54 protein-coding genes (2 of these 54 cut by a window edge) are annotated in these 57,671 nt (G+C 65.3%); 35 read left to right on the top strand and 19 right to left on the bottom strand.

The genetic code is table 11. From position 1 onward, the window contains the following. The 3 genes from U1839_RS11130 to traA all read right to left on the bottom strand — a co-directional run. On the bottom strand, positions 1-151 hold the beginning of the coding sequence (locus tag U1839_RS11130) for an NAD(P)H-dependent oxidoreductase (protein WP_332803703.1). It extends 536 nt beyond the left edge of the window; only the first 151 of its 687 coding nucleotides appear in the window; its start codon is at positions 149-151; the stop codon falls past the left edge of the window. 582 nt (positions 152-733) lie between these two features. Further along, positions 734-1,033 (bottom strand): integration host factor subunit alpha, encoded by a 300-nt coding sequence (locus tag U1839_RS11125; protein WP_332803721.1) that lies wholly within the window; start codon positions 1,031-1,033, stop codon positions 734-736. 109 nt (positions 1,034-1,142) lie between these two features. Further along, positions 1,143-4,112 carry a Ti-type conjugative transfer relaxase TraA gene (gene traA / locus U1839_RS11120; RefSeq protein WP_332803702.1) on the bottom strand — a complete coding sequence of 990 codons (2,970 nt, stop codon included), beginning with the start codon at positions 4,110-4,112 and terminating at the stop codon, positions 1,143-1,145. A gap of 171 nt (positions 4,113-4,283) precedes the next feature. Between traA and U1839_RS11115 the strand changes: the two genes are divergently transcribed. Beyond that, on the top strand, positions 4,284-4,448 hold the full coding sequence (locus tag U1839_RS11115; protein ID WP_443030605.1) for a conjugal transfer protein TraD: 165 nt from the start codon (positions 4,284-4,286) through the stop codon (positions 4,446-4,448). Positions 4,449-4,545: 97 nt separating this feature from the next. Beyond that, positions 4,546-4,860 carry a conjugal transfer protein TraD gene (locus U1839_RS11110; protein WP_332803701.1) on the top strand — a complete coding sequence of 105 codons (315 nt, stop codon included), beginning with the start codon at positions 4,546-4,548 and terminating at the stop codon, positions 4,858-4,860. 1 nt (position 4,861) lies between these two features. Here U1839_RS11110 and U1839_RS11105 read toward each other — a convergent pair whose 3' ends face one another. Both U1839_RS11105 and U1839_RS11100 read right to left on the bottom strand, forming a co-directional pair. After that, positions 4,862-5,680, bottom strand: coding sequence for a HEPN domain-containing protein (locus U1839_RS11105; protein WP_332803700.1), 819 nt, complete (start codon positions 5,678-5,680; stop codon positions 4,862-4,864). A gap of 158 nt (positions 5,681-5,838) precedes the next feature. Further along, positions 5,839-6,165 (bottom strand): sigma factor-like helix-turn-helix DNA-binding protein, encoded by a 327-nt coding sequence (locus U1839_RS11100; RefSeq protein ID WP_332803699.1) that lies wholly within the window; start codon positions 6,163-6,165, stop codon positions 5,839-5,841. A gap of 587 nt (positions 6,166-6,752) precedes the next feature. Here U1839_RS11100 and U1839_RS11095 point away from each other — a divergent pair. Continuing rightward, the gene (locus U1839_RS11095) at positions 6,753-6,998 is read left to right on the top strand and encodes a helix-turn-helix transcriptional regulator (RefSeq protein WP_332803698.1); all 246 of its coding nucleotides are present in this window, start codon (positions 6,753-6,755) and stop codon (positions 6,996-6,998) included. Between the two features lie 200 nt (positions 6,999-7,198). On the opposite strand, the gene U1839_RS11090 is transcribed toward U1839_RS11095, so the two are convergent. Together U1839_RS11090 and U1839_RS11085 are read right to left on the bottom strand one after the other, a co-directional pair. Further along, entirely contained in the window at positions 7,199-7,384 is a 186-nt protein-coding gene (locus tag U1839_RS11090; protein ID WP_332803697.1) for a hypothetical protein, read from the bottom strand. Positions 7,385-7,466: 82 nt separating this feature from the next. Then, complete coding sequence (locus U1839_RS11085; protein ID WP_332803696.1) at positions 7,467-7,727, bottom strand: DUF6894 family protein; 261 nt, start codon at positions 7,725-7,727, stop codon at positions 7,467-7,469. A gap of 420 nt (positions 7,728-8,147) precedes the next feature. On the opposite strand from U1839_RS11085, the gene U1839_RS11080 reads away from it, so the two are divergent. From U1839_RS11080 to U1839_RS11065, 4 genes are all read left to right on the top strand, one after another. Next, the gene (locus tag U1839_RS11080; RefSeq protein ID WP_332803695.1) at positions 8,148-8,321 is read left to right on the top strand and encodes a hypothetical protein; all 174 of its coding nucleotides are present in this window, start codon (positions 8,148-8,150) and stop codon (positions 8,319-8,321) included. Positions 8,322-8,387: 66 nt separating this feature from the next. Next, positions 8,388-8,627, top strand: a complete 240-nt coding sequence (locus U1839_RS11075) for a YozE family protein (protein WP_332803694.1) — start codon at positions 8,388-8,390, stop codon at positions 8,625-8,627. A 634-nt stretch (positions 8,628-9,261) separates the two neighbouring features. Next, positions 9,262-9,561, top strand: a complete 300-nt coding sequence (locus U1839_RS11070; RefSeq protein ID WP_332803693.1) for a hypothetical protein — start codon at positions 9,262-9,264, stop codon at positions 9,559-9,561. Positions 9,562-9,575: 14 nt separating this feature from the next. Further along, positions 9,576-9,764 (top strand): hypothetical protein, encoded by a 189-nt coding sequence (locus tag U1839_RS11065; RefSeq protein ID WP_332803692.1) that lies wholly within the window; start codon positions 9,576-9,578, stop codon positions 9,762-9,764. A gap of 108 nt (positions 9,765-9,872) precedes the next feature. Here U1839_RS11065 and U1839_RS11060 read toward each other — a convergent pair whose 3' ends face one another. Both U1839_RS11060 and U1839_RS11055 read right to left on the bottom strand, forming a co-directional pair. Beyond that, positions 9,873-10,061, bottom strand: coding sequence for a hypothetical protein (locus tag U1839_RS11060; protein WP_332803691.1), 189 nt, complete (start codon positions 10,059-10,061; stop codon positions 9,873-9,875). Positions 10,062-10,305: 244 nt separating this feature from the next. Continuing rightward, on the bottom strand, positions 10,306-10,605 hold the full coding sequence (locus U1839_RS11055; protein ID WP_332803690.1) for a hypothetical protein: 300 nt from the start codon (positions 10,603-10,605) through the stop codon (positions 10,306-10,308). Between the two features lie 232 nt (positions 10,606-10,837). Between U1839_RS11055 and U1839_RS11050 the strand changes: the two genes are divergently transcribed. The 3 genes from U1839_RS11050 (at position 10,838) to U1839_RS11040 (ending at position 12,614) form a co-directional block, all read left to right on the top strand. Continuing rightward, complete coding sequence (locus U1839_RS11050) at positions 10,838-11,554, top strand: class I SAM-dependent methyltransferase (protein ID WP_332803689.1); 717 nt, start codon at positions 10,838-10,840, stop codon at positions 11,552-11,554. A 191-nt stretch (positions 11,555-11,745) separates the two neighbouring features. Continuing rightward, positions 11,746-12,252, top strand: a complete 507-nt coding sequence (locus U1839_RS11045; protein ID WP_332803688.1) for a glycine zipper 2TM domain-containing protein — start codon at positions 11,746-11,748, stop codon at positions 12,250-12,252. 74 nt (positions 12,253-12,326) lie between these two features. After that, positions 12,327-12,614, top strand: a complete 288-nt coding sequence (locus U1839_RS11040; protein WP_332803687.1) for a hypothetical protein — start codon at positions 12,327-12,329, stop codon at positions 12,612-12,614. 696 nt (positions 12,615-13,310) lie between these two features. Here the strand turns inward: U1839_RS11040 and U1839_RS11035 are convergent. Beyond that, on the bottom strand, positions 13,311-13,979 hold the full coding sequence (locus tag U1839_RS11035) for a TetR/AcrR family transcriptional regulator (protein WP_332803686.1): 669 nt from the start codon (positions 13,977-13,979) through the stop codon (positions 13,311-13,313). A gap of 115 nt (positions 13,980-14,094) precedes the next feature. Between U1839_RS11035 and U1839_RS11030 the strand changes: the two genes are divergently transcribed. From U1839_RS11030 to U1839_RS10985, 10 genes are all read left to right on the top strand, one after another. Further along, positions 14,095-15,078 carry an MBL fold metallo-hydrolase gene (locus U1839_RS11030; protein ID WP_332803685.1) on the top strand — a complete coding sequence of 328 codons (984 nt, stop codon included), beginning with the start codon at positions 14,095-14,097 and terminating at the stop codon, positions 15,076-15,078. Then, positions 15,068-16,372, top strand: coding sequence for a fumarylacetoacetate hydrolase family protein (locus tag U1839_RS11025; RefSeq protein WP_332803684.1), 1,305 nt, complete (start codon positions 15,068-15,070; stop codon positions 16,370-16,372). The genes U1839_RS11030 and U1839_RS11025 overlap by 11 nt, the downstream gene beginning before the upstream one ends. Further along, a complete protein-coding gene (locus U1839_RS11020) occupies positions 16,369-17,433 on the top strand; it encodes an amidohydrolase family protein (protein WP_332803683.1) in 1,065 nt (354 codons plus the stop codon). The genes U1839_RS11025 and U1839_RS11020 overlap by 4 nt, the downstream gene beginning before the upstream one ends. Before the next feature lie 94 nt (positions 17,434-17,527). Then, a complete protein-coding gene (locus tag U1839_RS11015) occupies positions 17,528-18,826 on the top strand; it encodes a spinster family MFS transporter (protein WP_332803682.1) in 1,299 nt (432 codons plus the stop codon). Between the two features lie 231 nt (positions 18,827-19,057). After that, positions 19,058-21,556 carry a TonB-dependent receptor gene (locus tag U1839_RS11010; protein ID WP_332803681.1) on the top strand — a complete coding sequence of 833 codons (2,499 nt, stop codon included), beginning with the start codon at positions 19,058-19,060 and terminating at the stop codon, positions 21,554-21,556. 77 nt (positions 21,557-21,633) lie between these two features. Beyond that, entirely contained in the window at positions 21,634-22,539 is a 906-nt protein-coding gene (locus U1839_RS11005; RefSeq protein WP_332803680.1) for a VOC family protein, read from the top strand. 22 nt (positions 22,540-22,561) lie between these two features. Continuing rightward, the gene (locus tag U1839_RS11000; RefSeq protein ID WP_332803679.1) at positions 22,562-23,677 is read left to right on the top strand and encodes an FAD-dependent oxidoreductase; all 1,116 of its coding nucleotides are present in this window, start codon (positions 22,562-22,564) and stop codon (positions 23,675-23,677) included. Positions 23,678-23,691: 14 nt separating this feature from the next. Next, positions 23,692-24,651 carry a fumarylacetoacetate hydrolase family protein gene (locus U1839_RS10995; protein WP_332803678.1) on the top strand — a complete coding sequence of 320 codons (960 nt, stop codon included), beginning with the start codon at positions 23,692-23,694 and terminating at the stop codon, positions 24,649-24,651. A 71-nt stretch (positions 24,652-24,722) separates the two neighbouring features. Further along, entirely contained in the window at positions 24,723-24,986 is a 264-nt protein-coding gene (locus U1839_RS10990; RefSeq protein WP_332803677.1) for a hypothetical protein, read from the top strand. A gap of 32 nt (positions 24,987-25,018) precedes the next feature. Continuing rightward, entirely contained in the window at positions 25,019-26,641 is a 1,623-nt protein-coding gene (locus U1839_RS10985; RefSeq protein ID WP_332803676.1) for an FAD-dependent oxidoreductase, read from the top strand. Positions 26,642-26,743: 102 nt separating this feature from the next. Here the strand turns inward: U1839_RS10985 and U1839_RS10980 are convergent, their stop codons facing one another. Next, positions 26,744-29,443, bottom strand: a complete 2,700-nt coding sequence (locus U1839_RS10980) for a TonB-dependent receptor (protein WP_332803675.1) — start codon at positions 29,441-29,443, stop codon at positions 26,744-26,746. Between the two features lie 143 nt (positions 29,444-29,586). Beyond that, positions 29,587-30,549, bottom strand: coding sequence for a Gfo/Idh/MocA family protein (locus tag U1839_RS10975; protein WP_332803674.1), 963 nt, complete (start codon positions 30,547-30,549; stop codon positions 29,587-29,589). Positions 30,550-30,777: 228 nt separating this feature from the next. On the opposite strand from U1839_RS10975, the gene U1839_RS10970 reads away from it, so the two are divergent. From U1839_RS10970 to U1839_RS10955, 4 genes are read left to right on the top strand one after another with little or no spacing between them, the layout of a single operon-like run. Further along, a complete protein-coding gene (locus U1839_RS10970; protein WP_443030607.1) occupies positions 30,778-32,508 on the top strand; it encodes an IlvD/Edd family dehydratase in 1,731 nt (576 codons plus the stop codon). A gap of 17 nt (positions 32,509-32,525) precedes the next feature. After that, positions 32,526-33,683: an aldose epimerase family protein gene (locus U1839_RS10965; protein WP_332803673.1), complete on the top strand. Its 1,158-nt coding sequence runs from the start codon at positions 32,526-32,528 to the stop codon at positions 33,681-33,683. Between the two features lie 14 nt (positions 33,684-33,697). Further along, positions 33,698-34,837: a glycoside hydrolase 5 family protein gene (locus tag U1839_RS10960; protein ID WP_332803672.1), complete on the top strand. Its 1,140-nt coding sequence runs from the start codon at positions 33,698-33,700 to the stop codon at positions 34,835-34,837. A gap of 11 nt (positions 34,838-34,848) precedes the next feature. Then, positions 34,849-35,775 carry a family 43 glycosylhydrolase gene (locus U1839_RS10955; RefSeq protein ID WP_332803671.1) on the top strand — a complete coding sequence of 309 codons (927 nt, stop codon included), beginning with the start codon at positions 34,849-34,851 and terminating at the stop codon, positions 35,773-35,775. Here U1839_RS10955 and U1839_RS10950 read toward each other — a convergent pair whose 3' ends face one another. After that, the gene (locus tag U1839_RS10950) at positions 35,776-36,498 is read right to left on the bottom strand and encodes a FadR/GntR family transcriptional regulator (protein WP_332803670.1); all 723 of its coding nucleotides are present in this window, start codon (positions 36,496-36,498) and stop codon (positions 35,776-35,778) included. Positions 36,499-36,707: 209 nt separating this feature from the next. Between U1839_RS10950 and U1839_RS10945 the strand changes: the two genes are divergently transcribed. The 8 genes from U1839_RS10945 to U1839_RS10910 all read left to right on the top strand — a co-directional run bounded on the left by U1839_RS10945 (position 36,708) and on the right by U1839_RS10910 (position 45,148). Continuing rightward, positions 36,708-38,327: a sodium/sugar symporter gene (locus U1839_RS10945; protein ID WP_332803669.1), complete on the top strand. Its 1,620-nt coding sequence runs from the start codon at positions 36,708-36,710 to the stop codon at positions 38,325-38,327. Between the two features lie 7 nt (positions 38,328-38,334). Further along, complete coding sequence (locus U1839_RS10940; protein WP_332803668.1) at positions 38,335-39,210, top strand: 2-dehydro-3-deoxygalactonokinase; 876 nt, start codon at positions 38,335-38,337, stop codon at positions 39,208-39,210. Then, on the top strand, positions 39,207-39,848 hold the full coding sequence (locus U1839_RS10935; protein ID WP_332803667.1) for a 2-dehydro-3-deoxy-6-phosphogalactonate aldolase: 642 nt from the start codon (positions 39,207-39,209) through the stop codon (positions 39,846-39,848). Before U1839_RS10940 ends, U1839_RS10935 begins: the two co-directional genes overlap by 4 nt. Continuing rightward, complete coding sequence (locus U1839_RS10930; protein WP_332803666.1) at positions 39,832-41,322, top strand: tryptophan halogenase family protein; 1,491 nt, start codon at positions 39,832-39,834, stop codon at positions 41,320-41,322. Before U1839_RS10935 ends, U1839_RS10930 begins: the two co-directional genes overlap by 17 nt. After that, on the top strand, positions 41,315-42,763 hold the full coding sequence (locus U1839_RS10925; RefSeq protein ID WP_332803665.1) for a tryptophan 7-halogenase: 1,449 nt from the start codon (positions 41,315-41,317) through the stop codon (positions 42,761-42,763). The genes U1839_RS10930 and U1839_RS10925 overlap by 8 nt, the downstream gene beginning before the upstream one ends. A gap of 506 nt (positions 42,764-43,269) precedes the next feature. Then, positions 43,270-43,734: a hypothetical protein gene (locus U1839_RS10920; RefSeq protein ID WP_332803664.1), complete on the top strand. Its 465-nt coding sequence runs from the start codon at positions 43,270-43,272 to the stop codon at positions 43,732-43,734. Further along, on the top strand, positions 43,734-44,939 hold the full coding sequence (locus U1839_RS10915; RefSeq protein WP_332803663.1) for a CoA transferase: 1,206 nt from the start codon (positions 43,734-43,736) through the stop codon (positions 44,937-44,939). Before U1839_RS10920 ends, U1839_RS10915 begins: the two co-directional genes overlap by 1 nt. After that, positions 44,936-45,148, top strand: coding sequence for a hypothetical protein (locus tag U1839_RS10910; RefSeq protein WP_332803662.1), 213 nt, complete (start codon positions 44,936-44,938; stop codon positions 45,146-45,148). The genes U1839_RS10915 and U1839_RS10910 overlap by 4 nt, the downstream gene beginning before the upstream one ends. A 55-nt stretch (positions 45,149-45,203) precedes the next feature. Here U1839_RS10910 and U1839_RS10905 read toward each other — a convergent pair whose 3' ends face one another. Continuing rightward, the gene (locus tag U1839_RS10905) at positions 45,204-46,367 is read right to left on the bottom strand and encodes a hypothetical protein (RefSeq protein WP_332803661.1); all 1,164 of its coding nucleotides are present in this window, start codon (positions 46,365-46,367) and stop codon (positions 45,204-45,206) included. A gap of 217 nt (positions 46,368-46,584) precedes the next feature. After that, positions 46,585-46,974, bottom strand: a complete 390-nt coding sequence (locus U1839_RS10900; protein ID WP_332803660.1) for a hypothetical protein — start codon at positions 46,972-46,974, stop codon at positions 46,585-46,587. 187 nt (positions 46,975-47,161) lie between these two features. Between U1839_RS10900 and U1839_RS10895 the strand changes: the two genes are divergently transcribed. From U1839_RS10895 to U1839_RS10885, 3 genes are all read left to right on the top strand, one after another. Next, positions 47,162-47,728 carry a GAF domain-containing protein gene (locus U1839_RS10895; protein WP_332803659.1) on the top strand — a complete coding sequence of 189 codons (567 nt, stop codon included), beginning with the start codon at positions 47,162-47,164 and terminating at the stop codon, positions 47,726-47,728. Positions 47,729-47,741: 13 nt separating this feature from the next. Continuing rightward, positions 47,742-52,739 (top strand): PAS domain S-box protein, encoded by a 4,998-nt coding sequence (locus U1839_RS10890; protein WP_332803658.1) that lies wholly within the window; start codon positions 47,742-47,744, stop codon positions 52,737-52,739. A 106-nt stretch (positions 52,740-52,845) separates the two neighbouring features. Beyond that, positions 52,846-53,391: a response regulator gene (locus U1839_RS10885; protein ID WP_332803657.1), complete on the top strand. Its 546-nt coding sequence runs from the start codon at positions 52,846-52,848 to the stop codon at positions 53,389-53,391. A gap of 47 nt (positions 53,392-53,438) precedes the next feature. Here U1839_RS10885 and U1839_RS10880 read toward each other — a convergent pair whose 3' ends face one another. The 4 genes from U1839_RS10880 to U1839_RS10865 all read right to left on the bottom strand — a co-directional run. After that, entirely contained in the window at positions 53,439-53,837 is a 399-nt protein-coding gene (locus U1839_RS10880) for a response regulator transcription factor (RefSeq protein ID WP_332803656.1), read from the bottom strand. A gap of 158 nt (positions 53,838-53,995) precedes the next feature. Continuing rightward, positions 53,996-55,213 carry an efflux RND transporter periplasmic adaptor subunit gene (locus U1839_RS10875; RefSeq protein WP_332803655.1) on the bottom strand — a complete coding sequence of 406 codons (1,218 nt, stop codon included), beginning with the start codon at positions 55,211-55,213 and terminating at the stop codon, positions 53,996-53,998. A gap of 2 nt (positions 55,214-55,215) precedes the next feature. Beyond that, positions 55,216-57,588 (bottom strand): ABC transporter permease, encoded by a 2,373-nt coding sequence (locus tag U1839_RS10870; RefSeq protein WP_332803719.1) that lies wholly within the window; start codon positions 57,586-57,588, stop codon positions 55,216-55,218. Next, positions 57,588-57,671, bottom strand: the 3' portion of a protein-coding gene (locus tag U1839_RS10865) for an ABC transporter ATP-binding protein (RefSeq protein WP_332803654.1). 666 nt of this gene lie beyond the right edge of the window; 84 of the gene's 750 nt are visible here — the last part of the coding sequence; its start codon lies beyond the right edge, outside the window; its stop codon occupies positions 57,588-57,590. The genes U1839_RS10870 and U1839_RS10865 overlap by 1 nt, the downstream gene beginning before the upstream one ends.

The following is a 57,671-nucleotide window of genomic DNA, read 5'->3' as shown; positions in this document are numbered from 1 at the left end:
ACAGGTCACGAAGCACCACCTCTTGACCGGCCCCGCGGACCGTCTCACAGTATGTCCGGGCGACCGAATGATTGAAGCTGTCAGGATCAGGGTGACTCAGAATCACCACATGTCGGCCGACGGAGTTTGGAGCCCGAGTCTGTTCGCTCATGTTCTGGTCCCACGAAAATAAACAAAAAAACGAATACGAGCTTCGCAGCGTGCGCACCCTTTGCGATCATGCGTATAACGCTGAACTGTAGCGATAGGTTCGCGACGAGGCTCGGTAGTGAACCGCCCCCCGGTTTGCCGGAGGCTCCAACTCCTCAAATGAGGGTTTTGGGGTCAAGGGGTTATCACGTGCACCATCCATCCTCGTTCGGCATCCCAGGTCCGAGCCCTATCGCATAGTACAGGCCCAGTATCCGGGCCTGTACAACCTCACATCCGGTGGCCGCTCTGAACGGCTGCACCAATATCCCGCTTTCGACGTTCAAGGGCTCAGGAGAGCGGGACCATTCTGAGAAGCGGCTTTTGAAGCCATAGCAGTTGGCGGTCCGTCCAACTGGATCCGTCAGGACCGATCAGTTCCTGGGGATTCAAAAATTCGACACGAATATCGTCAAGCAGTCTTCATGGATCTTCCTAGCGGGAGCTTTCCAATGTCTCTCAGTCGCCGAATCGCGTTAAGGTATCGGCGATTTGGTCGTTCCACGCTATAATCCGGTGACCCCGTTCAAGGGGGCGATCCACCTCAGTCGCCAGTGACAATTCGCTCACGTAATTTGCCGCTCGGTCGGAATATCAGCACTCGGCGCGGCGAGATGGGCGCTTCGACACCAGTCTTTGGGTTTCGGCCGATGCGCCCGCCCTTGTCGCGGAGTATGAAGGTGCCGAACCCAGGAATCTTGACGTTCTCGCCCTTTGCCAGCGCGTCGCGCATTTGATCGAGTATCTGTTCGACCAAATTCGCGCTGTCTGCATTCGACAATCCAATTTGGCGATGCAGTGCTGTCGCGAGATCGGCTCTCGTCAATGTGTCGTCGTTCACCAGCGCACCCTCAATTCCCAGATCCAACTCATAATTGACTATACGGTCAGTGTCGTCGTTTCGGTTCGGAAGAGCGAGGACGGGTACAAGTCGGAAATCAAAAGCCGCCGCACTACATACCAATCCCCAGCCCACGCCCCCTTCCCAGATCGATCCCCTGATGGAACGCGATTTCCGCGCCAAGCCTGCGCCCGCTGTCGAACGAGATCCCCAGTTGCTGCTTGCGGTTGGCCAGGATCGACTCCATCTGCGGATCGCGTTCGAGTGATTTGGCCATACCGCGCATCTCGTCTTGAATAGTGCGACGGCGATCAACGTCGCCCGCGACATAGGCGCGTTCGGCACCTTCGCTGAGCCGGTTCCACCGCTCAACAAACTTGTCGGCGCGTCTATTTGGATCGGTGCGGATGTCCCGCTGGATCGCGATCTGCTCGCGTGCGCGCCTGCTGTCACCGGTGGCGGCTTCGGGGGCGAGCGTCGCATCACGCGCATAGGCCTTTTCTGCATCGTCCGACGCATGGGGACGGACGGCATTGAGGTCGTGACGCGCTGCTTCCAGTTCGCGATCCTGATCGGGCGTTCCCTTGCCGCCGCGATCCTGCATCTCGAAGATCGCCTGTACCGCGCGCGCGTGGCGCGCGATGATGCGATCACGGGCCTCGGCTGGACTCAGCTCCGGCTCGGGCAGTGGCACCTCTGGCTTGGGCACACGAAGCCGCAAGCCATCGAACATGCCACGCGCCACTTGGGGCTCGGCGGCCGGTAGGTTGAGTTTCAGTCCGTCGAACATGCCCCGCACCTTCTCGGGCACGACCTTCTCGATCAGCTCGACCACGCGCTCACGAAACGTGATGCCGCGCCGCTCGGCGAACGCGCGCCCGGGATCGGCATCGCGCGCATAGTCGCTGGCCATTTCCTTGCCTCGCTCGCGCGACAGCGTGCGCGCCAGTTTGCCCTGGTCGGCAAAGTCGTCATTGCCGTAATGCAGCTCCACGCCGTCACGGTGGCGTGACAGCGCGACATAGGCGGCGTGACTGTCCATGCCCGGCGTCGCCAGCACAAAGGTTCGGTCGATCGTCATCCCTTGCGCCTTGTGGATCGTGGCGGCGTAACCGTGATCGAGCTGATCATAGTCCTTCATGTCGAACGCGATCGAACGGCCATCGTCGAGCTGTACCGCCATGCGCACAGCGGTGAGGTTCTCGACCGTGCCGAGCGTGCCGTTCTTCACGCCAAGTCCGCGCTCGTTCTTGAGGAACATCACCCGGTCGCCGCGCGCGAACTGGCGCGGCCCACGCTCCGTGTCGACCGCGACGTCCTCGCCGAGCATGCCCGCGTTGCGGACCCGCCCACGCGCCGCGTCATTGAGCGCCTCCACTTCTTTTCGGGTGTGGGTAAGGATGATCCGCGATGCCGACGGATCGCGCTGCCGGTCGCGATCCCAGCGCTCGACCAGGTCCGCGCGCGCTCCGTCGCGCGTTGCAGCGACATGGACCATATCGCGCTGGCTGTAGCCGTCGATCGCTTCCCCGGTAAGCCCGGTCGCCAGCTGCCGCGTCGCCTCGCGCTGCCAGCCCTCATGCTGGCGCCGGACCTCGGTGATCTCGACACCCCCTTGACGCTCGGCCGTCGCACGGAACGCCGCCCCCGCCTCGATCGCCTGGAGCTGTTCGGGATCGCCGATCAGTACAACCTTGGCACCGCGCTTCTCTGCTTCCGACAGCACGCGCTCCATCTGCCGTGAGCCGATCATGCCCGCCTCGTCGATGACGAGCACTGAACGCTGGTCGAGCAGCTCCCTGCCCTGCCCCCATTGATGCTCGATGCTCGCGATCGTGCGCGACGCGATGCCGGAGCCGCTTTCGAGATTTTCAGCAGCGATACCGGACAAAGCCAGGCCGTGGACTTGGTAGCCGGCGCTCTCCCATGCCTCACGCGCGACACCCAACATCGCCGACTTGCCGGTGCCGGCATAGCCAATCACGACACCCAGTCCCTTGTCTTCCGTGACATGCTCAAAGGCGCTGCGCTGCTCGCCCGACAGGATCATCCCCCGCGCTGCCGCCCGCGCCAGCGCGGTGTCGCGGTAGCGATCCGGCACAGCATGACGATCGCGCTGCGCCATCACACTTGTTGCGCGCTCCAGCCGCTGCTCGGTCGCAATCATCTCACGGCTGGTAAAGCGCTCCTCGCCGCGCCCGTCTCTGCCCAGCACGACCAGCTCGGGCGAGCCGCGCACCGCGCCCATCACCTGGTAGAACTGCTCCTTCCCCTCGCTATGCCGGTGCACGAACATCGCAAGGTCGCGCTTCGTGAACGTCGCTTGGCCGTGCGTGATTGCGTCGAGCGCAAGTCCCGGCTTGGCGATGATCTTCTCGCCATTGGCCCGCGCGGTCTCCAGATGCTCGGCGAGCCGTTCCGATGCCAATCCCTGCGCAGCCATGCGCGATGCCGCCGGCCCGATCTTGTGCTGCGGCTGGAGGTCGATCCCCTGCGCCTCCAGCGAGCGGTGATCGACACGCGCATCGATATCCGACTCGGCCAGCCGCTCGTTGACATGCTCGCTCCAGCGCTCGCGCCATTTCTCCAGCAGGGAGGTAGCATTCCAGTCGCGGTTCTTCGGACCGAACCCGTCATCGCCGACCTCACGCATCGTCAGCATGACATGCGCGTGCGGCTTGGCCAGGCCATCGGCGCCGACATCCCAATGCACGTTGAGATCGGCGATCATCCCGCTATCGACGAACTCGCTTTGCACGAAGTCACGGGCAAGCTCGATGCCCTGCTCCTTCGTCATCTCGCGCGGGATCGCAAACTCTATTTCACGGGCGAGTTGCGCGTCGATCCGTTTCTCGGTCGCCTCGACCTCGTTCCACAGCTTTTCGCGGTCGCCGAGTTCCTCCGGCGCGCCGTCCGGGAGCATCACTTCCGAATGAACAACGCCGGCCTTGTTCGAGAAGCCGTGGGTGCGGTCGAGCCGCTCGTCATGCAGCCGCGAGGCCGAGCGATAGGCGGCCGACGCCACCGCGCTCGATCCAACAGCGCGGGAGATCACCTTGGCCGAGAAGTGGTAGATCGCCATGGCGACCATCCATCTACACTTCTGAAGCGACGTCGGCACGACGTATAAGCGCGCCCTCCAAAGATTTCATCAATGTCGGGACAGATGAATCCCAAACAATCCCAATGCATTCCGACTGATCGAGCAAGCCGATAACTGGATGTCCCTCACCATGCAAATGAGGATGAGCCGTTGCGTAAACCACGCGATTACGACGCCGAACTGAAGGCGCTCACCGAAAAGGCGAGACAACTAAAGGAACGCAAGGTCCGCCAGCTCGGCGAACTGGTCATCGCGACTGGCGCCGATGTGCTGTCGATCGACGAACTGACCGGCCTGCTGCTCGCCAGCGTCTAGCGTGCAGATACGGCAAGGAAGGAGAACTGGCGCAAACGCGGCGCTGAGTTCTTTCAGCGCGGGGCGGCACACGTTGCGGACAACACTCGCCGCGACAATGTCGGCACTGCGACGAGCGATAGCGGGACGCTACCGCTTGCAAGCCCGGCGCGCCAGAACTGACGCGCGCGTCTGGGTCATGAAACGCCGCGAACGCACGCGCCAACTCATCGGATTGGGCGGTCTGATCGCCAAGGCCGGACTGGTCGAACTGACCGGCGATGATCGCGCGGTGATGCTCGGCGCTTTGTCGGAAGTGGCTGCGCGACTGCGAAGCGACCAGCGCGACGTATGCCTCGCAGTCTGGCGACGGCGGGGGAAACGCACCTTCGCCCACGACCGGGTAGCGCCGGATGCGTCGTTCGATAATTGACCTATTCGGCGGCGGCTTCCTGTAGCGCTGAAAGCCGGTCCCGGCAAACCGAATCAACGATCTCGCGGAGGCTCGCCACACACCCGGCCAGTGCTGTCAGATCGTCGGGGCCGATAGCGTAGCTCGGCGAATACCTCGCCTCGACATAGGCGCGCTTCAATCGCTCGAATCGACTGCGGTCGAGCCGGGTCGCGCGCGGCCAAGCCCCGATCAGCCGGGATTCCTTGTCCTCGGCAAGCGAGCGCAGAAATTTGATGTTGTGCGAGCGTGGAAAATACAGCGTCTCAGTGAGCAAAAAACAGATGTAGAGCCGCTCGGTCGCTTGATGCAGGAGAAACGCAGCCAGCTTCCTTTTGTCGCGCCCAACGGCATCAGTCGCGCTCTGCATAAAATCGGCAGCGCTTTCAAAATATTCATCGAAATATGCCTGCGCCATCCGGTAAGCATCGGCTGCGGTCAGCGGCATGGGCGTCGCGAGCGTGTGACAGGGCAGCTCATAAAGCGCGATGCCATCGCGGGCGATATCGACCCAGAAATATTCGCCGCGCTTGAGCGCTGAATTCACCTCGTCGAGCGAATGGACGATGATGTTGACCGGGCGCGCGATCGACGGATCGCGCAGGATCTTGTCCTCGGCGACATACCAGTAATCGGCGACGTCGGTCAGATCGGCGTGGCTGACGACAACCAGCAGATCATAATCGGACTGATAGCCGTTCTCCGGCTCATCGACCCAATCGTCGCGCGAATAACTGCCGAACAAAATGACCTTGTAGATTTTGCCACTCCGCCGGTGTGGCTGCGTCGCGCGCGCGATCACCGCGCCGAACTCATCCATCAGAATGCGCTGGACGCGCGCCAGCTCGGCTTGCTGAACTTCGGGTAGATGATCGAGGTCGGATTTCACTTTGTCTTCCTAGCGGGACGGCGGCGAAGCGCCAACCTTGCCCGGCGACCGCCGGGCAAGGTTTCGCCCAATCAACCAAGCCAGCGCCGCCACCAATGGCGGCGGGGATTGTCAAGGTTACGCATCAGATTGTACATCGATTTGGCGAACTGCCCCTCGACCTGAGCAACCGTAAGGCCCGTTCGCTCGGCAATGTCGGCATAGCTGCAATCGTCGAGCCGGACGGCGAGGAATATCTCGCGTTGCAGCGGGCGCAAACGGCACACCGCATCCTCGATGCGTGCGATCTCTCCGGCCTCGGGTACGATCTCGGGGCGGTGGTCATCGCGGCCGACAATGGTCCGCTCAAAGGCTCGACGGGCGCGCTGATACAGGGATGGATCGATGCTTTCGTTCATCGGATATCTCCCGGTGCAGCAATGATCTGCGGGGCGGGTACCGCCAGCGCCGCATACTTGAATTCCATCCTCCTCACTCCTTCAAACACCGCGCCCGGCGCCGGGATGGCGGGTGGGCGGCAGGAGCGGACCGACAGGCCCGCGCATAGCGGCGGGCGGCACCCGCAGGGCTGCAACGAAGTGGAAGACCTGGGCGAAGCCCAGGTTGCGGCTCGCCGCGGCGGGCCTATCGGGTAGCGCCGCCCACCCGCCAGATCGATGCCGGAGGCTAACGCCACCCGCGCCTGCGCGGGTGCCCATATGCCGGACGGCACGTCCGGCCCTACGTCATGCGATCGTTACGGCTGTGCCCACGAGCCGCCAAAGGCGGCTCGGTGGCGCGAAGCGCCATAGAGCGCCACCGCGCCCAGCGCGGGGACGCCCGGTAAAAGAGCTATTTTTCACACGAACGCGATGGTGCCGGACAACGACGGAAAGTTGGGGATAGCTACGGTGTAGTTGCTTGATCCGGCACCGTTTTCAGCACTCTTGAAACGGCCGCTGGATCGGCTCAGTTCCAGTCACGGGGAGCAAGTGCAACACAAACGATGCAGGAACGACCCATAACCACCGACACCCCCGACCGTATCGTTCGGCTCAAGATCGTCCTCGATCGCACCGGCCTCAGCCGCGCCACGCTCTACCGAAAGATGCAGGCCGGCACCTTTCCCGATCGGATCAAGATTGCGGCGCGATGCGCCGGCTGGCGCGACTCAGCCGTCAACGCGTGGATGCGCAATCCGATGTACTACACCGTTGATGATAAAACCTCTCCAACGGGCGCGGCGGCCTAGCCAGACTTGCCATCTGGCTTTCCGCTGGCGGGCCGGAGACGGTCCGCCAGTGTCTCGGATGTGCGCCGCGAGGTCGTCGACCATGGGGGGAACGTGCCCACCGCGACCGTAAAGTCACGCTTTCTGGCGTTGCCGGTGCTGCGAGAGCAGACTTTGGAGCAGGCGCCGTACAGTTGCCCGGCACCAAGCGGCGCCTGAGCCTAATCAGCCGACCCTCCCCCTGGGGCGGGCTCCTCCTCGGCTGTGAAGTTGGCGGCCCTCTGGTCATAATCCGCTGCCAGCTCGAGGTGGATGCTTCGCGCGGCTGGCGTGGTTGCCAGTTCCGCCATCGCCCGCGCCTTCACCGCGCGGCTGGCAAAATACTCCCGGTCGATTTGTTTCGGCATCGTGCCTCACACGTAACAGCGGGAGCGCTTCATCGTCTCTCGAACACCGATTCGGCAAAGCGGTCTCCGCGATGCGCGGAATTTAATCCGATTGGGGTCGTGAGTCACCTATCACGAGCGCCGCGTTTCTGAACTGGATCGTTTCCAGCACGCCGCCGCTATCGTCGGTGATGTCGACATGTCCGCGAAGGTCGATCGCTCCCTTCTGTACCTCGTGCGCCAGCACGTCGCGAATGCCGGCAACGGCCATCGCTCGGGCCGCGTGCAGATCGGGAAGGTCGACACCCTCCTGGTCGGGAGAGTCGATGTGTTCGTTACGCAGGTGAAGGCGATAGCGCGGCATCCTCGCTATATGGCAATTCGGGCAATCCCGCGCGACGACCCAGGTTAAGGCCTGCCGCGTATAGGCCCGATATCGTAGATGCTCGTCGCGCCAACGTGACGGGCTGGAGGACGCCTACTTCCCCCCAAATGCATGGCACGAGCAGTAGCGATGGACGCCGCATCCGTCTCAGCCAGACTGTGGTGTTTCGTGACGAGTACGCGATGATGGCGCGCGGCTAACGGAAGATTGCGGCCATGGCGCTTCGTCAGGCGGGCTATGAAGCCGCGCAGCCGATCGGTCGAGCATTTGCAAACTCGCGCATTAAACCGGTTGGAAGTCCGGTTATGTGTTATGGAGATTCATCGCCACCGATCATGCCGCGAGCAGGATGGCGACCGAGGGCAAAGACACGCTCCCGCTTGCTGCCGGAGAACCGCCATGGCTGAAGAGACCGACTTAACTTACCTTATCTTGCGCGAATTCCGGTCGCGGGAATTGGCAGTCGCCACTAGCGACGTGTCAGCGCGGATCGTACACCTCAAGATGGCTGCGGGCTATGCCGAGCGGACCGCTGCGGACAAGCAGTTCATGATCGGTCATACAAATCTATAGCTACTGTCGATCAAGGCGGTACCGGGCGCGCGGTGATATCGTCCGGCGCGGATCGGTGAAACTATGTTGAGCGATGGTGACCATCCCCGCTACCAACCCGGCCGCGAGTCCTTCGGCCGCTGGCTTCTCGCCCAGCACGTTCGCGGTGACTGGGTCGGCGATCTCGCCATGGCCGCTCGCGGCGACAGGACGTTTCCCAAGGACGGCGATCCCGAAGAAGTGCGCAAACACCTCAGCGCGCAACAGGCCTACGTCAACGTGCTCCAAGCGGTCGATGATGCTGAAAACGAGTGGAATCGTCGTTGAGGTACTCGCGGCGGACGCGGTGCGCGCTCTTAAACTTTTCCTGGTTTTGAGCCATGCTGGCCAGCCGGGTGCCCTCTGTGCCCATTTGGCGACGCGGAGCAGTGTTGGTCAAACGGAGCGGACATCACGCTGGATCTCGGCCAACGTCGCGCGGCCTTGAATAAATGGAAGTTTGGCGGGGCTCAACAACTGACGCCCACGCGCCCGACAACATATTTATGGCGCGGCGATCACGAAACTAGGCCGAGGTCAGAGCGACCTCGACCTACCCCACCACTGGAAAGCCAGAGACTCTCGGTCAGCATGCTCATGTACACCCGAAACGACGTGACCGCCCATTAGGGAAAGTACGCATCGGATGTGCCGGATCATGTGGATGCCCCCTTCGACCAGCCTCCAAAAATGCGGACCGCTGCAGCGTGGCACCGGAGAAGGACGATCACAGGACCCACGTCCAGGACCAGGCAGCACCAATCCAGCTGATCGTCTCAATTGTCGCATTTATTTCGATTGCGTCACACGAGGGCGCTGAAAATTCGTTTTGCAAACATCCGGTCCGGTGCTGCGGCGCGCTTACTCTTTTCCGCGGGCTATGAATGCCCCGGCAAGCATGACAAGCGTTACCGCAGCCGCAGTGATCAGCAATCCCATCATTGACGCGTCCCCTGCCCGCGCTGATAAAACAACGCCCGTCACGCTAGCAAAATTGGATGGTGCCGAGAAGCGCGTCTCGGCGCCCAACCTGCATAACCAGCTATTTGACGATCTTGCTCGTCATCACCTCCGTTTTCGGGCTGCCCGGTGCTGTGCCTCGGGCGCCGAGCCGCCCGTATCAGACATGACGGCCGGTGAACAATCGGTTCAACCCGCGGCCGTTGAGGGCGGGTCCGATGATCCGTTGAAGTCGATCGCACTCGCCGCAGCGTCAGAATAGTCTATAGTTTGCCCGTGCCCTTCAGCGTTGTATTCCTCGATGGTGACCGCGTGGTGGCGACAACTCGTTGCGGCGAGAGCCTTTCCGCCGCGAAAGAGCACGCCATGAGCCGTCTGCCGATCCAACGCCGGCGCAGTGGTGCGAACCAGGTTCAGGTGCGCAACGAGATGGGTGAAGTGGTATTTCAATACCGGCTGAGCTAAGCGCGTGACCACCCAGCACGTCGCGATGCGCGGGACAAAGAAGCCCCGCCGTTGCCGACGGGGCCGGTTGTTGCACTATCCAGGGACCTTGTGAACGCTCCAGCCACGTTATGTATTCGCATTGGGCAGGAGATCGCTGTCCCAAGCTATGTGACCGGCACGGTCAGCGACGATCGCGCGGTCCATCCCGTGCCGGACTATCCCGTCAGTAGCCATCCGGATCATCGCCGCGAGGGTGCCATCCCACGCTGTTGAGCCGCGCTCCATGCCACCGCGATAATAATAGATACGGTACATGAACCTCACCTCTCCGCACAAAGCAGCATCCCGAGTCCCATGTACGCGGCGCGGCCTTCCGACTCTACGATTCTGTTTCACGCCTAACGCGAGCAGTTTGTCTAAAATGGCCGCGTCGTCTTGGGACTGCGTCCCCGGTGACCATCATCGAGATCACGAGCAGCGTTCTGATCGGACATAGTATCGATTCGCAGGCAAGATATCGCCACCTCAGGACGATCGTGAACAGCGACAACAACCGCGTTCAGTGCGACACCATGGGCCCGGCCAGCGCCCGCTCGTCGAAAACTTGCACGCCGCACACGGGAGACACGCCGTGATCAGGAAACTCATCATTACCATCGCGACCGTAGCCGGTGCTGGCATTGGCGTAACCCCACCTCGACCCAGGACTATTATGGCCGGGGACTCGCATCACCAGAACGACAATCGCAGCGATGGTGGCAACTACCGCGACGATCGCCATCAGGGTGCACACTACCAGAATTACCGTCAGCGGCAGGAGGACTATCGCCGCTACCGCGAGACCGGTCTTGAGCTTCATTGGGTAGAGCCGATGTTCACAGGGCAGCAAATTCCCTCCCATAAATTCCGGCGCATTAGGGGTAGGCCGCTTCTCTGCGACCTTGCGCCGCCGAATGGAACACTTCAGAGCGGTGTCGCAGCTTCCGATCGCATAAGAAGATCAGCGTGAAAGCCCGGACTGATTGGCGGATTCATTGCGGCACCTGGAACCCCGACAAAATGGTGTTGAAAGTCCAGTTCCTGACGGGAGCATGATGCCGCATTGGGTCCGGCATCTGCCCGGCTACGCCGCCCTCAGTTGGCTGCGGCAAATGATCTTAGACGGGAATTTTCGCGAGACGGCCAGATTGCGATCCTCACCCCCGTCCGGTCTGTTCCAGCCGACCGGCCACACCAAGCTCGATCGTCACCCCGACCTGTTCTCCTTCGCGCGTGAGAGCGTGGGCGACGGCCCCGATCGGCAGCTGCTGTCGTTTGGCTGCTCGACCGGCGAAGAGGTCTTCTCGTTGCGCCGCTACTTCGCCGAAACCCGGATTACCGGCATCGACATAAGCCCGCGCCGTATCCGCGAATGCCGGCGCCGCGCGCTGCGGCTTGGCGGCGATCCAGCGATCCGGTTTGCCGTCGCCGCGTCCGCCGAGGATTTCGCTCCTGAAAGTTTCGACGCGATCTTCGCCAATTCGGTGCTTCGGCATGGCGACCTGGCCCTCGCGCCGCCACAGTGCGACCACCGACTACGCTTCGCCGATTTCGAACGCGTCGTCTCGGGACTCGCGCGCTGCGTCAGACCTGGCGGCCTGTTCGTGCTGCGTCATACCAATTTCCGCTTTACCGACACCGAAGCTGCCAAAGACTTCGAAACAATACTGCGCATGCGGCGCGACGGGAAAACACCCCTTTATGATACCGCCAACCGGCTGGCACCGCCGGAGCGCGAGGAGGCAGTGGTGTTTCGACGGCGGGATTGATGTTTCGACGATGCGTTCGCGGTGATCGCTCTGTGAGACCTCCCACGTTACGCCCCACGCCACGCGCGCGAATGGAACCGCTTCGGGACGATCATGAACCCCGCATAACAGCCGCGTTCAGCGTGACGCCATGCCGGCGCAACTAGAGCGGCGGTGTGGAGAACGTGCAAGGCGCACGTGGGAGACACGCAGTGATCAGGAAACTCATCAGCGCCGCCGCCATCGCGACCATGGCCGGTGCCGGCCTTGGCGCGGCCCCGGCGTCGGCCCAGGACTATTATGGTCGAGATTCGTACCACCAGAACGACGATCGCGATGATCGTGGCGACTACCGCGACGATCGCGATCAGGACGCGCGCTATCAGGATTACCGTCAGCAGCAGGACGATTATCGCCGCTATCAGGAGCAGCGTCGCCGCGCGCAATATCGCGCGCAATATCAGGATCAGTATCGCGGCTATGCCAGTGACGGCTATGCGCACGATTACCGCGATGGCTATCGCCAGCCGCAATATCGCCAACGCCGGTGCAGCTCCGGCACGACCGGCACGATCATCGGCGGCGTGTTTGGCGCACTCCTCGGTCGGGAAGTCGGCCGCGGCGGCCCTTACAACGAGCCAAGCACAACCGGCGCCATTCTCGGTGCCGGTGGCGGGGCTCTCGCCGGGCGCGCAATAGAGCGCAGCGGCTGCCGGTGAGCGCGGCGCAAAGGAGGAGAACGGACATTTTTCGCAAACTTACCATTGCCGCAGTGCTGTCAGCGGCGTCCCTGGTGGCGGCAATCCCTGCCGCTTCCGCACAAACCGGTGTAACGCTGACCTTCGGGACCGGCGGGTACAGCTATGACGACTATGGCGATCAGCGCTACGATGCGAATGGAGGCTACGCTTACCCGCAGCCGCCGAATTACAATTACTACAACTACCGGGACCGCAGCTGGCAGGAGCGCGAGCGCCGGGAGCAGATCGAGCGCTGGCGTCACGAGCGCGCTCGCGAAGACTATTGGCACCGCCAACGCGACGAGCACCGCGGCGACCGGGACGACGACGACGATGACTGAACCTTTCGGTCCCCGGGGATCGCTAATCTCCGGGCGTGGACCGGTCCTGAAGCGGCACGTTGGCCCTTCTTCATGTACTGCCTTGAGTTAAAGTTGGAAATCGGCAACCAGCTGGCGTCCCGATCAGCGCCGGTTGGGACCGACCCTCAGAATAATTTTGATATACAAATCAGTCCCGGGCGGTGTTGTGCGCGCGCTACCGCTTTAGCACCAGTCCACGATCCGATGTTCTACGGCGTTGAGGATGGGGAGCGGACACGGGGCCGCAGTCGCCCGAATTCAATCTCGACGCTTCAGGAATCGCCCCGCCGAAGCCCATGATCGTGTGGGACAGATATGCGGGACGCATCTGGCCGGTTTCGCTTCGGACAAACTGCCAGTCAGTTCCGGGGGCTATCGTACCATAAAAGTTCACCCAGTTGATGGTACCTCTGATGGTATAGATGAAACCAATTTACCGATTATTCGTTTAATCTCAAATCATTAAACCAATATCACAGCTACCGTAGGGGTCACCAGTCTTTTCGTCCAAATAGCTGACACGCAATCGATCAATCAGGAAAATGATCGACCCGTCGTTCATAGACTCGACGGGTCAAACGCGGACACGGGTGGACGAATTTTCCTATTATTGGCGAGGCACCTGGGATTCGGAGGTGCATCGCGATCGGACCCGGCCCTGTCGCAACAGGACGGCTAGCGTCGCCGCAGTCCGTCGAGCAGCAGGCGCACCACGAACTGTTCATATTGATGCTCGAGCTCGCTCATGTCGGTGTCGGGCGGGACGAGCAGGCGGATCAGCGGCTGGCCCGATGCGAAGAAGTCACTGATGCCGACGATCGCCAGATGCAGGAACAGGGGATCGAATTCGGCAAGTTCCTTGTCCTTCGCATGGCGCCCGAGCCGTTCGTAAAAGTCGATCGGCCCCTTGCTCCAGGCCCGCACCTGATCACGCACCGCCGGCGAGCGGGCGCCGCTCAGTTCCTCGACCATCAGGCGCTGCATGTACTTGGCTGAGCGCGTGAAACGAAACGTCCGGTGGATGAACTCCTCCAGCGCGGCGACGGGATGATCCTGCGCGAAGGGCGGGTCGTCCGATTCGGCCAGGTGCTTCGCCACTTCGAGCAGCAGCGCTTCGCGCGAGCCGAAATAATAGCGAATCAGCTTTGGATCCACGCCCGCCTCGCGCGCGACGGCGGCAATCGAAACCTCATTGGGGGGCGATGTCCGCAACAGGTTGAGCGCGGCGGCGAGCACCGTATCGCGCGCCTCGCCACCGACCCCGGCGGCGGGCCGCCCCTGACGCCGCCGCTTTTTCGCCGGTTGGCCCGCGCCTGTATCCGCTTTCACGCCTTCTTTTTTCATGCACCGATTGTTGGCAGGGACGGGCGGCCGGGGCAACCGTCGCAACAATTCTTGCAAAGCGGAATTTCGGTCTTACAAGCGCCGATAAAGCAGCGAAAGCAGCAAGGAGAGACGGATGCGGACCTGGCCCTTTACCCGCGGCGTGCACGATCTGGGCAACGGCCTGTATGGCTATGTCCAGCCCGATGGCGGCTGGGGCTGGTCGAATGCTGGCCTGATCAGCTCGCGCGGCGAGACGTTGCTGGTCGATACGCTGATGGGGCTCGACCTGACGCGCGACATGCTCGACGCCTTCAAAAAGGTGCCGGGCGGCGAGCGCATCGACCGCCTGTTCAACACCCACGCCAACCCCGATCACTTTCTCGGCAACGGGCTGGTCGAGGGTGCCGAGATCATCGCGACGACGCGGTGCCGCGACGACATGCACGATTACGATCCGCACGGCTTGGCGGCGCTGCGCACCAACTACATGAACATGGGCGATGCCGGCGCCTTTCTGTTCGAAACCATGGGCCGCTTCGATTTCGGCGGGATCGACGCCTTCACCTTCCCGACCACTTTGTTCGACGGCCACATGACGCTGACGGTGGGCGACAAGACGGTCGAGCTGGTCGATCTCGGGCCGGCCCACACCAATTCCGACACGCTCGCCTGGGTGCCGGCGGACCGCACCGTTTTCACCGGCGATCTCATCTTCAACGAGGGGCACCCGATCATGTGGGCCGGCCCGATCGAGAACTGGATTGCCGCCTGCGAGCACATCGTGTCGCTCGATCCGGCGATCGTCGTGCCCGGGCACGGCCCGATCACCGACGTGACCGCGGTCAAGAACCTCAAGGCCTATTTCGAATATGTCCGCGACGAAACGCGCAAGCGCTTCGATGCCGGCATGGGCTGGAACGAGACCGCGCGCGATATCAACATGACCGAATATCGCGGCTGGTCCGACCCTGAACGCATCGTCGCCAATGTGTTCTCGCTCTACCGGCATTGGGGCACGCAGTTCACCCCCGACGAGGCGCGTGACCTGTTCGGCGCGATGGGCCGTTATCATTGGGAAACGACCCGTCATGCCGAGGGTTGCCAGCATGACCATTGAGATCAATGCGACGCATGATCCGGCGGTGACGAGCTGGGTCGCCAGCGCGAATGGCGACACCGACTTTCCGCTGCAGAACCTGCCCTTCGGCCTCTTTCGCACGGCCGCGAGCGGCGCACGCGGCGGCGTCGCGCTGGGCGACTGCATCATCGATCTGCCCCGCCTGGCTGAGACAGGCCTGCTCGACGGCGACGCCCTCGCCGCGGCGCGGGCGGGATCGCACGACACGTTGTTGCCGTTGCTCGCCGCCTCCCCCGCTGCCGTCAATGCGCTGCGGGCGAAAATCTTCGCGCTGTTCCGCGACGGCAGCGCGCACCGCGCGGCGCTGGAGCCCGTGCTGGTCGCGATGGACGAAGCCGAGCTGCTGATGCCGATGAAGCCGGCCGCCTTCACCGACTTCTGCACTTCCTATGAGCATATCTCGCGCATGGGCGGCGGCGGTGTGCCCAAGCTTCCCGCGCTGTCGCTGCCAGTCGCCTATAATGGCCGCGCCAGTTCGGTGCGCGCGAGCGGCACCCCGGTCGTCCGCCCGATGGGACAGTTCGAGGCACCGGCGGGCAGCAATGACGTGCATTGGGGGCCGGAGCCGATGCTCGATTTCGAGCTCGAATTCGGCGCTTGGCTGCGCGCGGGTAACGACCTGGGTGTTCCGGTGAACGTTGCGGAGGCCGAGGCGCTGCTGTTCGGTTGCTGCCTGGTCAATGACTGGTCGGCGCGCGGCATCCAGTTTTTCGAGATGATTCTCGGGCCCCATCTCGGCAAGAGCTTCCTGACGACGATCAGCCCGTGGATCGTGACGATGGAGGCGCTCGCGCCGTTCCGCGTCGCCGCGCGCGGCCGGCCCGACGCCGAGCCGGCCGTTCCCGCTTATCTGGACGACAGGACCGACCGCACGCACGGCGCGATCGCCGCCACGCTGACCGCCGACCTCGCCACTGCCGCCGGCGCAAGCCAGCGGATCGTCGAGACCGAGCTTGCCGATCTCTACTGGACGTTGGCGCAGATGGCGGCGCACCAGGCCTCGAACGGCGCGCCGCTCGAGCCGGGCGACCTGATCGCGACGGGCACCGTGTCCGGCGCGGCCGACACGGCGCGAGCGTGTCTCGCCGAGATCATGCTGCGCGGCGGCAGCCCGATCGCGCTGCCCGACGGGTCGACGCGCAATATGCTGGAGGATGGCGACACGCTGACCATCCGCGGCCGCGCGCATGCCGCCGGCTACCGGCCGATCGGTTTCGGCGATTGCAGCGGCACCGTCGTTCCGGCGCGGAACGGCACGGAGACAGACGCATGACGATCACGACCTGCGGCGACCGCCCGCCGATCCGCGTCAATGCCCGGGGGCGGCATCTCGTCGTCGATATCCACTGCCATCTCGGCATTCCGGCGGCCGACGCGATCGTCCAGGCGGTCTATCCCGGCCCGCCCCCCGGCATCAACGACTTCACCAACGCCAAGACGAGCGAGGTCAACCGCGCGCAGTTCGCCGCGATCGGCCGCACGCTCAACACGGTCGACACGCGGTTGCAGGACATGGACCGGCTCGGCATCGACGTGCAGGCGATCAGCCCGAGCCCCGGGCAATATTTCTACTATACCGACCCCGAGACCGGCCGCGCCGCGGCACGTGCGGTCAATGACGGCATCGCCGCCGCGGTCGAAGCGACACCGGGCCGCTTCGTCGGCATGGGAACGGTGCCGTTGCAGGATGTCGGCCTCGCGGTCGAGGAGATGCGGCGCTGCGTCCGCGAGCTGGACCTGCGCGGGATCGAGATCAGCTCGAACGTCAACGGCGTGGATTATCACGACGCACGCTTCCGACCGTTTTGGGCGGCAGCGGAGGAGCTTGGCGTCCTGCTGTTCATCCATCCGCTGGGGTTCACCCATGCGCAGCGGATGAGCGATTATTATTTCAACAATCTGATCGGCAATCCGCTCGAATCGACGCTCGCGATCGGCCATCTGATTTTCGGCGGCGTGCTCGATCGGCATCCGGGGTTGAAGATCTGCGTCGCACATGGCGGCGGTTATATGCCCGGCTATTGGGGCCGCATGGACCATGGCTGGCACGCCCGCGCCGATTGCTCGGCGGATTGCGCGCACAAGCCGTCCAGCTATCTGCGCAAGCTCTGGCTCGATACTTTGGTGTTCGACCGCGACGAGCTCGACAGTCTGGTGCGGACGCACGGCGCCGACCGGCTGTGCCTCGGCAGCGACTATCCCTTCGACATGAGCGAACCCGACCCGGTGGGTTTCCATGCCCGGCTGAGCGACGACGATCAGGCGCGGATCATGGGGCTCAATGCCGCGGACCTGCTGGGTCTGACGGTCGAACGACCGGGCGCCGGCGCATAGCGATAACAGGCACCGGCCTCGGCGACGCCCCGACAACGAAGATTCCCATCGGACGGCCGCAAAGGTCGCCGGCCCAGGCAGGAGAGTGAGCGGCATGACATCGGCCGATCTGACCAACCGGAACGTGCGCGCGGGCCCGACCCTGGCCGCGCTGTTTCTCGCCAACACGCTGAGCTGGGGCGACCGCGCGCTGCTCGGCGTCGTCGTCGACCCGGTCAAGCGCGACCTTCTGCTCAGCGACACGCAGATGTCGTTGCTGAACGGCGCGGTCTTCATCGCCTTCAACCTGGTCGCCGGGGTCGCCATTTCGCACTGGGTCGATCGCGGCAATCGCAAGCTCATCCTGCTCATCGGCGTGATGATCTGGTCGATCGCCACCGCGCTGATCGGTATGGCCAGCGGCTTTGCCAGCCTCGCGGCGGCGCTGGTGCTGGTCGGCGTCGGCGAAGCGACGGTATTTCCGGTGGCCTTGTCGATGATCGGCGATCTGCGCGCGCCGGCCGAACGACCGCGCGCGGTGGCGACGTTTCAGGCCGGCACCTTTGTCGGGTTGATCGGCGGTTCGATCCTGGCCGGCGTGTTGGCGGCGGCGCATGGCTGGCGCTGGATGTTCGTCGCGTGCGGGATCGGCGGGCTGGCGCTGATGCTGGGCATGGTCTTCGCGGTGCGCGATCCGGTCCGCCGGCAGGGCGATGCGCCGCTCGACGCGCTTGTCGGCGGCAGCGGCGCGATCCGGCGCGTGCTGGCGACGCCCGGCTTTGTGCCACTGTCGCTCGGCATCGGTTTTCTCGGCACGGTCGGCGCGGTGCTCGGCGCCTGGGGGCCCGCCTTTCTGCAGCGCAGCCACAACGTCCCGCTCGCGCAGGTCGGCGCGGTGATCGGGCCGACGGTCGGGATCGGCGGGATCGCCGGCACCGTCATCGGCGGCCTCATCGCCACCATGCTCGTCCGCCGCCGCGGCAGCGAGCGCGCCGGGCTGCTCGTGCCGCTGGTCGCGACCCCGCTCGCCACGCCGTTTCTCGCTTTGTTCGTCTTCGCGCCGAGCATCGGCGGCGCCATGGCGGCGACGGGGATCATGACCTTTCTCGTCTCGCTCGGCGTCGCACCGTGCTTCGCGCTGGGCAGCGGCATCGTCGGTCACCGTGTCCGCGCGCTCGCCTCGACCTTGATGCTGTTCGCCTTCGGCCTGATCGGCAGCGCGATGGCACCGTTCGTCGTGGGTCTCGTCAGCGACGCGCTGGCGCCGCGTTACGGCCTGGAATCGCTGCGCTACGGCCTGGCGACGATGATCGTCGCGCCACTGGTGGCGACGCTGCTGCTGGTCATCGCCTATCGCCACCTCGGCGACGTCGCGCCCGCGACCGATCGCGTCGATCCGGTGGCCATGCACTAGCGCCGGGAAGGCGACCCGCGCCCGCCAACCATGGCGCCCTGCCGCGCGGCGTGCCGCGACGACGGCTGACCGCGCCTGATCGCAGGACTCTTCGACGTGAATCCAACCGCGCCTGCCCCACCGCGCAAACCGGTCCGCGGGGCTTGAGCGTTACCGATATTCATGATACCCGGAATAAATAATTCAGGAATGTGGGAATTAGCCGCATCCGATCGGAGAGGAGAGACGATAATGAAGAGCGTGGTCTTGCTGCTCGCTACCGCCAGCACCCTGGCGATGATATCGCCCGCCGCTGCACAGGTGGCACCATCGACGACATCTGACGAAAGGGGCGCACCGGCGCCGCAGTCCGTGCCCGACGCCACCACGCCCGACTCGGGCGTCGGACTGGCGGATATCGTCGTGACCGCGCAGCGCGTCTCCGAAAGTGCGCAGCGCGCGCCGATCGCCATCAGCGTCGTCAAGCCCGATGATCTGCTGCGGCAGGCCGTGACCCGGCCCGAGGATCTGTCACGGGTCGTCCCCGCGCTCGTCGCCGAAAGCACGGGCGGGTCCTACACGACCTTCGTTCTGCGCGGTGTCGGCAACACCACGATCAACGCCTATTCGGATCCGGCGGTCGCCTTCAACTATGACGGCGTTTATATCGGGCGCCCGTCCTCGACCAGCGGCAGCTTCTACGACCTCCAGCGCGTCGAGGTGCTGAAGGGGCCGCAGGGAACGCTCTATGGCCGCAACGCGACGGGCGGCGCGATCAACGTCATCCCCAACCGGCCGCAACTCAACAAGAGCACGGTCGACGCGGTGGCCAGCTATGGCAATTACAACGCGCTCACCGCGCAGGGCGCGGTCAACCTGCCGATCGGCGACAAGGCGGCCTTCCGCATCGCCGGCAATTACGCGTCGCACGACCCGTTCTATAATGACGGCACCAACGACCAGAGCGAATATGGCGCGCGCGTCCAGCTCTATGCCGAGCTGACCCCGACGCTCAACACGCGCATCTCCGCCGATTTTGCCCATCAGGGCGGCGCCAAGCTGTTCGCGACCTATGTCGGGACCGCCACGCCCAATTTCGGTCAGACCGGTTTCACCGGTTACACCTTTACGCCGACCAATTATGCGCCGGGAGAGGGCATTTTCAGCCCGAAATCGCAGGCCTATCTGGCGTCGCACTATATCGTGCAGGCCGGGCGCGCCGGTGAGGTGGTGCAGGGCCGGCCCTATAATGACAATAATTTCTGGGGCATTCTCAGCGAGACCAACTGGAGCGTCGGGCCGGGCACGCTGACGCTCGTCCCCGCCTATCGCGAGTCGAAGCTCGACAACCTCATCACCCCCGGCATGAACGGCGCCGGCACCAAGGAAAAGGATCGCCAGTTCAGCACCGAGCTGCGCTATGCCGGGAAGGCCGGTGCGTTCGATTTCGTGCTCGGCGGCTATTATTTCGGCGAGCATGTCCGCGCGAACACCTATTTCTCCCAGTTCGTGCTGGTGCCCTATCAGAACTTCACCACGACGACCGATTCCTATGCCGGCTTCGGTAAACTCACCTGGCACGCCAGCGAGAAACTCAGCCTGACCGCGGCGGGCCGTTACACGCAGGACAAGAAGCGCTTCGACGGCATCAGCGACACTTATATCCTGTTCTGCGGCAATCCGGCCACGTTCCCGCCCAACCAGTGCCCGACTTTGCCCTTCATTCCGCTGCTGCCTGACGCGGCGTCGCTGCGCGCCTTCTATGCCGCGAACGGCATTCCGGTGACCAATGTGCCGCTGTTTGCGCTGCCGCCCGCCTTTGGCGGATCGCAGACGGCGCCCTTCGTGCTCAACGCCCCGACCTCGATCAACGCCGGGCTCAGCAATACGAAATTCACCTATCGGCTCGGCGCCGACTATCGCTTCTCGTCCGGCTCGATGGCCTATGTCAGTTACGAGACCGGCTATCACGCCGGCGGCTTCGCCTTTGCCCAGGGTCTCGAAAGCTACAAGCCCGAGACGATCCAGGCATGGACGATCGGCAGCAAGAACCGCTTCCTCGACAACAAGGTGCAGTTCAACATCGAGGGCTTCTACTGGAAATACCGCAACCAGCAGTTCAGCACCTTCGGCTTCGATCTCGGCACGCCCCCGACGACGGTGTTCCTGACGCGCAATGTCGGCAGCAGCACGATCTACGGCTTCGATGCCGACGCCCAGTTCCTGCTGACGCGCAACACCTTGCTGTCGGCGAGCGTGCAATATGTCCACACGCGCTATGACAGCTTCCTGTACGACGTGCCCAATCAGGGTCCGCCGCCACCGACCATGTGCGGCGCGCAAGCCGGCAACAGCGTCATCAACGGCGTGACGGAGGCGGTCTACCATATCGACTGTTCGGGTCAGCCGGCAGTCAACACACCGGCCTGGTCGTTCAACATCAACGCGCAGCAGACCGTCCCGCTCGGCGACTACAAGATCGTGCTGCAGGCCGGGACGCGCTATCGCGGGCCGGCGCAAGAAGACCCGAGCTATTCCTCCTATATCTACGCCAAGGCCGGCACGACCTCCAACGCGGCGATCACCTTCGGGCCGGCGGACGAGCGCTGGTCGGTCACCGGCTTCATCAACAATATCGAAGATTATCGCCGCGTCTTTGCCGTGTCGCAGGTCGCGGCCAGCGGCATCTATATCGGCTCGTACGAAGCGCCACGCAGCTATGGCATTCGCCTCGCCGCGCGGTTCCGCTAGGGCCGCGCCGGGTTGTAAATTCCCGCATGACGGAATATGAGACGACCGCGAGGATAGTGATGAGGGACGCAGGGTTCATGGCACGCGTAAACGATCTGCAATATGTCGCGCTGGCGGTGCCGGATCTTGCCGCGGAACGCGCGTTCTTCGGCACGACCTGGGGGCTGGTGGAGGTCGCCGAGCAGGACGGCAAGGTCTATCTTGCCGCCGAGGGATCGCCGCATCCGTTCGTCATCCGGCTGCGTGAGGATGCCGAGCGCAAGACCGATCTGATCGGCTTCTCGGCCGACGGGCGCGATGTGGTCGACGCGATCTTCGCCAAGGCGATAGCGGCCGGCGCGAAGGTCATCGCCGAGCCCGGCCCCGCGCAAGGTCCGGCCGGCGGCTATGCCTGCCGCTTCTTCGATCCCGAGGGCCGCGCGCTCGAGGTGGTGTGCGATGGCGCCCAGCGCGCGCACCGCACGCTCGAAAAGGGCGAGGCGATTCCGCTCGGCATCAGCCACGTCGTGCTCCACTCGCCCGACATCAAGCGGCTAGAGGCCTTTTACGAAGAAGTGCTCGGTTTCCGGCTGTCGGACTGGATCGGCGATTTCATGGTGTTCCTGCGCTGCAACACGGCGCACCACCGCCTCGCCATCCTGCCCGGGCCGCCCACGCTCAACCATATCGCCTTCGACGTGAGCTCGGTCGACGAGATGATGCGCGGCCTGGCGCGCATGCACGAGAACAATGTCACGCTGACCTGGGGTCCCGGCCGCCATACCGCCGGCAACAACACCTTCAGCTACTTTCTCAGCCCCAATGGCAATGCGGTCGAATATACCTCCGACCTCGAGCATGTCGACGACGACCATTGGGTGCCGCAGACCTTCGCGCCGACACCCGCGATCACCGACCAGTGGGGAACCGGACGGATCATCCCGGGCAATGTGCCGCACGCGGAACTGAGTCCCGACAAGGGCTTGTGGCAGGTCCCGGCCTGAGCGCCGGCGGAAGGGTTTTGATATGGTAGACCGGGTTCTCGTCATCGGGGGCGGTGTCGGCGGCATGTCCGCCGCCATTTCGCTCGCCCGGCATGGCATCGCCGTGACGTTGATCGATTCCGATCCGCAATGGCGCGTCTATGGCGCCGGGATCAGCCTCACCGGCATGTCGCTCCGCGCCTTTGACGATCTGGGTATCTTGGACGAGGTCCGCGAGCGGGGTTTCGTCGGCGCCGGCATTCGACTGCGCAGCGTCGATGGTCACGTCATCATGCAATCACCCGTTCCCGAACACCCCCTTCCGATCGAGTCGAGCGGCGGCATCATGCGTCCGGTGCTGCACGACATCCTGTCGCGAACGGTCCGCGAGGCGGGGGTCGAGGTACGGCTCGGCATCAAGGCCGTCCGCCTCGATGACGATGGCGCCGGCGTCGACGTCGCCTTTTCCGATGGCGCCACGGGTCGCTACGATCTCGTCGTGGCAGCGGAGGGCATCTTTTCCGACACGCGACGCATGCTGTTTCCCGAAGCGGCCGCGCCGCGCTTCACCGGCCAGGGGTGCTGGCGCATCCTCGCAGGCCGCCCGGCCCATATCGACCGCACCGAAATGTATGTCGGCGCGGCCGTCAAGCTGGGCATCAATCCGGTTTCCCCGACCGAGATGTACCTGTTCGTGCTCGAACATGTGCCCGACAATCCATGGTTCGCCCCCGAGCAGCAGCTTGCCCATCTCGCCGGTCTGCTGGCGCCGTTCGGCGGCGACATCCCGGCGGTGTGCGCCGGCTTGGGCGCGGCCTCGCAGGTCAATTACCGGCCGCTCGAATGGATGCTGCTGCCCGCGCCGTGGTACAAGGGCCGGATCGTGCTGATCGGTGATGCGGCGCACGCCACGACGCCGCACATGGCGTCGGGCGCGGGCATCGCGGTCGAGGACGGTCTCGTGCTCGCCGAGGAAGTCGCCGCTCACGCGTCGGTCGACAGCGCACTGGTCGGCTTCATGGCGCGGCGCTTCGAGCGGGCCCGGCTCGTGGTCGAGAATTCGGTCAGGATCGGCGAGATCGAGATGGCGGCCGGCGATCAGATGCCGGCGACCATGTTGCTGGGCGACACGATGCACCAGCTGCAACAGCCTTATTGATGGAAAAGAGCGCGATGACCTTCGGCCTGGCCACGGTAACTTTCGACCAGCAAGCGGAGGTCGCGCTCGTCATCGACGATCGCGCCGTCCCGCTGGCCCAGACCGGCGAGCACCGCGACCTGCTCCCGTTGCTCGGGGATTGGGAGGCGGTCCTGCCGGCGTTGCGGCGCGCGGCGGCCGACCCCGCGCTCTATGCCGCCGCACGCCCGCTCGACACGCTGACGATCCACGCGCCCTATGTGCCACGCCAGATCTTCTGCACCGGCGCCAATTACAAGAAGCACGTCGTCGGCCTGATCATGGGCGACCCGTCGATGCGCACCGCCGAGCATGAGGGCCTCAGCACCGAGGAGCGCCAGCGCCAGGTCGAGGCGATGATGGACGAGCGCAAGAATGCGCTGCCTTATTGTTTCGTCAAATTGCCCTCCTGCGTGGTCGGGCCGCAGGACGCGGTCGTGCTGCCGAACAATGTCGCGAAGCCGGACTGGGAGCTGGAACTCGGCGTCGTGATCGGTCGCCGCGCACGGCACGTCGCGCCCGAGGAGGCGATGGATTTTGTCGCGGGCTTCGTCGTCGTCAACGACGTCACCGCGCGCGACCACATCTTCCGCCGCGACGGATCGGCGATCGGCGCCGACTGGCTGTCGGGCAAGTGCTTCCCGACCTTCCTCCCCTTCGGCCCGACGATCGTGGCGCGCGAATGCGTCGCCGATCCCTATGACCTCACCATCCGGCTGTCGGTGAACGGCAAGGTCTACCAGGACGAGAGTACCGCCGACATGATGGCGTCGATCGAGCGGCAGGTGGCCTATCTCTCCGACCGGGTCGAGCTCATGCCCGGGGACGTGATCTGCACCGGCTCGCCCTACGGCAACGGATCGGCCTTCGGCGTCTTCCTCAAGGATGGCGACGTGATGGAAGGAACGATCACCGGGCTCGGCACACAGCGCAATCGCTGCGTCGCGGAGAAGTGACCGCGGGGACATTCTGCAGCACCTGAGGTACGCGTCGGTTCTGACGGCTGATTTCTGGCTGCGACATTTGATTGTCGAAACGGGCCTTCAAATCCGGGCAGGCCGATACCGACGCAGGCGGCGAGGTCCAAGATCGGCCCGGCCTGGCTTCAACTCCGGCTCTGCCGATCTTGCAGCCATATCGGACGGCTTCCACACGAAACGCGCATATTCAGCAGACCCGGCACCCGATCATCGAAGGTTACGACCCGCTTGAGGCTTGGGGCTGGTGTTATGTCGATGAGACGTTCATCGATCAGACCGAACAGCGCGGCCCGATTCCCCGCCTGCACTGAGGGCCGCCCGGAAAGGACCGGAGGAACAAGGCATGGAAACGATCGGCGCCGATCTGCGCCAGATGCAACGCACGCCGCTGGCCGATTCGCACGTCGCGGCGCTTCGTTCGGCCGGCAAAGTGGTGACATACCCGGCCGGCGCGTTCCTGGCGCGCCCGGGCGATCCCGCCAATTGCTTCCGATACGTCGAAGACGGCGAGATCGAGGTCGTGAACGCCTATACCGACGAGCGCCATCTCCCCTCGACGCTGGGACCGGCGCAATTCATGGGCGAGATTGCCCTGTTGAGCGGCGGTGCCTGGTCGATGGCGATGCGGGCGGTACGCGCAACCCGCGTGATCGAGGTTCCGCGCGATGCCTTGCTGACCCTGATGGGGCAGATCCCGGAGATGTCGGATATCATCATCACCGTCCTCGCCGCGCGCCGGCGTCGCCAGCTCGATGACCGCGACAGCACGCTGAAGCTGATCGGCGAGGAAGAAGACAGGCAGGTCCGCCACATTGCCGAGTTCGCAAGCCGCAACCGCATCCCCTACACCTCGCTGCGACTGGACAGCGCCGAAGCCGCCGAAACCGCACAGACCTGCTCGATCGCGGTGGCGAAGCCGGCTGTCATCTTCGGACGCGACGTGGTGGTGACCGATCCGACGCCGGAAAAGATCGCGCAACTTCTCGGCCTGAACCGCGATCTGCACAACGACGAGGCATTCGACGTACTGATCGTCGGGGGCGGCCCCGCCGGGGTCGCGGCGGGAGTCTATGCCGGCGCCGAAGGGCTGCGTGCGCTGGTGATCGAGGACGTGGCGATCGGCGGCCAGGCGGGCACGTCGAGCCGGATCGAGAACTATATGGGCTTTCCGACCGGCATTTCCGGTGGCGATCTCGTGTGGCGCGGAGAAGTGCAGGCGATGAAGTTCGGCACGCGCTTCGCGATGCCGCGCCGCGTCGCCTCGCTCGAGCGGCTGGAGGTGGACGAATTCTGCGCGACCTTCGACAATGGCGAGCGCGTGCGCGGCCGGGCGGTGATCGTCGCGTCGGGCGTGCAATATCGCCGGCTGCCGATCGACCGGCTTGCCCATTTCGAGGGCAATGGTGTCTATTACGCCGCGACCGAGGTCGAAGCGCGCTACTGCAAGGGCACGCAGGCGGTCATCATCGGCGGCGGCAACTCGGCCGGTCAGGCGGCGATGTATCTCAGCCGGTCCGCCAAATGCGTCCATGTCCTGGTGCGTGGCGGATCGCTTGCCGCATCGATGTCGAACTATCTCTCAAGCCGGCTGGAGGCCGATCCGGCGATCGCCATCAATTACGGTGCCGAGGTCGTGGCGCTACGCGGCGGTGACCATCTCGAAGGGGTCACCATCCGCGACATCGCATCCGGCGCGACGCGTGACGTCGATACGCGCGCATTGTTCATCATGATCGGGGCTGCACCCAATACTGGCTGGCTGTCGGATCTGGTCGCGCTCGACGACAAGGGATTCGTCAGGACCGGTGCAGACGCCGGCGCGGATTCGCCCTTCGCGACCTCGCAACCCGGCATCTTCGCGGTCGGGGACATCCGCGCCGGATCGGTCAAGCGCGTCGCCTCCGCCGTCGGCGAAGGATCGGTCGTCGTGTCGAAAGTATGGGAGTATCTTGAGAAGTTGGCGTGATGCCCCCCCCGGCGGGGCATACATGCAATTCCAGCTATGGCGAGGCTGGGTCTCGCGGCAACGCCGCTTCGCCTGCGCTGAGGCGAAGCGGCGCGCATCACATCAAAGGCGGAAGCGAACGCCGAGCGAGTAGACCGACTCTTCGTACCGGACGGCGCGGGGGAAGGTTACCGGGTCGGCCCCGCCGTTGAAGCCATAAGTCAGATAGGTCACCAGGGGCTTGGCGAGGACGTTGGTCGCATCGGCGAAGATCGTGACGTTCTTTATGACGTCGTAGCTCGCCGACAGATCGAGGCGGCCGATTCCCTTGGTGGTTTCGGCGTAAGTATCGCCCCCGCGCGGCTCGAACCGCGAGGGATAGGCGCCGCGATGGTTCCACGACACCCGCATCGCCAGCCCGTTGAGTTCGTAGAAGGCCGCGAGGTTGTAGGTCCATTTCGACACGCCGATGATCGGCGCCTGCGTGACCGTGCCACCCAGCGACGCGGGCACGCCGGTCTTTGCGTCGAGATAGGTGACGTTGCCCTGGACACCGAAGGCGTGCGCCCATGCCGGCAACATCGCAAAGTCGAGGAAGGTCGTCGCCTGCGCCTCGAACCCGTCGATCCTGCCGCGGCCGGTATTGTACGGCCGGTTGACGGTGATCGGCCCGAAGGTCGGATCGATGATCGCCTGATTATAATTCTGGATGAAGCCGTTGAGGTTGCGACGGAACACCGCACCCGAGATCGACCCGGTACGCGAGAAATAATATTCCAGCGACGCATCGAAATTCTGCGAATGCAGCGGCTTCAGATCAGGATTGCCGCCATTGGCAAAGCGGGTCGCATTGCCGCTCGTCGGCGGATCGACCGCCAGGCCGGGATTATATTGCGAGAAGCTCGGCCGCGTGCGGGTTTCGGTATAGGACAAGCGCAATTGCAGTTGGTCGGTAAAGTGCAGCCTGGCACTCGCGTTGGGCAGCCAGTCATAATAGGTCTTGGTGACCGTGATCGGCGCGAAGCTGTCGGGCGCACCGGCATTGCGAATGCGGTTCGTGCCGTTGATCCGCAGGTCGGTTTCAACGACGCGCAGCCCGACCACACCATCGACATGAATCCCTGCGGTATCGCCCAAAGCGTATTTGGCCTGAAAATAGCCGGCATAGGATCGTTCGTTCGCTGAGTAGGTTACTGACGGATCGGGCGGCGGCGCACCCGGCGCGAAGCCCGAAAAGGCGCGCAGCTGGGCAATATTGTTACGAATACTGTCATAGGTCGGCGTGTAATAGCCACGCAGCGTGGTTGGATCGCTGCCGGGGAAACCACTCGGCGCGACATAATAACTCACCGGCACCGCGCTCAGCGGCAAACGCTCGCCCTCGCGCGACGAGTAGCGGCTGCCATCCTCGAAATGCGCGTCGCGGTCGACATAGCGGAACCCCGCCTCGATCCGCGTCAGCGCCGGCACCCCGGTATCGTACGCGAGGTCGATGCGACCCTGATAATCCGAGCCGTGTGCAATGAGCTGGCGGTCGAAGAAGCCGCGATAGATGTAGTTCGACGCCTTGGTCGGATCGACACCGTTGGCAAAGGTGAAGCTCGGGCCGGCGTCGAGGCTGCCGACACCGGTATTGGCCGTGATGGTCGTCGGCGCGGCATAGGCGGTGTCGAAGCTGTAGATCGAATCGAGGAAGGTGCTGGTGGTGTGGGCGAGATCGGCGGTGACATGCAGCCGGCCGGTGTCGTATTTTCCGCCCAGCGCGTATTGATATGTGTCGGTCTTGGCATAGGTCGCGCCCTGGAAGCCATCGGGGCGGAACGGGTTGGTGACCGTCAGGCTCTGCACGCGCGCATTTGGCCCGGACCCGGTGGTGACCACGTTGGAATAAGCCGAGCCACCCCATAGCGGGACGCTGGTCTCGCGGTCGGAGACCTTGTTGCGAAAGCCCTGCCACAACGCCTCGCCATAGAATTCGAGGCCCGGTGCGGGGCGCCACTGGATCGCGCCATTAACCGACGGGCGGACGCGATCGCCCTGACCGAAATCGATGCGCTGGATATCGGGAAAGCGGACATTCGCGCCGGCCGGGCCGATGCCGCTGTTGGCGACATAGTCAGTGTTCGAGCGCGTCGAATCGAGATAGCGCAGCCGGGTGTAAGAGCCGCCGACAAGGACGCCGATCTCGCCAATGCCGGTGTCCCAGCGGTCGCTGACCAGCAGGTTGCCATTGGGATCGTAGTTCTTCGAACGCTTGGTGTAGAGACCCCAGGCCGAGCCGGCGATCTTGAAGCCATCGAAATCGAACGGTCGGCGCGAGCGCACGTTGATTTCGCCGGCGAGACCGCCCTCGACGAGGTCAGCGGTTGTGTTCTTGTACACTTCGAGCGCCGAGATCGCACCCGACGGAAAATCCTGCAGAGCGACCGAACGCGCCTCGGCCGTAAAGATCTCGCGGCCGTTATAGGTGGTGGTGAAATCGGGCAGGCCGCGGACGAGCACCCGGCTCGCCTCGCCGCCGCCGCGATCGACCTGGACGCCAACGATGCGCGCGGCGGTATCCGACACGGCGATGTCGGGGAGCTTGCCAATGTCCGAGGCGACGATCGAATCGACCTGCTGGATCGAGTCCCGCTTGATCGCCTGTGCCGATTCAATGCTCCTGCGCAGCCCCGTCACGACGATGTCGGTACCGGCTGCGGCGTCGTCGCCGGCGTCGGGCGCGGTCGGCGGTGTCGATGGCGCGGTCTGGGCGGCCGCAGGGAGCGCGGCGCCGAGCACCAGCAGCGATGTTGATCCCAGGATGATGGACTTCAGGCGCATGACACCTCCCCTTAATTGGCATGTGCGGTTCGCCCCCTGTGGTCGGAAGCTAACGCGCACGCTGCTATAGGCCCGGCGCAACACGATTTACAAGAGATTAATCTGACAAATAAGACAAGACGGATGAACCTCAGATTTGGAGGTCAGAAAGCAAAGGGGGCAACCTCTTCCCGGGATCCGATCGTCAGCGCATCGGTGACGATACGCAGGGGGGCCAGGTCCACGTCCGAGCTGCCTGTCGCCACAAGCTCAGCGAAGCGGGTGTAGAGGCGAGGATATTCGCGGTTGGGCGCCGTGACAGCGGCACCGCCATCGAACGCGATGGTCGCGCCACCATCTGTCAACGTCACGGCGCCAGCGTCGGTTTCGATCTCGATGTCCCAGCTTTGCGGGCCGGTTTGCAGGAAGTCGAGATCGACCGCGATCGGCACCGTGCCCGCACGCAACGCTGCCACGGCCTGAATCGGCGAGCCGCGCCCCGCCGGGATGCGCAAATGCGCCCGATCGACGATGACCGGTTCGGCGAGCAGCGCGGTGACGATTGACAGCGCATTGATGCCCGGATCGAACACGCCGAAGCCGCCCTCGGCGAGGATCCATTCCTGGCCGGGGTGCCAGCGGCGAATGTCTTCCTTCCAGGTGACGCGCACGGCGGACACGGCCTTGCCGACCAGCCACGCCCGCGCATCGCCGACCGCCGCCGCCTCGCGCGAGTGCCAGCTGGTGAACAAGGGCACGCCCGCCGCCTGCGCGGCCGCGACCAGGGCTTCGGCCTCAGCCAGCGAGGCGGCGGGCGGCTTTTCGAGCATCACCGCCACTCCGGCCGCGATCGCCTGACGCGCAATATCGAGTCGCCCCTCGGGCGGCGTGCACAGCGACACGGCATCGAGCCGTTCGGGGCCGGCCAGCATCGCGGCAATGTCGGTATAGGCGGGAACGCCGTCCACGCGGCCGTGACGGCTCGCGGTGGCGGCCAGCGTGAAGCGCGAATCGGCGGCGAGTGCCGGAACATGCTGGTCGAGCGCGATCTTGCCGATCCCGACCAGCCCGATGCGGATCGGCCCAACGCGGATTGACCCTGCCGGCGCCTTGTTTCCGTCGCCCATTTCCGCCCCCTTGCTCTTTTATACGATATATATGCTTTCTATTCGGCGGGCGAGCCGATATCAAGCCGGCGAATTCACCGCGACGCCATGATCGATGGCGCGACGGGCGCAGCGGAGGGGCCTTTGAGCGAGACGAAGAGCGACGGGATCGAACAAGCGGGTCGCAAGGCACCGACCCGCCCGGCGTTGCGTTCGCGGGCCTGGTTCGACAATCCGGGCAATCCCGACATGACGGCGCTCTATGTCGAGCGCTATCTCAATTACGGTCTCAGCCTCGAAGAGCTGCAGTCGGATCGCCCGATCATCGGCATCGCCCAGACCGGCAGTGACCTCGTGCCCTGCAACCGCCACCACATCGTGCTCGCGCAGCGCGTCAAGGACGGTATCCGCGACGCCGGCGGCATCCCGATCGAATTTCCCACGCACCCGATCCAGGAAACCGGCAAGCGTCCGACGGCAGGTCTCGACCGCAACCTTGCTTATCTCTCGCTGGTCGAGACGCTCTACGGTTATCCGCTCGACGGTGTGGTGCTGACGATCGGTTGCGACAAGACCACGCCGGCGTGTTTGATGGCGGCGGCGACGGTGAATATCCCGGCAATCGCGCTGTCGGTCGGGCCGATGCTCAACGGCTGGCACAAGGGCGAGCGCACCGGATCGGGCACGATCGTGTGGAAGGCGCGCGAGATGCTCGCTGCCGGCGAGATCGACTATAAGGGTTTCATCGAACTGGTCGCCTCGTCGGCACCCTCGACCGGCTTCTGCAACACGATGGGCACCGCGACGACGATGAACTCGCTGTGCGAGGCGCTCGGCATGTCGCTGACCGGCTCGGCGGCGATCCCCGCGCCCTATCGCGACCGCCAGCAATGCGCGTGGGAGACCGGTCGCCGCATCGTCGAGATGGTCCAGGCCGACCGCAAGCCAAGCGACATCCTCACCCGCTCCGCCTTTCTCAACGCGATCCGCGTCAATTCGGCGATCGGCGGATCGACCAATGCGCCGATCCACCTCAACGCCATTGCCCGGCACGCCGGCGTCGATCTCACGCTGACAGACTGGGAGGCACACGGCGCCGACGTGCCGCTGCTCGTCAACCTCCAGCCTTCGGGCGACTATCTCGGCGAAGATTATTACCGCGCCGGCGGCGTGCCGGCCGTGATGGGTGAACTGTTCCGTGCCGGGCTGCTCGTCGGCGACGCGATCGCGGCAAACGGCCAGTCGGTTGCTACGAATGTCGGGACGGCGGAGATTGCCGACGAAGACGTCATCCGGCCCTTCGCGCGCCCGCTGCGCGCGGCGGCGGGGCTGACCGTCCTGTCGGGCAATCTGTTCAGCTCGGCGGTGATGAAGATGTCCGTCATCTCGCCGGAATTCCGCGCGCGCTACCTCGCCGACCCCGCCTCGCCGAATTGCTTCGAGGGCAAGGTCGTCGTGTTCGACGGGCCCGAGGATTATCACCACCGTATCGACGATCCGGCACTCGGCATCGACGATCGCACGATCCTGATCATGCGCGGGGCCGGCCCGATCGGCTATCCGGGCGGCGCCGAGGTCGTCAACATGCGACCGCCGGCCGCCCTGATCCGCGCCGGCGTGCATGCCCTGCCGTGCATCGGCGATGGCCGCCAGTCGGGCACCAGCGGCAGTCCGTCGATCCTCAACGCCAGCCCCGAGGCTGCCGCCGGCGGCGGGCTCGCGCTAGTGCAGACCGGCGACCGCGTGCGGATCGATCTCAACGCCCGGCGCGTCGACATGCTGGTCGACGAGGCGGAGATCGAACGCCGTCGTGCCGCGCTGGCGACGACGGGGGACACGCTTGCCCCGGCGGCGCAGACCCCGTGGCAGGAGATCCACCGCGATCTGGTCGGCCAGTTCGACACCGGTGCCGTGTTCGAGAATGCGGTGAAATTTCAGCGGATAGCCCAGACCAGGGGCCTGCCGCGCGACAGCCATTAATACGGGAGGACAGGGTCATGAAGAGGCACATCACGAAAGCGACGATCGGCGCGCTCGCCATGCTGGCTGGCGTCGCGGCCAGCCCGGCGCTGGCGGCGGAGGCGAAGCGCTCGAGCTTCGGCAAGCTGCCCGACGGGCGCGCGGTCCCGGCCGTCACGCTCCGCAACGCGCACGGCGTGTCGGCGACGATCATCGCCTACGGCGCCTCGCTGCAATCGCTCGTGATGCCCGATCGCGCCGGCAAGCGCGCCGACGTCGCGCTGGGCTATGCCGGGATCGACGACTATCTCGCCAAACCGCAATATTTCGGCGGCACGGTGGGGCGCTTCGCCAATCGCATCGCCAAGGGGCGCTTCGTGCTCGACGGCACGACCTATCAGACGCCGGTCAACAACGGCGTCAACTCCTTGCACGGTGGCACGGTCGGCTTCGACAAGGTGCTGTGGCAGGTGGTCGAGGTGAAATCCGGCCCGACCGCATCGGTCACGCTGCGTTATGTCAGCCCCGACGGCGACCAGGGCTATCCCGGGACGATGACGGTCGACGCGATCTATTCGCTCGATGAGAACAACGCGCTGACGATCGAATATCGCGCCACCACCGATCGCGCCACGATCGCCAACATCACCAACCACGCTTATTGGAACCTGTCGGGCGAAGGCTCGGCCAGTGGCGCGATGGGCACGCTGGTGACCATCCCGGCGGATGCCTATACCCCGACCGACAGCGGCGCGATCCCGACCGGCGAGATCCGGCCCGTCGCCGGAACGGTGTTCGATTTCCGCACGCCGCACGCGATCGGCGCGCGCGTCCGCACCGCCAGCGACGAGCAGATCGTGTTCGGGCGCGGTTACGATCATAATTGGCTCGTCGGCCGAAACGTGACGCCGACCCAGCACCTGATGGCACGCGCCTATGACCCCGCCTCGGGCCGCGGTTTCGAGCTGTGGTCCAACCAGCCCGGACTGCAATTCTATTCGGGCAATTTCCTCGACGGGACGAGCTCGGGGAAATCGGGCCACATCTACCGCGAGGGCGACGCCTTCGTGATGGAGCCGCAGATCTTCCCCGACACGCCGAACCGGCCGAAATTCGGCTCGGCGCGGCTCGCACCCGGCCAAGCCTATCGCAATGTGATGACCTATCGGCTGACCACCGGCCAGCGCGCCCGATAAGCGGAGACTTTTCGATGAACTACCGCATCCTGTTTTCCCTCGCCGCCAGCGCGGCGTTGTTCGCCGGCGCGCCCGCCGAGGCGCGCGACATGTGGACCAAGGCGCAGGCCAAGAGCTGGTATGATGCCCAGCCATGGCTGGTCGGGTCGAACTACACCCCCGCCAGCGCCATCAACCAGCTCGAGATGTGGCAGCCCGAGACCTTCGATCCGGCGACGATCGACAAGGAACTCGGCTGGGCGGAAAAGCTGCACATGACGACGATGCGTGTGTTCCTCCACAACATGCTGTGGGAGGATGACGCCAAGGGCTTCAAGCAGCGGATGGACACGTTCCTGACGATCGCCGCGAAGCACCATATCAAGCCGCTGTTCGTGCTGTTCGACAGCTGCTGGGATCCCAATCCCGTCGCCGGACCGCAGCATCCCCCGATCCCGGGCGTACACAATTCGGGCTGGGTCCAGGCCCCGGGCGCGGCGCGGCTGGCCGACAAGAGCCAGTATGGCAAGCTCGAAGGTTATGTGAAGGATGTCGTCGGCAGCTTTGCGCGCGACAACCGCATCCTCGGCTGGGACGTGTGGAACGAGCCCAATAATGGCGGCGGCGGCAATTACGCGCCCACGCCCGACAAGACCAAGCTGGTCGCCGCCCTGCTCGACAAGGTGTTCGACTGGGCTTTGTCGGCCGATCCGACCCAGCCGCTGACGTCCGGCGTGTGGACCGGCGATCATTGGGACAATGCGGCGACGCTCGATGCGGTCGAGCGGATCCAGATCGCACGCTCCGACGTGATCAGCTTTCACGACTATAGCTGGCCGGAGACCTTCATCGTGCGGGCGCGGCAGATGCTGGGCTATGGCCGGCCGGTGCTGTGCACCGAATATATGGCGCGCGGCAACGGCTCGACCTTCGACGGCTCGCTGCCGATCGGCAAGAAGCTCAACATCGGCATGTTCAACTGGGGGTTCGTTGACGGCAAGACGCAGACCCGGCTGCCCTGGGACAGTTGGAAAAAGCCCTATACCTATGAGGAGCCGCCGATCTGGTTCCACGAGGTGTTGCGCGCCGACGGCACGCCGTATCGCGTCGCCGAAACCGATCTCATCGCCCGCCTGTCGACCGCGCCGAAGGGCGTGGTGCCGCCGGCCAACTGAGGAGGCCGGCGATGCGCAAGACGACACTTCTCGCCGCCGCCGCGGCGCTGCTCCTGCCGGGTGCGGCCTCCGCGCAGGAAGTGAAATCGGTGATCGTGGGGGCCGATCCCGCCGCCGCCTATTTCGAAGGGCAGCTGTGGGTCGATCCCACCGGGCGGGGCGACAAGCTCGAGGCTTGGTCCTCGCCCGACCGCATCTCGTTCACCCGCGCCGGCGAATTGCTCGCGCTGAAGGATATCGGCTGGGTCAAGGACGACAAGCAGCCCCGGCATTATCTGTGGGCGCCCGACATGGTGGCGGCAGCGGGCAAATATTATCTCTATTACTCGGTCGGCCCGCAAAATCCGACGCCGAGCAGGCTCGGTGTCGCGGTGTGCGAGACGCCGAAAGGACCGTGCGTCGACAGCGGCAAGCCGCTGCTGACGGGCGGGAACGGCTTCGAGGCGATCGACCCGATGGTGTTCGTCGATCGCAAGTCGGGGACGCGCTACCTTTATGCCGGCGGCAGCGCGGGCGCGAAGCTGCGCGTCTTCACGTTGAAGCCCGACATGGTGACGATCGACCAGGAGGTCAAAATCGAACAGCCGCCGCTGTTCACCGAGGGCGTGTTCATGCACGAGCGCGGCGGCATCTATTATCTGTCGTACAGCCACGGCCCATGGAACACGGCCGGCTATGCCGTGCATTATGCGATGGCGCCCTCGCCGCTCGGCCCGTGGAAATATCGCGGCGTGCTGTTGCAAAGCGACAAGAAATATAAGGGCCCCGGCCATCACAGCTTCGTACAGGACCCTAAGGACGGTTCGTCGTGGATCGTCTACCACCGCTGGGAGGGCAAGAAGGGCGACGGGCCGTATGAAGACGACCGCCGTGTCGCGATCCAGCCGATAAGCTACGACCAATATGGGCAAATCGTGCCGATCAAGATGACGCCGTAATCAGCGGGCGCCGACCGCGGCTTCGCGGTCGGCCTCGACCTGCTCGATCAGCGAAAGGACATCGCCGATCAGATGCCGCATCGCCGTACGCGCCGCGTCGGGATCATGCGCCGCGATCGCGTCACGAACGGCGCCATGGTCGGCGACGCTCGCCGTGCGGCCCTTGATGCGATTGGTGAAGCGGATCGAGGTGCGCAGCGCGGTCATCACGACATCGCGAAACTGCGCGTAGAACGGGTTCTTCGAGGCCTTGAGGATCGCGACGTGGAAGGCGATGTCGGCTTCGAGCGGCTCGTCATTGCCCTGCTCGGCGGCCAGCATGCGCGCCAGGCCGGCATCGATCCCGCGCAAATCTTCCGCCCCGCCGAAGCGCGCCGCCAGCGCCGCCGCCTCGGGCTCGATCGCGACGCGCAACTGGTTGAAGTGGCGCAGCAGATCGACCGAGAATTTGCGCTCGAGCAGCCAGCGCAGCACGTCGGTGTCGAACAGATTCCAGGTGGCGGGAGGCTGGACGATCGTGCCCTGGCGTGGCCGCGCGCTGAGCAGGCCCTTGGCGGTCAGCATCTTGACCGCCTCGCGCGTGACCGAACGACTGACGCCGTGCGCCTGTGCGAGTTGTGCCTCGGTCGGAAACGGCTGATCCTCATAGCGGCCGGTGACGATTGCCCGGCCCAGGCTGTCGAGCATGCCGTAGGTCAGATTGCGTCCGAGCGCGGGCCGCATCTCGCCGGGATCCATATCCTCAAAAGGGGAGCCACTCGCCATGTTTCGCCTGTCATCTTGGACCGTGTGTGCAACGATGCCTTCCTTACCCGCGATTTGCCCTGCTAGACAATGCGAATAAGTCATATAAATAATGCTACGACCGCGAAGACGCGGGGGCGGTCGAGTTTCGGCGAGTCGATCCGCCATGCCAGCCTGGGGAGTGACGCATGAGCCTTGCAACGATCGATGTCGCCGTCGTGATCGCCTATTTCATCGCGATCTTCGGCCTCGCGCAATATGTTTCGCGGGAAAAGGCCGGGCACGTCAAGGACACGTCGGATTATTTTCTCGCGTCCAAGTCGCTCCCATGGTGGGCGATCGGCGCCTCGCTGATCGCGGCGAACATTTCCGCCGAGCAGATCGTCGGCATGTCGGGTTCGGGATACGCCATCGGCCTGGCGATCGCATCCTATGAGTGGATGGCGGCGCTGACGCTGCTGATCGTCGGCAAGTTCTTCCTGCCGATCTTCCTCAAGAACCAGATCTACACGATGCCGCAGTTCCTCGAGCAGCGTTTCGGGCCGACGATCCGCACCGTGATGGCGGTCTTCTGGCTGCTGCTCTACGTCTTCGTGAACCTCACTTCGATCATCTGGCTCGGGTCGATCGCGGTGACGCAGGTCGCGGGGGTCAACCAGGATCTGGCGCTCGTCCTGCTCGGCAGCTTCGCGCTGCTCTACCAGATTCGCGGCGGGCTGAAGGCGGTCGCGCTGACCGACATCGTCCAGGTGACGCTGCTCGTCCTGGGCGGCCTGGTGATCGCCTTCCTGACCCTGTCCAAGATCGGCGGCGCCGGCGGCGTGATCGGCGGCTTCGGCGAGCTGGTGCACCGCGTGCCCGACCATTTCCACATGATCCTGTGGCGCGACAATCCGCACTACAAGGACTTGCCCGGGATCAGCGTGCTGGTCGGCGGGATGTGGATCGCCAATCTCAGCTATTGGGGTTTCAACCAATATATCATCCAGCGCGCGCTTGCCGCCAAGAGCCTCGCCGAGGCGCAGAAGGGCGTGGTGTTCGCCGGCTTCCTCAAGCTGCTGATGCCGGTCATCATCGTGCTGCCGGGCATTGCCGCGCTGGTGCTGGCGCCCAACCTCGCCAAGCCCGACCAGGCCTATCCGACGATGATGGCGCTGTTGCCGACCGGCTTGCTCGGCCTCGTCTTCGCCGCGCTGATCGCCGCGATCGTCGCCTCGACCGCCTCCAAGATCAATTCGATCGCGACGATCTTCACGCTCGACATTTATGCCAAGTTCGCCAGCGTCAAGGCGCGCGGCGACGCCGGGACGGACACCCCCGCGCATGAGCAGCAGCTGGTGCGCGTCGGCCGCATCGCCGCCGTGGTCGCGATCATCCTGGCGATGGCGACCGCGCGCCCGTTGCTCGGCAGCCTCGACCAGGCGTTTCAATATATCCAGGAATTCTCCGGCTTCGTGACGCCGGGCATCACCATCATCTTCCTGCTCGGCCTGTTCTGGCCGCGCGCGACCGAAGGCGGCGCGCTGGTCGGGGCGATCGCGTCGGTCGTGCTGAGCTTCATCTTCTGGTTCCCGGCGAGCGCCGGGGGCTCGGCGATGCTCAACGCCATTCCGTTCATGAACCGGATGATGATCGTCTTCTTCGTCGCGCTCGCGCTGGCCGTGATCGTCTCGCTGCTGCAGATGCCGCGCGCGGGCAGCAATCTCATCACGATGAAGGGGGTGAGCTTCCGCACCTCGATGGGGTTCAACATCGCCGCCGCGCTGATCATCGCGATCCTGATCGCGCTCTATGCGACGTGGTGGTGAAGGCGCGGTGACGGCTTTCCCAGGCAGCTTCATCGCAGTCGATTGGGGCACGACCAATCGGCGGGTGTTTCGTATCGAGGATGGCAATGTGGTTGCCACCTCGCGCGACGGCCAGGGCGTCACCAGCCTGACGCGCGACGCCTATCCCGCCGAAATCGCCGCGATCCGCACCCGCTTCGGCGACCTGCCGATATTGCTGGCAGGCATGGTGGGCTCGACGATCGGCTGGCGCGAGATACCCTATGTCACCGCCCCGGCCGGCTTCGCGGCACTGGCCGCGGGGCTTGGCTGGATCGATGCGCGGACCGCGATCGTGCCGGGCGTTTCGCTGCTGACCGACAGCCACGCCGATGTCATGCGCGGCGAAGAAGTACAGCTGCTCGGCGCGGTCGCGGCGGGGATGGCGCCCGCCGACAGCCTGTTGTGCCAGCCCGGCACGCACTGCAAATGGGTGCGCATGGTCGGCGGCGACATCGCCGACTTCACGACCGCGATGACCGGCGAGCTGTTCGCGCTGTTGCGCGGCCACGGCCTGCTCGCATCGCAATTGACCGCCGACGTGACCGCGGGAAGCGCCTTTCGCGACGGCGTCGAGGCGGGCAAGGCACGCGACCTCGCCGCGTCTTTGTTCGGCATCCGCGCCGCAAAACTGCTGGGACGACGCGATGACACGGATGCCGCCAGCTATGCCAGCGGCCTGCTGATCGGCAGCGATGTCGCAGCGCGGACCGGCGCCACCGGCGACGTGCACGTGCTGGCCGATCCCGCGCTCGGCGAACTTTATGCCATCGCCATCGCGGCGAATGGCGGCAAGGCACACATCGTCGACAGCCACGCCGCCTTCGTTGCCGGCATCATCACGCTGGGAAAGCACATCACATGACTGCCATTGCCGATTTCGATGCCGCCTTTGCCCGCTGTCCGCTGGTCGCGATCCTGCGCGGGGTGCGGCCCGACGAGGTCGAAGCGATCGCCGACGGGTTGCTCGACGCCGGCTTCACGCTGATCGAGGTGCCGCTCAACTCGTCCGATCCGCTCGACAGCATCGCGCGGCTGGCGCGGCGCTGCGACGGGCGCGCCGTGGTCGGCGCCGGCACCGTGCTGCGCGTGGCCGATGTCACGGCGGTCCAACAGGTCGGCGGCACGATGATCATTTCGCCCAATGCCAATCTCGACGTGATCAGGGCGACTGCTGCAGCGGGTCTCGTCTCGCTGCCCGGCATCGTCACGCCGAGCGAGGCATTCGCCGCGCTGGATGCCGGTGCGACCGCGTTGAAGCTCTTTCCCGCCGAGGGGGCCAGCCCGGCCGTGCTCAAGGCAATGCGCGCGGTGCTGCCGCGCGATGCCCGCGTTCTCCCCGTGGGCGGCATCGCGCCCGACACCATGACGCCCTGGCGCAAGGCGGGTGCCGCCGGCTTCGGCCTGGGCTCGGCGCTCTACGCCGTTGGCATGTCGGCAGATGAGGTCGCCACGCGGGCACGCGCCTTCGTCGCCGCCTGGGCCGATGTCGCGACCGCGTAAACGCGTCGTCGTCGTCGGCGGGGGGACCGCCGGCTGGATGGCGGCCAGCGCGCTGGCAAAATTGCTGCCACACGCCTGTAGTGTTCAGCTGGTCGAATCCGCCGAGATCGGCATCGTCGGCGTCGGCGAGGCGACCCTGCCCCATCTGCGTGCGTTCATCGAGACGCTCGGCCTCGACGAGGCCGCGTTCATGGCCGCGACGCACGCGACCTACAAGCTGGGCATCGACTTTCGCGATTTCGGCAAGATCGGCGACAGCTATCTCCACCCGTTCGGCGACTTCGGCCGTCCACTCAATGGCATCCCCTTCTTCCAATATTGGTTGCGCATGCGCGGCGCGGGCGCCGGCGACCTGTTCGACTATTCGCCGTGCAACGTCATGGCAGCGGCCAACCGTTTCTCCCGCCCGTCGGCGGATCCCGCATCGCCCTTCGCGCATATCAGCTATGCCTATCAGTTCGACGCGACGCGGTTCGGCCCTCATTTACGCGGTCATGCCGAGACGCTGGGCGCGACGCGCACCGAGGGGAGGATCGTCTCGGTCGAACGCGACGCGCTGAGCGGCGACGTGGCGGCGCTAATTCTCGCCGATGGCGCCCGGATCGAGGGCGACCTGTTCGTCGATTGCTCCGGGTTTCGCAGCCTGTTGCTCGGCGATACGCTGGGCGAACCATGGGAGGACTGGTCGCACTGGCTGCCGTGCGATCGCGCCGCTGCTGTCCCTTGCGCATCCGCCGGCGCGACGATCGAACCCTATACCCGCGCGACCGCGATGCCGGCCGGCTGGCGCTGGCGCATCCCGCTGCGGCACCGCGTCGGCAATGGCTATGTCTATACCAGCGCGCATCTGTCGGACGATGCCGCGACCGCCGCGCTGCTCGGCGCGATCGAGGGTCCGGCACTGGCCGACCCGCGTATCCTGCGCTTCCGTGCCGGGCGGCGCCGCCGCAGCTGGGTCGGCAACGTCATCGCGGTCGGGCTGGCGTCGGGCTTTCTCGAGCCGCTCGAATCGACCAGCATCTATCTCGCCCAGGCGGCGATCATGGAATTGATCGCGCTGTTTCCGCTCGATCGGATCGAAGCGGCCGACCGTGAGGCGTTCAACACCGCCGTCGATTACGAATATGACCGGATCCGCGATTTCCTGATCCTCCATTATCACGCGACGACGCGCGACGACTCACCCTTCTGGGATCACGTCCGCACCATGACGGTGCCCGATTCGCTGCACGACAAGCTCGCCCTTTTCCGCGCCGCCGGCCGCGTCGCGCGCTACGATCGAGGGCTGTTCTTCGAGCCGAGCTGGATCGCGGTGATGGTCGGACAGGGCGTGCTACCGGCCGGCTGGGATCAGCGCGTCGATGCGGTCGACGCGGCGGCTTTATCGGGTGCCATGGACCGGCTCCGCACCCGCATTGCCACAGACGTCGCGACCATGCCCGATCACGCGGCGGTATTGGCGCGACATGGCTGACCCTGATCGCGCGATCCGTTCGGTCGTGGTGCTGGGCAGCGGCATCGTCGCCCTGTCGGCGGCGCTGGCGTTTCGACACGCCCTGCCCGGGATCGCCGTCACGGTGGTCGAGACCCCTTCCGATCCCGCTGCGCTGGCCGACCGGATGACAACGGCATGGCCCAGCATCGCGCGCTTCCACGACAGTATCGGATTGACCGAGCGCTCGGTGATCGCGGCCGGCGCGGGGACACCCTTGCTCGGCACTCGGTTCATCGATCCGGCCTCGGAAAGGCCGCCGGCGTTCGTCGTCCACGGCCAGTATGGCGTCCCGATCGGATCGATACCTTTCCATCAGTTGTGGGCGCGCGGCTGGCGCGCCGGAACGGCGCTTCCATATTCCGCGCACGCAACCGCCGCCGTGCTTGCCGCTGCCGGCAAGTTCGTCCACCCCGAGGACGACCCGCGCTCACCGCTTTCGACCTATGACTATGGTCTACGGATCGATCCGCTGCGATATCGCGCGCTGCTCGCGGCGCGTGCCGATGCGGTCGGGATTATACGTTCGGCCGGCGTTTTCGCGGGGATCACCCGACGCGCCGATGGCCGCGTCGCGACGCTGGCGCTTGCGGATGGACGGCAGATCGCAGCCGACCTGTTTATCGATGGCGCGGGCCCCGACGCGCCCGTGCTATCGCAGCTCGGCGTGCAACTGACCGCCTGGACCACCAGCTTGCCCGACGCCGTCACGCTCGCACGCGGCCCGGCGACGACACTCGGTTCCTGCGATACGATCACAGCGACACCGGCCGGCTGGGCGTGGGCGGTCGGGCTGGGCGATCGCGAATTGCGCGGCCTCGCATTCCACGCTGACAGCGGGCTCGACATCGGGTCCCGGCTTACCGGCGCTGACCGCGAGGTGGTGCAGCTCCGGCCCGGCTGGCGCGATCCGTGGTGCGAGAATGTGCTGGCGATCGGCGACGCAGCAATGTCGGCCGCGCCCGTGCCCGGCTTCCATCTGCATCTGGTCCATCTGGCCATCGCGCGCGCGCTCGATCTGCTTCCCGGCCGCGACTGCGCGGCGCGCGAGGTCGGCGAATATCGCCGCCGGGCGTCGCTGCAAGCCGAGCGGCTGGGTGACTTTCTCTGCCTGTTCCAATCTTCCTTGCAACCGGACACCCTTACCGAGGGTCTCGCAGACACGATCGACCATTTCGTTCGCCGCGGTCGGTTCGTGCCAGGCGATGAAGATGCGTTCGGCAAGGACATGTGGATTGCTGCGCTGATCGGCCGAGGATTCGTACCGCAAGAAAACGCCTTGGCGGAGGCGGTCGATTCCGAGCAGGCCAATGCGTTGCTGGAGGACCTTTCGCGGGGGCTGGCGTCCGTTCCGGGCCAGTTGCCGGACTATCCCAGCTATCTTCAAAACTGGTCCCGACAATCGGAGGATCGACGGCGGTGACGCCTGCAGCGTCGTTCACGCCTCATCGCCCGGGCATCGCCGGAAATCGCACGAGATGCCCGACAATCCGATTGCCGAACTCGATGGTCCACTCGACGCCCGACTGCGACTGCCGCGCGTCGATGCTCAAGACGTGGCTGCAGGACGGAACGTCTCGCTCACTCGATTGAAAACTCGTCTCCTGGCTTGGCAAGCAGCGCATTCCGCGACCTTGTGCGTTGATCCATGATATGCAATTTAGTTAGTCCTCTTTCGACATGTTCTAGCCGATCGTCGTTCTAAGATGCGCTATGCCAATGATATTTTGCGTACAAAATGGAAAGCCTGACAGAGGCTCTCTGGCTGTTGATCTGCGATGGAAAATGGATTGAACGATACCGGCGCCATGCATGCGGAGATGACGCTGCGAATGCTCGCCCGCGGCCAACAAATGGTTCGCGCTGGGCCTGGGCGGGCTTGCCAAGGGCGAGCACGCGGCGGCGAACTGGGACGAGGACGCGCTGACCATGGCGGTCGAGGTGGCACGCGATTGCCTGACCGGCGTGGCCCGCGCGACGGTGCGCGGGCTGACATTGGCCTCCACCATCTTGCCCTTTGCCGACCGGCTCAATGCCGGGGTGGTCAGGGAGGCACTGGCGCTCAGTGATGATGTCCGCGCGTCGGATGCGAAGGGGAGCCTGCGCGCCGGAACCAGCGCGCTGCTTTCGGCGCTGGACGGCGGGCGGACCCAGCTGTGCATCGCCGCCGATCTGCGCAAGGCGCGACCGGCATCGGAAGGCGAGTTGACGAAGGGCGACGGCGCGGCCGCGATGCTGGTCGGCACAGGTGAGGTGATCGCGCGGGTGATCGCGACGCACAGCGTCCCGGTCGACTTCGTCGACCCTTTTCGCGGCACGGGCAGCGATTTCGATTGCAGCGCGCCGATCAAGAACGTGTCGGCGGTGGCGATCGTCGCGCTGGCGGGCGCCTGATGTATCAGCTGCTGTCCGGCCTCATTGTGATCGAGGCCTCCTCGTTCGTCGCCTCGCCCACCGCGGGGCTATATCTCGCGCAGATGGGCGCCGAGGTGATCCGCATCGACCAGACCGGCGGCGGGCCCGACTTTCGCCGCTGGCCGCGCGGACCGAGCGGCTTCAGCCTCTATTGGGAAAATCTCAACCGGGCCAAGAAGTCGGTGGCGCTCGACCTGTCGCGACCCGAGGGGCGCACGCTGATGCAGCGGCTGGCGGTGTCGAGCGGGCAGTTCATCACCAACTTTCCCGTCGACGGGTTTCTGGCGCACGACACGCTTGCCGCGCTGCGCCGCGATCTCGTCACCGTGCGGATCATGGGGCAGGCCAATGGCGGGCCCGCGCTCGACTATACCGTCAATGCCGCGGTCGGCATTCCCGGCATGACCGGCCCGGCCGAACTGGGCGACGAACCGGTCAATCATGTTTTGCCGGCCTGGGATCTGCTGACGGGCTCATACGCCGCCTTCGCGATGCTTGCCGCGATCCGGCATCGCGACGCGACCGGGCTGGGCCAGGAAGTCCGCATCCCGCTGGCCGATGTCGCGATCGGCACGGTCGCCAATCTCGGGATGCTCGCGGAAACCGTTCTGGAAGGGCAGGACCGTGCGCGGCTCGGCAACACGGTCTATGGTGCGTTCGGGCGCGACTTCACCACCAAAGATGGCGCGCGGCTGATGCTGATGGCGATCACGCCGCGTCAGTGGAGCGGCATGGTCGAGGTGCTCGGAATCGCGGCGGAAGTTGCGGCGATCGAGCAGGCGCGCAGCGTTTCCTTCGCAAGCGACGAGGGCGTTCGCTTCGCGCACCGCGACGCGCTGTTCCCGCTGGTCGAGGCGCGGGTCGCAGCATGGGACCGGGCGGCGCTGGAGGCGGCGCTGACCGCAAAGGGCGGCTGTTTCGGCTTTTACGGCAGCATGACCGCGGCGGCGAATGATCCCGTGCTGGTGACCGAGAATCCGATATTCGGGCGAACCGACAATCCGAGCGGCCTCGATTATGCCGCGCCGGGGCCGTTCGCTACCTTGCCGTCGGCGGTGCGCGGGGCACCGGTGCGGGCGCCGCGACTGGGCGAGCATAGCGGTGAAGTGCTCTCGCGCCTGCTCGGGATGGGCGATGGCGAGATCGGTGCACTGGCATCGGAGGGCGTGATCGCGCTCGGGTGACCGTCGATGCCGGCGATTGCATGATCTTCGCCACGGGCTTCGACTTCGGTAATTCCTATGGCGCCTCCGCGCAGCAACAGGGCCATCCGATTTACGGGCGCGGCGGCATCTCCCTGGCGGACGAATATTATGGTGGCGGCCCGATCGCCTTCGATGCCCTGATCCGTGACTGGCGGGCTGACGGCCTCAAGGGATTGACGATCGACTGACCGCCGCAGAGGCAACGCAGCGGTTCCGATTTCGCCGGACGCGGAACGCAGTGTTTCATTGCGGCGCCGCCGCCAGAACGGCGTCGAGGCGCGCAAAGCCGGCCGCCCAGCGCGCCGGATCGACCGGACGATCCAGTCGCGCCAGCAGGTCCGACGCCGTCAGTGCCGGATCGTCGGGATCGAGCAGATTGTTGGCGACGTGAAAGGCGAACCAGATCCGTGCCGCTGCCTGGTCGGGGCGGTGCGCCGTGCCCGCGGCCACATCGCCCAGGAAGGTTGCGAGATCGGCATAGGCGTTCAGCCAGGCGCCGGTTCGGAAGCGCGATTGGCGCAGCATCGGCGTGCCGAGGAAGCCGGCGAGCGCATAGACCTTCGAATCGCCGATCAGCATGCCATCGGCGGCGCGCGCCAACGCCATTGTCGCGCTCTCGCCATCCGGGCTGGCGCCCGCGAGCAACCGCATCTGCGGATGCGCCGCGATCTCGGCTTCGAGCGCGCTGTTGTCGATATGCTGTTCGTTGAGCGGGTGGTTGGTGACCGCGACGCTAAAGCGATCGTCGATCCGCTCGGCCAGTTCGGCAATCAGCCGATGGTTCGGCGTCGCGCCGACGCGGTGCATCGGAAAGAAGTTTTCCTCATGCTCATATTCGAGCGGCAACGCGAGCAGCGGCCGATCAGCCGGAAGCGGGGCCCATGAACGCAGCGGCGTGATTGCGTCGACGCCGCCCGTCAGCGTTTTCCATAGCGGTGCGATCAGCCGATCGAGCACATCGCGCTGATCGCCGTCCAGCGGCGGCAGCAGGCCGTGATCGAACGGCTCCTCCTGCAGGACGATCCAGTCCGCTGGTATCGCGAGCGGCGGCGCACCGCCCTCCATCATGTGGCGAACGACCCCGGGAAAGGCGCGGACCGTCTCGCAATCCGCCGACCGGCACAGCACGTAATCGGGCGCGAGTGCGCGAGCGAAGGCCACGATGCCCGCGCGATCGCGGGGCTCGGTCCGCATCGTCGGGTGGCCATCACCATCGACGATATGCCACTTCACCTCGGTGAGGTCTGCCACCGAATCGAGCTCGCGCGGCCCGATGCCGGTGCCCTGCCAGGGGACCGGCGCGAGGACATGAACCTCATGCTCGCCCGCCAGGCAACGGATCAGCGGCGCGACGATATGGTCGAACCACCAGGGGGTGATCACCGGCAGGTAGAAGAGTATCCTCAAGCGGCGCCCCAACTTCGATGATTGATCACGGTCTCAGCATTGCCCGCCCCGCCATCGGCGGCGCGGGCCCGCGCGTTCATCCCGATCGGTCCCGGGAATTGCCGCTGCTCGAACATTATAGCGCGCCGCCCGTCGCAGACGGCTGGCCGTGACCAAACTACCCCGGCGCGACCCGGATGGCGGACGAGAGCATCGCCGCCGTGGCGAAGTTCCCGCTTCAGCGCCGGTCCGCACCGTCGCCGGGCTGAAACCATTGCCGCACGATCCGCTCGGCATCGATTGCTTCGAGATCACCCGACGCGCAGCGTATCCACAGCGCCGCTCGCTCCGCCGGCAGGTATGACATCATTCCACAGGCAACAAAGATCAGCGGACCCTTGCTAACCGCCTCGCTGCGGGCTCCTTCGGCGAAATCGGCGTTGTCGGATCTTCGTCGGAAGAGTGTTGCCGATTGCTTTATTATTAGCACGTTACTACTCTCGACTACGACAACAGGCAGCAGATATTGCACCGATTTTGTACTGCACCCAACTCGGGGAAGTCCCGTAGCAAGCCCAGCGCGTCGTTCGCGCCAGGTGAAATCCCCGTGGCCGCAGGACAACTTCATCAATGCTGCTTGTTCAAGACAGCCAGGACTGGCAATGCCCGGGGGAATCGTCGCGCTTGAATCGATGCACCAAGCATTGATCCTCTATACTGGACCATGCGCGGTGCGCCGGCGGACGACACATCTCTCGGCCGGCACCCAAAGCCATCGCCGCCGACAGGCGATTCGATCTTGCAGGTGACGTTCAATGTATAGCGTGACGGACGAAACTGAACGACTGCAATCGTTGCGCGGTTATCGCCTGCTCGATACACCGAACGAGCCGGAATTCGACGCGATCGTCCGCGCCGCCGCGGACGCGCTCGATGCCCCGATCGCGCTGATTTCGCTGATCGACGAGAACCGTCAATGGTTCAAGGCACGCGTCGGCCTCGATCTCCAGGAGTCGCCCCGGTCGATCGCATTTTGCGCGCACGCGATCCGCGGGCAAGAAACCATGGTTGTTCCCGACGCTACCCGCGATGGTCGCTTCATGAACAATCCGTTCGTCGTGAATGATCCGTCGATACGCTTCTATGCCGGCACCCCGCTGGAAACCGCCGAAGGGCACAGGCTGGGGACCCTCTGCGTCATCGACAGCAAGCCGCGCGACGTGTTCGCGGAGGATCAGCGCCAGATCCTCGAAGATCTGGCGCGACAGGTGATGGTTGCGCTGGAGCGGCGCAAGCATCGCTTGGCGACCACATCGGACACACCGCGCTCCGACGACATGATCGAGGCGCATGACGCGGCGGAATCGCCGACGCGCGATTGACGGATCGCGAGCCATGACCCGTAGCCGAGACCGTGCCCCGACGCCGGCACACATAAACACGCTGGCGTCGATGAGTCGGATCTGGCTGTTCGCCCTGGCCTATGCCGTCGCGGGCTGGCTGGGGCTGCGGCTGGCTGTGCCGCCCGGCTATGCGACGCTGATCTGGCCCGCCTCGGGCCTCGCATTGGCTGGCCTGCTGCTCTTCGGTCGCTACCTGTGGCCCGGTATCCTGCTGGGCTCGTTCGTGGTCAACGCGGCGATCGGTCACGTCGTCGATGGCGAGGGACTGCAGGCGCTTGCCGCCGTCAACGCGGTCGGCATCGCGATCGGCTCGACCTTGCAGGCCATACTCGCGCACCGCCTGATCCGGCGCCGCTTTGGCGAACCGATCGCGATCGCGCGGCCCGGCGATGTCGCATGGCTTGCGCTGATCTCGGGGCCCCTGGCCTGTGTCGTCGCGGCGACGCTGGGCGTTGCCACACTCCGCGCGACCGGCACGATGCCGGCAGCGTTCGCGCTGCGCAACTGGCTGACCTGGTGGGCCGGCGACATGATGGGCATCGTCATCGTCGTCCCGATCGCGCTGCTGAGCCCGTGGCGACGGGCGAAAATGACGTGGCGGGGCCAACCGGTTGCGACCCTCACGGCGACGATGGTGCTCGCGATGTTCGTGCTCGTCGGCGCCACGCTTGCGGCCTGGAAGATCACCAGCGTCACTACCTATCAGCGCAATCTCGCCACGTTCGAGGCGGTGGCGGCGGACAATGAACAGGCGCTGCTTCACCGGCTCGATTCGTACCGGCAAAGCCTCGACGGCGGCGCAGCGCTGTTCGAAGCATCGGACGACGTGTCGCTCGCCGACTGGAAGGCCTATATCGACGTTCTCGATATCCGCGCGCGGCTGCCCGGGATCAACGGGATCGGCTATGTCGAACCGGTCGAACGATCGCAGATCGCGCAGTTTCTCGCGCAAGCCAGTTCCCATGGGGTTTCTCATCTGAAGCTTCATCCGGACACGGGCAAACACGACATCTTCGCGATCACCTATATCGAGCCGGTTGCAGCCAACACCGCCGCGGTCGGCCTCGACATCGCCTTTGAAGCCAATCGGCGCGATGCCGCGATCCATGCGCGCGACTCCGGCAAGGCGACCATCACCAGGCGCATCTTCCTGGTACAGGATACCCACCAGAGCGCCGGCTTCCTCCTCCTGCGGCCGGTCTACCGACTTGGCCAGCCACTACGCACCGTTGCCGAGCGGCGCGCCGCCTTTCGCGGATGGATCTACGCGCCGTTCATCGCGCCGCGATTCATGGCCGGGCTTAGCGCGAGCCAGGGGCAAAATCTCGAGATCTCCGTTTATGACGGCGCGGGCATTGCGCGCGAAAACACGATCTACACGAGCGCCGAAGCGGCTCGCACGAGCGCGCCCGCCTATTCCGTAACGCACACCTTGCCGGTGATGGAACAGCGCTGGACGATCGTGTGGAACAGCACGCCGGCATTCGAAGGCAGTGTCGGAACCAGCGAACCCCAGCTGATCCTGTTCGGCGGGATCGCGCTGACACTTGCATTCGCCCTTCTCTTGCTGTCGCATTCGCGCCGCGCCGCCTATATTCACCGCCAGGTCGAGTTCAAGACGCGCGAGGTCGCCGCACGCGAATTCGAGAATCGCTCGATCGTCGACACGGCAATGGTCGCGATCCTGCTGCTCGACGGCGATGCGCGAGTGATCTCCGCGAACAAGACCGCAAGCGAGATCTTCGGCCGATACGAACCGGCGCTGCTCGGGGTCGACATCCGAACGCTGATGGCGGGAGACGGCGGTCAGGACGAGCCCACCAGTCTACCGCAGGGGATCGTGCGGATCCATCGGCCGGATGGCGGCGAGTTGTTCGTCGATGTCCAGTTCAATCGCTGGGTCAATGAAGCAGGCGAGGATCGTAGCACCGCGATCCTGCGTGACGTGACCGCGAGTAGGCGGATGACCACCGCCCTCGCCGACGCCGAGCGGCGATGGAAATTCGCCATCGAAAGCGCCGACATGGGCGTGTTCGACATCGACCTCGAGACCGGCGAAACCTTCGTTTCCTCGACCTGGCGGTCGATGTTCGGATACCCCGACGGCAGCGTGGTACGGCCGCAAAGATGGCTCACCGACCGCCTCCATCCCGACGACCGCGATCATGTCCTCGCACAATTCGCCGCCTGCGCGCGGGGACAGCTTGCGAAGGTCGAACTCGAATACCGGATCCGGGGCGCGGACGACGGCTGGCAATGGACCCGTGCCATGGCGGTGGCGACGGTGCATCCCGAAACCGGCGTCCGTCGGATGGTCGGAACGCATACCGACATCACGAGTCTGCGCGAGGCGGTCGACGCGCTGCGCGACAGCGAGCAGCGCTTCGGCGCACTCGCCGGACTGTCGCCCGCGGGCATCTTCCGCACCGATCCCTTCGGGTTCTGCACCTATGTGAACGACGCCTGGCTCGGTATCTCGGGGCTTGATGCCGCGTCCGCGCTTGGCGCCGGCTGGGTCGATGCGATCCACGCGGACGACCGCGCTTCTGTCCATGAAACCTGGATGGAGGCGATCGGCAACGGCAAGCGCTTCCGCGGAAGGTTCCGCTTTCACCGTCGTGGCGAAAGCCCGCGTTGGGTCGATCTGATGTCCGCGCCCGAGGTCGAGGATGGCGGCACCATTGCCGGCTTCATCGGCGTCGCGATCGACGTCAGCGAGCAGCACCGCGCCAATGCGGCCTTGATCGAGAGCGAGCGCCGCTTCGAGGCGCTGGCGAACCTGGCACCCGCCGGCATCTTCCGCTCGGACGCGAACGGCAAGTGCACGTACATCAACCCGATGTGGCTCCGAATGTCGGGTTTGACCGCAGTACAGGCCGTCGGCGACGGCTGGGGTACCGCGGTCCACCCGGATGACGTGGAGCGCGTCGCGCGGACCTGGGCCGAGGCCGTGGTCCGCCGCGACACCTATCGCGACGAATATCGCTGGCTTCACCCCGATGGGCATTGCACCTGGGTCGATGTCCTTGGTGGGCCGGAACTGGCCGCCAATGGCGATTTGCTGGGCTTCATCGGCGTAACGCTCGACATCACGGATCGAAAGCATGCCGAAGGCAAGCTTGCCGAGCGGGACGCGCAGCTTTCGCTGCTCGCGACGCATGCAACCGACGCCATTCTGCACCTCGATCTGACCGGCCGTTGCATCTACGCATCGCCATCGAGCCGCGACGTGCTGGGCATCGACCCGAAGTACCTGGTCGGGCACGCCATGCTCACGCGCTTCCACCCGGATGACGAACAAGCCGTGCTGGATGCGTACGCCAGCCTGACGTCCGGGCGAAACGAACGCATCGTCGTGGCGTACCGCTCCGAGCGGCACGGTTCGCCCGGTGACTATGTGTGGCTCGAAGCGAATTCAGGCGTGGTGCGCGACGCCGTGACCGGCGATCCGAAAGAGGTGATCTCGTCGATCCGCGATATCACCGATCGCAAGACCCTGGAGCTGGCCCTGCTGGAGGCGCGTGTCCGCGCAGAGGTGGCCGCCGCGGCGAAAGCGGAATTCCTGGCGAATATGAGCCATGAGATACGTACGCCGATGAATGGCGTGATGGGCTTCACCGAATTGCTGCTCGACAGCGAACAGACCGAAGAGCAGCATCGCTATACACAGTTGATCGCGGATTCCGGTCGGGCCATGATGCGGTTGTTGAACGACATTCTCGACATCTCGAAGATCGAATCGGGCAAGATGGGAATAGCCAGCGAACCGTTCGACCTGCGTCACAAGCTCGACGGTTGCATCAAACTCATGGAGCCCGTCGCCAGCGCCAAGGGCGTAGCGCTCACCCTCACGGTCGATCCGAACTTGCCCAATGTCGTCGTCGGCGATCCGCTGCGCGTCCGGCAGATCGTGCTGAACCTGCTCGGCAACGCGCTGAAGTTCACCGACCGCGGCAGCGTTCGCGTGGACGTGATGCTCGATCCGGACACCGAAGCGACGATGCGGATCGATGTCACCGACTCCGGTATCGGGATTCCGGCGGATCGCCTCGAGGTGATCTTCCAGCAATTCGCGCAGTCGGACAGTTCGACCGCGCGCAAATATGGCGGGACGGGCCTCGGCCTGTCGATCAGCAGCGACCTGACCAAGCTGATGCACGGCACGTTGACGGTCGAAAGCGAAGTCGGCGTCGGCACGACCTTCACGCTCCGCCTGCCCTTCGCCAGTGGACCCGACACGCCCGCCGTGCCGACCGTCGACGAGGGAGAGGCTCGGCTAGCTGCTCCTGACAGGCGCGCGACACCGCGCGTGCTGATAGCCGAGGACCATGACATCAACCAGGAACTGATGCGCACGATGGCCGCGCGCGCCGGCATGGACGCCGACATCGCCGACAACGGCCAGCAGGCCATCGAGATGGTGGCCGTCGCTGCGGCGAGCGGAAGGCCTTACCAACTCGTTCTGATGGACGTCCAGATGCCGGTCGTCGACGGGCTGGAAGCGACGCGGCGCATTCGCGCCGCGGGATATGACGCAAAGTCGCTGCCGATCGTCGCGCTGACGGCGAACGCCTATGCCGACGATCGGAAAGCGTGCCTCGAAGCGGGAATGCAGGCGCACCTCGCGAAGCCGGTGCGGCTGCGCGATCTGGCGGCGGTCCTCACCGACTGGGTCGCGGAAGCCCCGACTGCAGAAGTAACGCATGCCGTCCGGGGACCGTCCAAAGCGCTCCGCGACCGATATGACGCGCGCAAGGCGGAGACGCTGGCCGCGCTGCAAGCACTGATCGCGCGAGCGGCATGTACCGACGCGGAATATGACGAGATCGAGTCGATGCTGCACAAGCTTGCCGGCACCGCCGGCATGTTCGGCGAAGCGGCGCTGGGGGATGTTGCGTCAGGATTGGAAAACGAAATGCGCCATGGGTCCGGCGCGGATCGGCTCACGCTGCTCAGACACGTCTCCGAAGCGCTCCATTGCGCGGCCTGATCGAACGCCACGCTGCGCGTTGGGGACGATTGCGCACGCTGCGATGGTGTAAAATGCCGGCGCCTGGTGGGCAAGCGGATGCCGGCAACCGCGAATGTCATCGCACATGGGTCTCGGCGCGGTCGTGGCGCGTTGGCCCACCGGCGCAGCGAGCCCAGGATGGGTCTCACTGCGCCGGATATTCATTGTCGCAACGTTGTTGCTGGAAACCGGGACCGGCGTTTCAGCACGATGCACCAACCTCCGCAACACAGGGACTCCGCACGTGGCACGCATCATCTATGTCGAAGACGACGACCTTGCCGGCGAACGGGTGCGGGAGATCCTGACGGAGGCCGGCCACCTCGTCGGTGTCATCGCGAACGGCGCGCTTGCGTGCGACACCATCCTGTTCAAGCGACCCGACCTGGCGATCCTCGATTGCGCGCTGCCCAGCATGTCGGGGATCGAGATCCTGCGACGCATTCGCGGGCAATCGAACACCTATCTGATGCCCATCCTGATGCTGACCGGCTCGCGCACCGAGGAGACCCATGACAATGCGATGTTCGCCGGCGCGAACGACTTCCTCGTGAAGCCGTTCGAACCCGAAGAACTGGTGCGCCGCGTCGCCGCCGTGCTGCACAACAATGATCTGAAACGCGTTCTGTAACCGGTGCCGGCGTCAACGCCGGATTCGGGGCCCCGAAGGCCTGAAGCCTATAGCGCCCGCCGTGCAGGAACAGGGGCCGCCTTCTTGGCCAGCATCTCCTCGATCCGGAATACGACTTCCTCCGGATCGCAGGGCTTCTTCATATATTCGTCGGCACCGGCGAACATCGCGAGCGCGACGTCGGCCTCGCTGCGTCGACCCGTGAGCATCAGAACAGGCAGGCCCCAGGTCTTCTGGCTCTTGCGCAGTTCCTGCAGGATCAGCACGCCGGAAAGGCCGGGCAAGTTGCAGTCGAGAATCACGAGATCGGGCTTGCGCGCCCGGATCACGCGCAGTGCTTCGTTGCCATCGGCAAGGACGCCCACGCCATGCCCAGCCCGGATCAGCGCTTCCTGAAGCAGCTCGGATATGATCTCGTCATCTTCGGCAACAATGATACGGGCCACGCTCACGGTCCTCAATACTTAAACGCAGGCCAGGCGCACCTATCAACCGGCCGATCGCACCTCGGTTCCGCCGTGCGAGGGCTCATAGGAGCGCGGGCTCATTGTCATTATAGACTGAAGGCGTCAAAGTCGTCGCCTTCGCTATGCACGGGTGACGTCTACAGCGTCCGTTCGCGCGCGACGCGAACCTTCACGCTATCCCCGACCTTGTCGCCGGGATGGAGAATCACATGATCGCCCGGCGCCAGCCCGCCCAGCACCTGGGCGACATCGGCGTTCATCCGGCCGATCGACACGGTCGACGCGTGCGCCCTGCCGCCGATGATGCGAAACACCTGCCAGTCATTGCCGTTGCGGAACAACGCGCTGATCGGCACGAGCACCGCGTCGCGCGCCGACCACACAGCGATCCGCACCGTCGCGCGAAAGCCATGGCCGAGCCGCACCCATACCGCGCGCGGCTCGGCGAAGTCGATCACGACGTTGACGCGCTGCTCTTCGACGCCGAGCGCCGAAACCTTGAGGAAGCCATTGGGTTCAACCAGCCGTACCCGCCCCTTGAGCGGTCGCGCGCCGCCCCAGTCCTCGACCGACACCGCCGCGCCGGGCACGACCTGCACCGCATCGGCGGAGAGCAGGTCGGTAACCATCTCGAGCCGCGCCGGATCGCCGACCGCGACCAGCGGCGTCCCCGCAACCACCACGCGCATGCTTTCCTGCGGCACGGTCAGCACGGTGCCCGACACCGGCGATCGCACATCGACGATACCGCGCCCGGCAGCGCGCGTGCCCGGCACGATCAGCCCGGCGCGCGCCGCGGCGACGCTCTCGCGCGCCGCGCGTTCGGCCTGGCGGGTGGCACCGATCGCCGCCCGCGCACGATCCCGCGCGGCGCGCGCAACGTCGAGCGCGGCCTGGGTGGCAAAGCCGCGCTCGCGCAGCGTCGCGGCCCGCGCCAGCTGCCGATCGGCCAGCGTGAGCGATGCCAGCGCATCGCCGACCTGCGCGCGTGCCGCCGCGGCCTGCGCCTCCAGCGCACGGACATTGCCCTCGATCTGCGCCAGCGCACGCGCGTCGAGCACGCCCGGCTCGGCCGGCTGGATCCGCGCCAGCAGCGTCGTGCCGGCAACGACCTCGGCCCCGGGCTTGAGCGGCACGCGCAGCAGTTCGCCGGTGATCGGCGCCGACACGGTGTAGAGGTCGCGCACCCGCGTCTCGGCGAGATCGTCGACCGTGACGGTGATCGGCCCGCGCACGACCGCGCTCGCCTCGACCTCGACCGGCGCCTTGCGCGTCGCGAAGAACAGCGCCGCGCCGACGACCAGCGCGATCAGCACGATGATGACGCGCGGTCCGGTGATGAGCTTGCCTGCCATGGTCATTCCCTGGTCTTGAGCGCGCGAACGAGATCGAGCCGGTCGACGCGACGGCGGATGAGCAGCGCGGTCGCGCCGGCGGCGGCCACCACGACGAGCACGCCCTGCGCAGGCACGCGCGGTTCGATGAAGAAGGGGATGGTGAAGATGTCGGTGCTGAAGCGGCTGATCAGGAAGCGCCACAACTCGATCCCCGCCCAGATGCCGAGCGGCAAAGACAGCAGCACGAGCAGTGCCTGCTCGCCGAGCAGCACGAACGCCACTTCGCTGCGGCGGAAGCCGAGCACGCGCAGCGAGGCGAGGTCGCGCGCGCGCTCCGACAGGCTGATGCGCGCGCTGTTATAGACCACCCCGACCACCACCAGCATCGCCAGACCGGTGTAGAAGAAGGTCTGGATATTGAAATTCTGCACGAGCGTGTCGTTCATCGTCTGCAGCGTCGCCGCGCGGACGGTAACCGCGGCGACCATCGGGCTGACCTTCAGCCGGGCATAGATGCCGGGCAGCGCGCGGGCATCGACCTGCAGATAGGCCCCCGACAGCATATCGCCCTCGCGCAGCAGCCGGTCGAGTTCGGCACGGTCGAGCGTCGCCGAGCCGCCGAACGGGCTGTCGAGCACCGCGGCGACCGCGAGGTGCAGCACCGGGCGCTCGCCATCGGTGACCGCCGCCGCGATCGTGTCGCCGACGCCGACATGGAGCTGACGCGCCATCCGGCCGGTGATGACGACCCCGGCGGGCGGCGGATCGGACGTCTGGCCGAGGATGTCGACCGTCCGCGACAGCGTGCCGCTCGGCGCGACGCCCGACAGCCCCTCGCGCACCTCGTATTGGCCCGCGCGGATCCGCGCCCCGACCGCGCGGAACGGCTGGACGCGCAGCACGCCGGGGATGCGCTCGAGCTCGTGCAAGGCGCGCGCGTCGCGCGGCTCGGCGAAGGTGATGGCGAGATCCGAGGTGTCGGCAATGCCGAAGCCCAGGTCGATCATTCGGCCGATGCTGCCCATCGGGCTCTGCGACGCGACAAGCAGCATCAACGCCGCCGCCAGCCCGACGACGGTCAGCGCCGAACGCAGCGGGCGGCGCATCAGCCCGCGCAGGATGATCCGGCTCGGCTCGTCGGGGCCGAGCGCGGCGGCGAGATGGGTTACGGCATGGCCCGAATAATCCGCAGGCGCCTCGGGCCGCATCGCATCGGCGGGCGACAGCCGTGCCGCGCGCCACACCGCCGTTGCCGCGCCGAGCATCACCGGCATCAGCGTCGCCGCCGCCGCCAGCAGATAGGCGTCGGCATCGATCCGGAAGGCAAGGAACGGGAAGGTGAAGAAGCGTTGGTAGATCCCCGCCATGCCGCGCCCGAGCCATTCGCCCAGCGCGACGCCCAGCGCCAGCCCGCCAAGCGCGAGCAGCACCGCCAGCTGGACATAATGCAGCATGATCGCGCGGACCGGGAAACCGAACGCCTTGAGCAGCCCGATCACCTCGCGCTCGGTATCGACGAGCCGCGCGAGCACGATGTTGAGCAGGAACGCCGCGACGAGCAGGAACACCGGTGGCATCAGCGTCGCCATCGTCGTCAGCTGACTGATCTCGTCGGTGACGAAGCGGTGCGACACCTGCTGGTCGCGCGGATAGGCACCGACCCCGCCATAGGGCGCGAGCAGCAGATCGAGGCGGCGCTCGGTTTCCGCCGGCCGCTCGCCCGGTGCAAGCCGCACCAGCACGTCGTTGAACGACTGGTTGAGGTTGAGCGCAGCTGCCAGCGGCTCGCGCCCCATCCACAGGATCGCCGAGCGCCGGTTGTCGGGAAAGATCTGCCCCGGGGTCAGCGCATAGATATATTCGGGGCTGAGCACCGCGCCGACCAGCCGCAGCTCGACCTGCTTGCCGTAAAGCACCGCGCCGAACCGGTCGCCGGGCACCAGCCCGGCCGCCGTCACGAAAGCGGTATTGGCGACGACTTCCTCGGGGTGACGCGGATCGGGCAGGCGGCCGGCGCGCAGGACGAGCTGGTTGAGCGCCGACGGACGCGCCGGCGGCAGCGAATGGACCCGCGCGGTAACCGGTTCCGCGACCTGCGGCACGTCGAGCGTCGCGCGCGTCGTGATCCGGCTGTCCGCTGCCGCCACGCCGGGAAGTAGACGGATATTCGCCATCAGCGTCTCGGGCGCGCGCACCAAAGGGGCGAAGATGTCGGCGAAGCGCGTCTGGTCGTAATAGCTGTCGCGCGTCGCGCCGAGCGAGCTGATCAACCCGACCGCCATGATCAGCGTCCCCACGCCCGCGGCGATCACCAGCGCGATCGCCACCGCCTGGCTGCGCAGCCGCCAGAAGTCGCGGAACAGCTTGACCGTCATGGTCGAGCGCAGCCGCATCACCAGTTCAGCCCCATCGGCGCGACACGGCTGGCATTGTGCCGCCGCCCGGTAATGCGACCGTCGCCGAACAGCAGCACCTC

Origin of the sequence: Parasphingomonas halimpatiens, from assembly GCF_036663795.1 — a bacterium.
Taxonomy (GTDB): Bacteria; Pseudomonadota; Alphaproteobacteria; order Sphingomonadales; family Sphingomonadaceae; genus Sphingomonas.
The sequence above is the reverse complement of the archived record's forward strand: the minus strand, read 5'-3'. Positions and strand labels throughout refer to the sequence as shown.

Bases quoted from the DNA above. Each gene is read 5' to 3' on its own strand.
- traA (WP_332803702.1), bottom strand. From the start codon at position 4,112: ATGGCGATCTACCACTTCTCGGCCAAGGTGATCTCCCGCGCTGTTGGA.
- U1839_RS11110 (WP_332803701.1), top strand. From the start codon at position 4,546: ATGTCGGCACTGCGACGAGCGATAGCGGGACGCTACCGCTTGCAAGCC.
- U1839_RS11100 (WP_332803699.1), bottom strand. From the start codon at position 6,165: ATGAACGAAAGCATCGATCCATCCCTGTATCAGCGCGCCCGTCGAGCC.
- U1839_RS11095 (WP_332803698.1), top strand. From the start codon at position 6,753: ATGCAGGAACGACCCATAACCACCGACACCCCCGACCGTATCGTTCGG.
- U1839_RS11090 (WP_332803697.1), bottom strand. From the start codon at position 7,384: ATGCCGAAACAAATCGACCGGGAGTATTTTGCCAGCCGCGCGGTGAAG.
- U1839_RS11085 (WP_332803696.1), bottom strand. From the start codon at position 7,727: ATGCCGCGCTATCGCCTTCACCTGCGTAACGAACACATCGACTCTCCC.
- U1839_RS11080 (WP_332803695.1), top strand. From the start codon at position 8,148: ATGGCTGAAGAGACCGACTTAACTTACCTTATCTTGCGCGAATTCCGG.
- U1839_RS11060 (WP_332803691.1), bottom strand. From the start codon at position 10,061: ATGTACCGTATCTATTATTATCGCGGTGGCATGGAGCGCGGCTCAACA.
- U1839_RS11055 (WP_332803690.1), bottom strand. From the start codon at position 10,605: ATGAAGCTCAAGACCGGTCTCGCGGTAGCGGCGATAGTCCTCCTGCCG.
- U1839_RS11050 (WP_332803689.1), top strand. From the start codon at position 10,838: ATGATGCCGCATTGGGTCCGGCATCTGCCCGGCTACGCCGCCCTCAGT.
- U1839_RS11035 (WP_332803686.1), bottom strand. From the start codon at position 13,979: ATGAAAAAAGAAGGCGTGAAAGCGGATACAGGCGCGGGCCAACCGGCG.
- U1839_RS11030 (WP_332803685.1), top strand. From the start codon at position 14,095: ATGCGGACCTGGCCCTTTACCCGCGGCGTGCACGATCTGGGCAACGGC.
- U1839_RS11025 (WP_332803684.1), top strand. From the start codon at position 15,068: ATGACCATTGAGATCAATGCGACGCATGATCCGGCGGTGACGAGCTGG.
- U1839_RS11020 (WP_332803683.1), top strand. From the start codon at position 16,369: ATGACGATCACGACCTGCGGCGACCGCCCGCCGATCCGCGTCAATGCC.
- U1839_RS11015 (WP_332803682.1), top strand. From the start codon at position 17,528: ATGACATCGGCCGATCTGACCAACCGGAACGTGCGCGCGGGCCCGACC.
- U1839_RS11010 (WP_332803681.1), top strand. From the start codon at position 19,058: ATGAAGAGCGTGGTCTTGCTGCTCGCTACCGCCAGCACCCTGGCGATG.
- U1839_RS11005 (WP_332803680.1), top strand. From the start codon at position 21,634: ATGGCACGCGTAAACGATCTGCAATATGTCGCGCTGGCGGTGCCGGAT.
- U1839_RS11000 (WP_332803679.1), top strand. From the start codon at position 22,562: ATGGTAGACCGGGTTCTCGTCATCGGGGGCGGTGTCGGCGGCATGTCC.
- U1839_RS10995 (WP_332803678.1), top strand. From the start codon at position 23,692: ATGACCTTCGGCCTGGCCACGGTAACTTTCGACCAGCAAGCGGAGGTC.
- U1839_RS10985 (WP_332803676.1), top strand. From the start codon at position 25,019: ATGGAAACGATCGGCGCCGATCTGCGCCAGATGCAACGCACGCCGCTG.
- U1839_RS10980 (WP_332803675.1), bottom strand. From the start codon at position 29,443: ATGCGCCTGAAGTCCATCATCCTGGGATCAACATCGCTGCTGGTGCTC.
- U1839_RS10975 (WP_332803674.1), bottom strand. From the start codon at position 30,549: ATGGGCGACGGAAACAAGGCGCCGGCAGGGTCAATCCGCGTTGGGCCG.
- U1839_RS10970 (WP_443030607.1), top strand. From the start codon at position 30,778: ATGACGGCGCTCTATGTCGAGCGCTATCTCAATTACGGTCTCAGCCTC.
- U1839_RS10965 (WP_332803673.1), top strand. From the start codon at position 32,526: ATGAAGAGGCACATCACGAAAGCGACGATCGGCGCGCTCGCCATGCTG.
- U1839_RS10960 (WP_332803672.1), top strand. From the start codon at position 33,698: ATGAACTACCGCATCCTGTTTTCCCTCGCCGCCAGCGCGGCGTTGTTC.
- U1839_RS10955 (WP_332803671.1), top strand. From the start codon at position 34,849: ATGCGCAAGACGACACTTCTCGCCGCCGCCGCGGCGCTGCTCCTGCCG.
- U1839_RS10950 (WP_332803670.1), bottom strand. From the start codon at position 36,498: ATGCGGCCCGCGCTCGGACGCAATCTGACCTACGGCATGCTCGACAGC.
- U1839_RS10945 (WP_332803669.1), top strand. From the start codon at position 36,708: ATGAGCCTTGCAACGATCGATGTCGCCGTCGTGATCGCCTATTTCATC.
- U1839_RS10935 (WP_332803667.1), top strand. From the start codon at position 39,207: ATGACTGCCATTGCCGATTTCGATGCCGCCTTTGCCCGCTGTCCGCTG.
- U1839_RS10930 (WP_332803666.1), top strand. From the start codon at position 39,832: ATGTCGCGACCGCGTAAACGCGTCGTCGTCGTCGGCGGGGGGACCGCC.
- U1839_RS10925 (WP_332803665.1), top strand. From the start codon at position 41,315: ATGGCTGACCCTGATCGCGCGATCCGTTCGGTCGTGGTGCTGGGCAGC.
- U1839_RS10920 (WP_332803664.1), top strand. From the start codon at position 43,270: ATGGCGGTCGAGGTGGCACGCGATTGCCTGACCGGCGTGGCCCGCGCG.
- U1839_RS10915 (WP_332803663.1), top strand. From the start codon at position 43,734: ATGTATCAGCTGCTGTCCGGCCTCATTGTGATCGAGGCCTCCTCGTTC.
- U1839_RS10900 (WP_332803660.1), bottom strand. From the start codon at position 46,974: ATGAAGTTGTCCTGCGGCCACGGGGATTTCACCTGGCGCGAACGACGC.
- U1839_RS10895 (WP_332803659.1), top strand. From the start codon at position 47,162: ATGTATAGCGTGACGGACGAAACTGAACGACTGCAATCGTTGCGCGGT.
- U1839_RS10890 (WP_332803658.1), top strand. From the start codon at position 47,742: ATGACCCGTAGCCGAGACCGTGCCCCGACGCCGGCACACATAAACACG.
- U1839_RS10885 (WP_332803657.1), top strand. From the start codon at position 52,846: ATGGGTCTCGGCGCGGTCGTGGCGCGTTGGCCCACCGGCGCAGCGAGC.
- U1839_RS10875 (WP_332803655.1), bottom strand. From the start codon at position 55,213: ATGGCAGGCAAGCTCATCACCGGACCGCGCGTCATCATCGTGCTGATC.
- U1839_RS10870 (WP_332803719.1), bottom strand. From the start codon at position 57,588: ATGCGGCTGCGCTCGACCATGACGGTCAAGCTGTTCCGCGACTTCTGG.